Origin of the sequence: Nostoc sp. ChiVER01 (assembly GCF_034531155.1) — a bacterium.
GTDB lineage: Bacteria > Cyanobacteriota > Cyanobacteriia > Cyanobacteriales > Nostocaceae > Nostoc.
Window position 1 is genome coordinate 57,672 of record NZ_JAVRBS010000024.1, and the last position, 57,671, is coordinate 115,342.

Genomic DNA, 57,671 nt, shown 5'->3' on the forward strand with positions numbered 1-57,671 from the left:
CAAATCACGAGCTAGCAAAGTCCGCCGTCCTGCTTTTTTTCCTAGTAGCTGCTGAACTTCGTAGCGTAGACGCCCAGCGTCTTGTCCTTGGACATCGCCTAATATTTCGCCAATCATTATGGTTTCTTCTAATGCTACGGTTGAAAAGTTTTTAGAGGTTATAGCTTTTCAAGTTGTGCAAATCCATATCTTTAGTATAATTGCGTAATTCTATGCCCTCCCAACTTTGGCCTTATATTACCCCTGGTATTCCCGATGAATTGTTTGAAAATTTGCCAGGAATTCCCCTGAGTCAACGAGAAGTCCGACTAATGTTAATTGCCCAACTGCGACTAAAATCAGATTCTGTGTTGTGGGACATTGGTGCAGGCACGGGTACAATTCCGGTAGAGGTGGGGCTATTGTGTCCAGGTGGAAAGATTATCGCTATAGAAAGGGATGAAGAAGTAGCTAATCTGATCAAGCGTAACTGCGATCGCTTTGATGTGAAAAACGTCGAAGTAATTGAAGGTAGCGCTCCAGAGTGTTTACACGATCTTAAAGTTACACCTCATCGCGTTTGTATTGAGGGAGGACGACCCATTCAAGAGATTCTGCAAGCAGCATGGGATTATTTGCCCCCATCCGGTCGGGTTGTAGCGACAGCTGCTAATCTAGAAAGTCTGTATGCTATTTCTCAGAGCTTTTCTCTGTTAAGGGCTAGAAATATCGAAGTCGTCCAGTCTGCCGTTAACCGCTTAGAGACGCGTGGCTTTTCTCAAACCTTTACCGCCGTTGATCCCATTTTTATCCTCAGTGGTGAGAAACTGGATTAGGGAATGGGGCATGGGGCATTGAAAGAAGCGGTAAAGAAAGGGAGAAAACAGAGATGAGGAAGTAGGGAAAGCAGGGGAAGCAGGGGAAAAAACAATAACTAATTAATTAATGCCCCATGCCCAATGCCCAATGCCCAATGCCCAATGCCCAATGCCCAATATTTAATACTTCTATGCCTTGGTCTCGGATTATTAGTGGAATTGTTGCGATCGCTCTTGCTCTTTCTGCAACCCTTTTGGGAGGTTGGTACTTTACCATCATCTTTGCAGTTATCATCTTTTTGGGTCAACAGGAATATTTTAATTTGGTGCGAGCCAGAGGCATCGCTCCCGCCGCTAAAACCACTATGGCTGTCAGCCAAGTCTTGCTGGTAATTTGTACCCTTGATGGCAGTTTAGCTGACGCTGTAATGCCAATTGCTGGCACACTTATTTGTTTTTATCTGTTGTTTCAGCCCAAATTTGCCACGATCGCTGATGTTTCCGCTTCTATTATGGGGCTATTTTACGTAGGTTATTTGCCGAGTTACTGGGTGCGATTACGAGCAATTGATACTGCTGCTTTTAGCAATCTTCCTTTCGGAGGTTATTGGCCCACAACCTGGACAGATTTCTGGGAAAAGGCAAATTCTGCTTCTTTACCACAAGGTTTTACAGCAACACTGCTGACTTTTTTGTGTATTTGGGCAGCCGATATCGGCGCTTACACTATTGGCAAATTCTTTGGGAAAACCCGTCTGTCTGATATTAGCCCGAAAAAAACTGTAGAGGGTGCTGTTTTTGGCATTACTTCAAGTATTGCTGTAGCCATAGCAGGAGCTTATTATTTGCATTTACCCAGATCCCCCTTCACTGGTTTAGCATTGGGTTTACTGATTGGCATTGCAAGTCTTTTGGGGGATCTTACCGAGTCTATGCTTAAGCGGGATGCTGGAGTCAAAGATTCTGGGCAGTTAATCCCTGGACACGGTGGTATTTTAGACCGTACTGATAGTTATATTTTCACCGCTCCTTTGGTTTATTATTTTGTGACACTACTGTTGCCGCTACTGTAACTGAGCAGGGGGCAGGGTTCAGGGAGCAGGGAGCAGGGGAATGGAGTTAAAAGACTCGTTAGCGAGTATCAAAGACTCGTCAGCGAGTATAAAAGACTCATTCACGAGTATTAAAGACTCGTCCACGAATATAAAAGACTCATTCACGAGTATTAAAGACTCGTCCACGAATATAAAAGACTCGTTCACGAGAATAAAAGACTCATTCACGAGTATCAAAGACTCGTCCACGAGTATCAAAGACTCATTCACGAGTATTAAAGACTCGTCCACGAGTATTAAAGACTCATCTATAAATCCTAATTTATACCAAATTACAGTTACAATTCATTCTCCTCTTGCCCCCTGCCCCCTGCCCTCTGCCCCCTGCCATCTAAGAGCCGCCATATCATTTAAAATAATGTATTAGCATTTTTTAATTTCTAATCATCAAGGGTTAACGTTAATCCGTCCACGACACACTAGCTTGCCTGGAATCAACGTTAATTCTTGGATATCGACATCTGAGCCAAGATCCAGATTGTACTCATGATTGTCCTCTAATATCTCCTCCTGGTCGGGCTTGATTGTTATATGTGCTAGTTGCAACTCATGCCCATTGAGTAACTGTGAGCTAAGACAAATCTCTAGAGGAGTTGTTTCACTATTGGTTACTCTTATACCTCGCAGTATAATTTGGTTGTTATCAAGGTTAATTTCTTGCCAGTTTATTGGTTGTGACTTTGGGCAATGTGTTGGTAAAACCTTAACCAACAAATCACTCAAAGCATTAGATAATAAGTCAGATGAGAGAGAAGCATTAAGATCCTTCTCGTCTACGATCAAATCGCCAACTACTGGTACTGTTTCTAACAGTCGTAGCGGTTTTCCCTTGAGTACCGAGCCGATATTTATGCGAATATTTTCCGCTATTAATTTAATTTGTGTAATTAGGAGACCTTGATAAATTGCATCAGTAGCAAAAATAGATACCGATGGGATACGCCCAGAGAGAATTTGGCGATCGCTCGCTTTAATCTTTACTTCTAAATCTGATATTTGGCTCACTTGCGCTCTCAACCAGAGCTTTAGGGCTGTTGTGAGTACCTGCGTAATTATGCGTATTTTATTAGTATGTGTTGTGTTGAAATTTTGCTCTGACATCTAAGGAATCTATTTATGAATATTTGCTTAACAACCGAACAGAAATTAAATAAGTCTTAAATGTAACATTTATGTCTACTCGCTACAAAATGCAAATATCATTTAATTGTTAACAGTAAATAAGCAATTACACATGGAGGCACGGTTACAAAAAATTCTCGCTCAATGGGGTATCGCCTCACGTCGTGAAGCCGAAGAAATGATTAGGCACTCACGAGTGCGGATAAATGGGGTATTGGCACATTTAGGTCAAAAAATTGATCCCGAAAAAGATGCGATCGTAATTGATGGTAAGCCTGTATCTAAAAAGCAGCGTCCGGCTTTAATATATTTATTGCTGCACAAACCAAGAGGTGTGGTTTCGACTTGCTACGACCCTCAGCGCCGACCAACAGTCCTGGATCTACTACCGAAAGAATTATGGGAGGGTACAGGTATTCACCCAGTTGGGCGTTTAGATGCAGATTCTACAGGAGCATTAATCCTGACCAATGACGGAAATCTGACATTTGGACTAACCCATCCCCGCCACAGCATTTCCAAAACATATCGTGTTTTGGTAGAAGGACACCCTCCAGAAGCAATACTAAAAATGTGGCGTCAGGGTGTGATGTTGGAGGGTAGAAAAACCAGACCCGCTAAGGTACAGCTAATAGAACATCATGGCGAGCAAAGCTTTTTAGAAATAGTGTTGCAGGAGGGAAGAAATCGCCAAATTCGCCGGATAGCTCAACAGTTAGGATACCCAGTAATCAAACTGCATCGGACTGCTATCGGCCCAATTCAATTACAAACTCCAAAAGAACCTTTTTTGGAAGAAGGTAAATATCGTTCCCTCAAAGATGATGAGATTCGCTTTTTGCAAGATCAGATAACACAACCTAATTATTGATTCTGTGGAGTTAAGGAGTGTCAGTAGGCATGAAATGGCTAAGAAAGAAGAATAATAACCAGCCATCAATTTCATTAGAGCAACAACGAGCCGAAAAATTGGCAGAAATGGGCGCTCAACTTTGGGCATTGCGTCAAGAACAGGGATTATCTCTAGAGCAAATGGTTGCATTAACTAGGATTCCCCAGCGATTATTGCAGGCGATCGAAGAAGGTAATTTAAACGATCTGCCAGAACCAGTCTATATACAAGGTTTAATTAGGCAATTCGCCGATGCACTAGGCTTGAATGGAGTAGAATTTTCTGGCACTTTTCCGATTAGTTCTGCACAAGTGAATTCTCAAGGTATAGAGAATAATTCACCCCTTAATCAACTACGTCCGGTTCATCTTTACTTTCTTTACATATTGCTAATTGTATGTTCTGTAAATGGCTTATCTCAGTTATTAAATAACGCAGTACTACAAGCAAGTACAAGTAATAATCAAAATCAGCCATCCCCAAAACAAAAGTCCATTGTTAAACCAAAAATAGCCCAAGTAAAAGAGTCAGTGGAGGTTCAATCAGTTAACGATACCCCTAGCGCCGTCCAGCAGGGAAAGGCTGTACAGATTGGTGTCACTTTGAAAGCGTCATCTTGGATTCGTGTAGTAGCTGATGGTAAAACCGAATTTGAGGGTACTCTCCCAGAGGGAACTCACCGGATTTGGAAAGCTCAACAGCAACTCACAGTGAAAACTGATAATGCTGGTGGCGTGTTAATGAGTGTCAATCAAGAGAAAGCCAAAGAAATGGGAGAACCGGGGAAAGAGGAAGAAGTTAGAATTGCTGCAAAACCTAAGTTTTGATATGAAGAAGAAATCAATTCAAAATTTTACCCTTAGAGGAAAGCAAGCTACACCCAGCCTCTCGTAGAGAAGAAAAAGACTCAAAGAAATGAGTAGGATGAGGGTGACAAGGAGAGAAGGAGGAAAAGGAGGCATTTACTCCTCCCTGTGCCTTGTCTTCCTTGTCTGCCTTGTCCCCTCATCTCCCGCTGCCCTATTGCCCTTCTGGGGCGCGTCCATTGAGTCTGGTAAGAACTTTCAAGCGATCGCCTAATTCCTCTCTCAGCGCTCCTGATTGATAGCGCCACTCCCAGTTCCCCTCAGCAGTACTAGGAAAATTCATCCGCGCTTCGTTTCCTAATCCCAAAATATCTTGCAAGGGAATAATTGCTTGGTTGGCTATGGAACTCAAAGCTAGGCGAATTAAATCCCAGTGGATGCCTTCAGGACTAACACAACCTAAATAAAGCAACAAGTTTTCCTTTTCGTAGTCGGTGGCTGAATTGAACCAGCCTATGGTTGTATCATTATCGTGAGTTCCAGTATAAACTACAGCATTGTGCCGATAATTGAATGGTAAAAATGGATTAGCAGAATCAGCACTAAAGGCAAATTGCAAAATATTCATCCCCGGAAATTCATACTTGTCTCGCAGCGCTTCTACCCCTGGTGTAATTACTCCCAAATCTTCTGCTAAGACGGGTAGCTTGCCCAACTTTTGCCTAATCACTTCAAAAAAAGCATCCCCAGGCGCTTCCACCCATTGACCATTAATGGCAGTTTGTTCACCTTGCGGCACAGCCCAATAAGCCTCGAAGCCCCGGAAGTGGTCAATGCGAATAATATCGACATAATCCAGCATTGCCTCAAAGCGCTGTACCCACCATTTAAAGTCTTGTTTTTGCAATTCCTCCCAGTTATAAACTGGGTTGCCCCACAATTGACCGGTGGCGCTAAAGTAATCTGGTGGGACTCCTGCCATTTGGGCAGCAACTCCAGTCTCTTCGTCTAAGCAAAAGATATTAGGATGCGCCCACACGTCAGCACTATCATGAGCTACGTAAATAGGAATATCGCCGATAATGTCAATACCGCGCATGTTGGCGTAGCTTTTCAGCTCTGACCACTGCCGGAAAAACTCAAATTGGACGAACTTGTAATAAAAAATCTCCTCATTGAGCCGATGCTGTACCTGAGCTAATGCTTCGGGTTCGCGCTTGACAAATTCTGGCTCCCATGTATGCCAGCTTGCATTTTCGTGGGCATCTTTTAGCGCCATAAATAAGGCGTAATTATCTAGCCAATAGGCTTTACTGTCGCAAAAACCTGCAAACTCGTTTTTTTGGATGTCTGTAGCATTCACTTTAAAGTTTTCACAGGCTTTTTTGAGTAGCCCAATCTTAATCGGCACAACCTTGTCGAAGTCTACCTTTTCTACCGGAAATCCTGGTAAATTAGCAAAGTCTTCTTCAGTTAGTAAACCCTCATCTCGCAGTTTTTCTGGGCTAACCAGTAGAGGATTTCCCGCCATTGCTGAGTAACACATATAGGGCGAATTACCATATCCAGTGGGGCCCAAGGGTAAAACTTGCCAATATTGTTGATAGGTATCTTTAAGAAAATCGACGAAGCGATAGGCTTCTAAGCCTAAATCTCCAACGCCAAATCGGCTGGGAAAGGAGGTAGGATGCAGCAAAATGCCACTGGATCTAGGAAAAGGCATATTTATCTGAATTATGAGAGGGAGCAATTATCTGATGGATACGCTATGCGATCGCCCAAGGGGCAGTGGCAAAGCCAATCGCATCGAATTTACCACGGAACAGTATTTGCACGGTAAATCAAGTAAACTCATCTTGATTGTCATTTGTCCTTTGTCATTTGTCCTTTGTGAATAACCAATGACTAATGACTAATGACTGATGACTAATGACCAATGACTAATTAGCTATGACTTACCGAAATCCTGCACCGACAGTTGATATCATCATTGAACTAGTAGATCGGCCTCATCGGCCAATAGTGTTAATTGAAAGACATAATCTACCCTTAGGTTGGGCTATTCCTGGTGGTTTTGTAGATTATGGAGAAGCGGTGGAAGTGGCGGCGCAGCGAGAAGCTGAGGAAGAAACGGGTTTGCAAGTGGAGTTAGTTGAACAATTACTGGTGTATTCTGACCCCGATCGCGATCCGCGTCAGCATACCATTAGCATTGTGTTTTTGGCGACAGCTAAGGGGGAACCAAAGGCTGGAGATGATGCTAAGAGTGTAGGAGTTTTTGAGTATTGGCGTGTGCCAGGTAATTTATGTTTTGACCATGATCGCATTCTGCGCGATTATTGGCGATATCGGCATTATGGGATACGTCCAAGGTTGGGGTAAAAAGGACGAACCGCCAAGACGCCAAGGACGCAAAGGAAGAAAAGAGAGCAATACCTGTGACACAAAATTTTTGTGATTATACTGTGTCAGTGGTATTTAAGGGTGCATTATGGATGCTGAGGAACTTTTAGAGAAATACGCCGCGGGGGAACGTAAATTTCATTCAGTAAATTTGAGTCAAGAAAATCTCAAAGATTTAACTGGTGCAAGAACTTACGGTATGAGCTTTAAAGATGCAGACCTGACTGGTGCGATAATTCCAGATGGAGAAGTCTACAAACCGATCGCTTCTCAGGTAGAAATAGGTAAACAGGAAACATCGTTAGAGAAAGTAATATCTATGACTCGTAAAGTAATTAATACTGATAACGCACCTGCACCAGTCGGTCCTTATAATCAAGCGATCGCAGCTTCTGGTCAATTTGTATTCATCGCTGGACAAATTGCCATCGATCCCCGCCTTGGTGATGTCGTCTACACTGATGATGTCAAAAAGCAGACTGAGCAGGTATTAGCTAATCTTGAAGCCATCCTCACAGCAGCTGGTGCGACTTTCCAAGATGTGGTGAAGACCACTGTATTTTTAGCTGATATGAATGATTTCGCGGCGGTGAATGCCGTTTATGCTAAATATTTCCCGGAAGATACAGCCCCAGCGCGGGCTTGTGTACAGGTATCGCGTTTACCTAAAGATGTGTTGGTAGAAATTGATGCGATCGCTGTAATTAGCGGTTAGTGCCAATACATTCACAAAATCAGTCTACAACTCTCCAAACAAATTAGGCTTTATTATTGACTTTTATTCTTAAAAGCTTTAAATATTTTTTAGGAGTTAATTGCAATTAATTAGCAAAAGAACTAAGAAAACTTCCTAATGGAGAGTTGCAAATGAGTGTGAGGAAAAAGAGCTTATTGGGTGCTGGTGCGGCATTTACAGTGCTTACAGGTCTAGTAGTCAGCACTGTAGGGACTATGCAAGCAACGATCGCCAACCCCACCACTAATCAACAGACACCACGCTTACTTGCCCAAGGGCTGAAGACTTTAACAATAGTTTTTCCCAGTCGTGCTGATTCTACAGACTTGCAAAATAAGGCAAATGCAGTAGGAGCTTTTCTATCTAAAGAGTTAGGAATTCCAGTCGTCGCCCAAGTTGGTGATGATACAGCTGCTGTGGAAGCTTTGAGAGCAAATCGGGCTGATGTAGCTTTTTTAAGTAGCCGTCCGGCTTTGAAAGCGAAACAATTAGCAAACGCCAGCTTGTATCTAGCCGAAGTTCGCTCCACTTATTCTGGAAGATACACTTATAGCTCAACATTTGTTGTTCCTAAGAATAGTCCCCTAAAAACTCAAAATTCAGCTAAAGCCACTTTAGAACAACTGCGGGGCAAGAAAATTGCTTTTACTTCCCCTACTTCTGGCTCTGGATTTATTATCCCTGTTGCTGAGTTGGTCAAACAAAAATTTGTACCCAACCGCGATCGCTTAGATGGTTTCTTTGGTCAAATTTCTTACGGCGGTAATTATAGCAAAGCCTTGCAAGCAGTTGTGCGCGGTCAAGCTGATGTAGCTGTTGTGTCAGAATATGCTCTGAATCCACCTTATATCACCGCCCAAGAGAAAAATCAGTTACGGGTTCTGCACAAAATTACTGGTGTACCTGCTCACGGTATTGCCATTGATGATGACGTTCCAACTCCAACACGGGAAAAAATCATCAACGCCTTACTGAAATTAAATAAGTCGGAAAATAATAAATTGTTACGCGACTTGTATAATTCCACAGAATTAGTGCGAATTAACCACGATCGTCACCTAGCAACTATCCGTGACGCTTTGCAAATTGCTGGCATTGAACCATAATTTAGAATTCAGAATTCAGAATTCAGAATTCAGAACTTACCAATTTTGACTCTCTTTAGGAGACGCGGCGCTATCTGCTTTTTTGGTCAAAATTCATTCTGATTCCTGATTCCTGACTCCTGAATTCTGTTCAATAAATTTCTATGAATGATTATGTTATTGAGTGCCATAACCTAGAGACAGCTTATGCTGCATCTCTGAATCGTCCGATTCTCAACGGGATTAATTGCCAGATTAAACGGGGTGAATTTGTAGTTTTACTGGGGCTAAATGGTGCTGGTAAGTCTACATTACTACGATCGCTAGTTGGATTAGTGCCATCTGTGAAAGGAGAAATCATCGTCAATAATGTGGAGATGAATTCCCGAACACTGCCAAAAATTCGGCGCGATATTGGGATGTTATTTCAAGGTGGCGGATTGATTCGGCAATTATCAGCACTAGAAAATGCCTTGTGCGGATGCCTTGGTAAAAGAACAACTTGGCAAACACTGTTGGGATTTTCCAAACGCGATCGCATGTTGGCATTAAATTTATTAGAGCAGTTAGGACTCTTAGAGTTAGCTTTTCAAAAAACCAGTCAATTAAGTGGCGGACAGCAACAACGAGTAGCGATCGCCAGGACTTTAATTCAATCACCGCAAATTCTTTTAGTTGATGAACCCATCACAGGCTTAGATGTTGTGGCATCGCAACAAGTCATGGAAACTCTATCCCAATTGCACACTCAGCAAGGTATGACTATTGTCGCAGTTTTGCACGATTTGGGAATCGCAGAAAAATACGCAGGGCAAGCGATCATCTTAGATGCTGGACGCGTCGTTTACCAAGGACTTTGTGACAACTTACAAGCTCAATTTGCGAAAGTTTCCGCTTGAGTAAAATTTTATTTAAACCGCGTCAGTTTTACCCCACCCTAAACCCTCCCCTTGCAAAGGGGCTACTGTGTATACACAAGTCTGAAATAGCTGATGAATCTGGATTTTACCCCACCCTAACCCTCCCCTTATAAAGGGGAGGGGACACTGATTTTCTATTTCCCCCCTTTATAAGCTACCGTGTATACACAAGTCGAGTTGGCAATCAAATCAACGAAAAACAACGGAAAATTATTTTTAAAATCCTTGATTTTCCATTAGTACTCTATCAATAAGCTGACACTATTGATAATCAGTTTGCTTAACTCAAAACCTTGCCTACCAAGGCTTGTATCTTACCAGGCAATGATTTTAGGACTTGTGTATACACCGTAGCCTTTCCAAGGGTGGATTAAGGGGGGTAATTAATTTGACTAATCGCAAAGACTACGCTTCTCAACCTAAATGAGAATTAATACAGTATGAGTTCCTTTTTTAAGTCAAAACGTTTACGCTTCTACCCTTGGCTGAGTTCTCTACTCATCTTATTAATTGTCGTAGTAGTTTATGGTTGGGCTTTGCGAGGACTCAAACTCGATTTTGAACTGCTGCGTTCTAGCTGGCCATACATCATTGATTTTATTACTCGATTATTTCCTCCCGATTGGAAAGTTTTAGATATTGCAGTTAAGGCACTAATTGAAACTGTACAAATGTCTTTGTGGGGAACTACCATTGGAGCTATTCTTTCAGTACCGATCGCTATAGCTAGCGCCAGCAATGTTGCGCCTGGGTGGTTGCGATCGCTAGCTAATTTGCTGCAAAATACTGTGCGTTCTGTTCCCTCAATTATTCTGGGGCTAATTTTTGTTGCCGCCACTGGCTTAGGCGCACCAGCAGGAACTTTAGCTTTGGGAATCTACACCATCGGCTACCTTGCCAAATTTTATCAACAGGCAATTGAAGCGGTTGATCCGCGTTCTCTTGAATCCTTACAAGTTATCGGAGCCTCTAAGCTACAGATTGCTCAATACGGCATTCTCCCGCAAGTGCTACCACTGGGATTAGGTTACACCTTTTGGATGTTTGAGTACAACATCCGTGCTGCTTCTGTCTTGGGTGTAGTTGGTGCAGGTGGTATTGGCTTTCAGTTAAAAAGTTACATCGACGGGTTCGAGTACACCAAAGCAACAACCATGATGTTAGTGCTTTTAGTAGTCGTCACAGTAATTGATGCTTTTAGTAGCCAATTACGTCATCGGCTCGATTCTATGTAATGAATTCTGGCAGTAGCCTATCTTGAAGACTGATGCGATAACTTTGGGAATACTGAAATTAAGTATCCCAAAGTAGTATTAAAAATGCCAGAAAATCGTATCAGTGCCAGCTTATCCCCAGCAGATAAGGAAGCGGTTATGCAAGCGATCGCTACAATTAAAGAAAAGTTACCATTTTTGGTAGATTTGACCCCTGAAGATCGGCGAACGATGCTGAAGATGGGAGATAAAAGTCGGGCTTTTGTCAGCAAAGCCTTAGAAGTAGCGACACAGAACCCTAACTTTTTGCCCCGTTCTTTTGATTTAGAAGAGATGCGCCGAGATTTGGCGCTATTTGAAGCGTTGTATCCAGTGCTTTTGTCTCTAACCCAACTGCAAGAATTGGTGGATGATACCTGTATAGCCTCTGCTAGCGAAGCCTATGCTGCTGCATTAGCAGTTTATAGCTATGCCAAAGCTAGCGGTGATGTAGCAGGTTTAGATGCAGTAATTGATGAGATGGGACGCAGGTTTAATCGCCGTTCTAAGAAAAAGCAACCTGAAACCGCAGTTAGCTAAAGCTTGCAACTGGCAAGTATAGCAGTTGTCAATTTAGTAAAATCCACATTATTGGTAGGGGCATAACATTGTTATGCCCTTTTTGCGTTTTGTATCCAAAGATTCTTGAAACCCGCGCAGGCGGGTTTTGTCTGTGTAGCCGCGATTTCTAATCGCCAAGGCATTTTTGAGCCTTAGAAGGGTCAAATTCGAGCCTCAGAAGGTCAAAGTTGAGCCTTAGAAGGGTCAAATTCGAGCCTCAGAAGGTCAACGTCGAGCTTCAGAAGGTCAATGTCGAGCTTCAGAAGGTCAATGTCGAGCCTCAGAAGGTCAACATCGAGCCTCAGAAGGTCAACATCGAGCCTCAGAAGGTCAACATCGAGCCTCAAAAGGTCAACATCGAAATTAAATTAAGGTTATGCCAATTTGAAAAAAGAATACGACAAATAAACCATTTGTAGAGACGCGATTCATCGCGTCTTTACACAAAGATGTGTTGCAATCATTAATTGAATTGGTATTACGCATAAAAATTACCTAGAAAAAGTTTGATAAATTCCGAAATACACCTTGTATATTTAGTATTTATTCTGTAAACACTAGCATTTCAAAATCAAATCTTGTAATGAACCCACAAAACAAGCCCAAGAGTCTACAAGATATTCTTAAGCAGCGCCAGCAATCAGGTTTTGTGGGTCGTGAAGACCAAGTAAACCAATTTCGTCAAAATCTAGCATTACCCCCAGAAGACGATCGCCGTCGTTTTATATATAACGTTTGGGGTCAAGGTGGAGTAGGTAAAAGTACCCTACTACGACAGTTTCGTAAAATTGCTGACGAAGCAAAAATTATTTCGGCTTACATCGATGAAGCTGAAAAAACTATACCAGAAGTCATGGGTCGTCTAGCTGAGGACTTAGAACGGCAAGGTCATAAACTAACGCAGTTTACAGAACGCTACAAAGTTTACCGTCAAAAGCGCCAAGAATTAGAAACCGATCCAGAAGCTCCTCAAGGCTTTTCGGCTTTTGTCGGGAAAACTATGGCAAAAACTGGTGTACGTTTAGCGCGTCGAGTTCCCGTTGGCGGTGCTGTATTTGACTTTGTAGATGAGGATGCTTTCGCTACCCAGGCTGGAGAATGGGCTTCTTATGTTGCAAAGAAAATAACAAATAAAGATGAGGTGCGTTTAGTTCAAGAACCTGAAGAAGTTCTGACCCCGTTATTTTTGCAAGATATTTTTAAAATTGCTGAAAAAATTGGTGTTGTTTTGTTTTTTGATACTTATGAACGCACCGGAGAATTTCTAGATAACTGGCTACGGGAAATTTTGGAGGGTCGCCACGGTGAAGTATCTCTCAATATATTGATAACCATCGCCGGTCGGGATGAATTAGATAAAAATCATTGGGCATCTTATGAGGGGTTAATAGTTCGTTTCCCTCTGGAACCCTTTACAGAAGAAGAAGCCCAACAATATCTAACTCGGAAAGGCATTACAGACAATCGCGTTGTTGAAGTGATTTTACACCTTTCTGGAAACTTACCCCTGCTAGTAGGAATGCTAGCAGATACTCATCCCAATGATCCAAACCAGGTAATTGAGCCTAGTAGCAGTGCAGTAGAACGCTTTTTAAAATGGGTTGATGACCCCAAACGGCAACAAGTGGCGCTTGATGCTGCCATTTCTCGGTGTTTGAATCGAGATGTTATAGCCAAATTAAGAACAGAAGAAGAAGCTGACGAGTTATTTACTTGGCTAAAAGAAACATCCTTTGTTAACGAACGTACCGACGGCTGGGCTTATCATGATGTGGTCAAAACCCAAATGTTACGCCACAAGCGCCTTTCATCGCCGCAAGGTTGGGCTGACATACATGGCAAGTTGGCAGAATATTATGACAGGCTGCGAAATGATCTGCAATTAGAGGAAGAAGAAAAACAGCGCGATTCTAGTTGGCAAAGTCACACATTAAACGTGTTGTACCACAACTTATGTCAGTCACCGCAAAGGAATTTATCTGTAGCTCTCAATGAATTTCTCGCTGCACTCAAAAATAAACGCAAATTTGCCCAACAATATGCAGAAATAATGCTTCAGGCTGGTAAAGATGTCGATTCCTCTGAAGTTCAACGTTGGGGTAAGCAATTAGCGAATGGGTTAAAAGCTTATGAGGAGGACGTTTATCAAGTTACGTTGGAAATGTTTACCGCAGTCTTACAGAATTCTGGGATTGAGCTTAAATGGCAACCAATTGCTCTAGGTTGGCGTGGTCAAACTTACCGCTTAATGAAGCGTTACCCAGAAGCCCTAGAAGATTTTGACCGCGCCATTGAACTTGACCCCAAATATGACTGGGCGATCGCATGTCGCGGTGAAACTTATCGCTTAATGGAGCGTTACCCAGAAGCACTACAAGATTTTGACCGCGCCATTGAACTTGACCCCAAATATGAGTGGGTGATCGCATGTCGCGGTGAAACTTACCGCTTAATGGAGCGTTACCCAGAAGCACTACAAGATTTTGACCGCGCCATTGAACTTGACCCCAAATATGACTGGGCGATCGCAAGTCGCGGTCAAACTTATCGCTCAATGAAGCGTTACCCAGAAGCCCTAGAAGATTTTGACCGCGCCATTGAACTTGACCCCAAATCCTGGGCGATTGCAAGTCGCGGTGAAACTTACCGCTTAATGAAGCGTTACCCAGAAGCCCTAGAAGATTTTGACCGTGCAATTGAACTTAACCCCAAATCTGACTGGGCGATTGCAAGTCGCGGTCAAACTTATCGCTCAATGAAGCGTTACCCAGAAGCCCTAGAAGATTTTGACCGCGCCATTGAACTTAACCCCAAATCTGATTGGGCGATCGCATGTCGCGGTGAAACTTACCGCTTAATGGAGCGTTACCCAGAAGCACTACAAGATTTTGACCGTGCGATTGAACTTAACCCCAAATCTGACTGGGCGATCGCATGTCGCGGTGAAACTTACCGCTTAATGGAGCGTTACGCGGAAGCCCTAAAAGATTTTGACCGCGCCATTGAACTTGACCCCAAAGATGACTGGGTGATCGCAAGTCGCGGTCAAACTTACCACTCAATGGAGCGTTACCCAGAAGCACTACAAGATTTTGACCGCGCCATTGAACTTAACCCCAAATCTGACTGGGCGATCGCAAGTCGCTGTCAAACTTACCGTTTAATGGAGCGTTACCTAGAAGCACTACAAGATTTTGACCGTGCGATTGAACTTAACCCCAAATCTGACCGGGCGATCGCAAATCGCGGTCAAACTTACCGTTTAATGGAGCGTTACCTAGAAGCACTACAAGATTTTGACCGTGCGATTGAACTTAACCCCAAATATGAGTGGGCGATCACAAATAGGGGTGAAACTTACCGTTTAATGGAGCGTTACGCGGAAGCCCTAAAAGATTTTGACCGCGCCATTGAACTTAACCCCAAATCTGACTGGGCGATCGCATGTCGCGGTGAAACTTATCGCTCAATGAAGCGTTATCCAGAAGCCCTAGAAGATTTTGACCGTGCGATTGAACTTAACCCCAAATCTGACTGGGCGATCACAAATCGCGGTCAAACTTACCTGATGCTTAAGCTATATAACGAGGCTCTTGCAGATTTAAACCGTGCTATTGACTTGGATTCTGACAGTAATTGGGAATTGTACGATCGCGCTTTAACTTACCAAGCCCTTAACCAACCAGACAAAGCACGATCTGACCTAGCGCTTGCCATCAAGCTTGCTAAACAGGATTACGAAAAAGATTCTAAAGACTGGCGTAATGCCTTTAACTTAGCCCTTTACTATTTAGCTGCTCAATATACTCAACCAGCAGAGCAGTTATATCGCTATGTTTTATCTCAAGGTGCTTCCTTAGAGCGTACCCATGAAGCTATCCAAGACCTAAATGACTTTTTAACCGTGTTTCCTAATCATGTGCAGGCTACATCCATGCGACAGTTGTTGCAGTCTTCTCTAACTTAGGTTGTGTAATTTCCAACCTACCCGCCAGAAAACCCACAAGTCCCAACAACCGCCTGAGAATCAATTCCCTCTCTCACACCTAAAATCTTCTAAAAAAAACTAGAAAAGGGTTTCAGTCTACTTGAGTGGACTTGCGCTATGAGCCTGAGATTTTAATCTCTGGCGAACGCACGGGTAAGCACAAAATCCCAGCTAACTTGCCTTCAGGAGAATGGCGGCTAAACCCAATTGCATACAAATAGCGATTTTAGCCAACCCATGACAAACTGCTTTGCATCGGCGTAGCCCAACCCAGGCATCGCTAAATCCAATTGCATACAAATATTAAGCGATCGCAACTACTACTTTGTCTTGCTCATGACAAATCGTAGGCGATCGCTTAATTTGAAACTCTTACAAATACTGGGCTAAAGCCGAATGCCGAGTATTAATGGAACACACTCAATGAAGATATTATGAAGCTTTCTCATTCAAATGTCAAGATTTCGCTAAGTTTTTCAGCAAAACTTAGCATTAAATATCGCCGCTTCTTTTAAATTCTTAGGCTGCGTTTCTAAACTCTTGTCACCAAAATGCTTATCCATCAACGCCGGAACCTGTGTAGCTTGAATTCGGCTATGGCGGGTTTTATCTGGCATAACTAAGTTTGGCCCAGCTTTACAATTCTTCATACAACCAGTGCCCTTGATTGTAACTTGGTCTTCTAAACCGCGATCGCTTAAAGCCGCCTCCAACGCCTGACAAACTGCTTTACCACCGCGTTTCATACAATCAGACTTTTGACACACCAAAATCGTGGCTTTAGTTTTAGCTGGTTTTACCTTGGCATTATCAATAGATGGGGGTTCTTGCACTGCGGTAGCCGTCTGAATCACCATCTGAGAAGGCGCCGCCATCACCCGTTCAGCCTTCAGAGTAACAGTGCCATTCTTCAAATCATGTTTTTTGTAACCAACAACTTGCAGCCAAGTACCTGGTGGTAAGCGCAAGTCAAAAGTAGCCCGTAAATTTTTAGCAAGTTTAATATAAGACTCACCTTCATGAGTCCCCAGAATTAAGCCTTTAAGCTTATAGCCATCTTTAATAACAAAATCTATAAATCTGCCCTCAAGGCAAAATTCTGATACTTCAATACTGTGAGATGCACCCATTTTTTAACCTCCTTTTAATTAATCTAAGCTGTCAAGCGAGATATTCTCAGTAGCTAAAGATTAGAACTGTTGGTAGCGACTTTTCCAGCAATGCTCAAGAGTCCAAATCTGGTCTTGACGAGAGGCTGTTAATCGCCGTATCACACTCCAAAGTTGAATAACTGTCATAGGAGAGTCAATTTCAACTTGCAATGGCTGGTTAGCCGTACAACTACAGGGAATGTCTAACTCCTTTAGGCGTTGATAGACTTGCCAGCGATCTGCCCAATTCACCTCTACAAGGTGGCTGCTTTGTATTTCTGTAAACGATTTCAAGAGAATTGCCCTCAAACTGCAACAAACTTGCAGTAACTACTGCGAGTTAACTCCCTGCTTTTTAAAAGTCTGAGGAGTTTAGCCTCTTTAAACCAGCATACCTTAAGTGCAAACAATTCTCAGTAATTTTAGAAAAAAAAATCAAATTTTTACAGCCATCCCATATTAAAAAGGGAAGAGGTAGAGAGACGGGGAGCAGTGAGCAGAGGGGAAAGAGGTAATTTTAATTTTTTATTCTCTCCCTTGCTTCTTCACTACTCCCTGCTCTTGTTAGCAAAGATGCACATTTAAGCTAGGATGTCAATGATAATGAGAAAATTATGCAACTTGGTGAGCGTACCATCATCCAGCCGACAATAAACTTGAGATTTTTAGTAAGCAAAAATACAAAATATTGACATGGCGAATTGGCTTGCTCTTATTATTAAAATGTTAATATGTTAAGAATAAGCAGTTAAAATCTATAACTCTTAAAAAGAGAGGAACGTAATGTCTGAAACACAAACTTTGTTACGGAATTTTGGTAATGTATATGACAACCCTGTGTTGTTGGATCACAGCGTAACTGCTCCAGTGACAGAAGGATTCAACGTTGTATTAGCTAGTTTCCAGGCACTATATTTGCAGTACCAAAAGCATCATTTTGTAGTTGAAGGCTCGGAATTTTACTCTCTGCATGAGTTTTTTAACGAAAGCTACAACCAAGTACAAGATCACGTTCATGAAATTGGAGAACGTTTGGATGGACTAGGTGGTGTGCCAGTAGCGACCTTCAGCAAATTAGCAGAATTAACCTGTTTTGAACAAGAATCTGAAGGTGTATATTCATCTCGCCAAATGGTGGAAAATGACCTAGCTGCCGAACAAGCAATTATTGGCGTAATTCGTCGTCAAGCTGCTCAGGCAGAGAGTTTGGGCGATCGGGGTACACGCTATCTGTACGAAAAGATTTTGTTGAAAACTGAGGAACGTGCATATCATTTATCTCACTTCCTCGCTAAAGACAGCTTAACTTTAGGGTTTGTCCAAGCTGCTCAAAGCTAAAACTCTCATAATCTAGATTTATCTACCTAGACTGAAAGAAAAAGTTAGCAGCACTAACTCTTAAAATATTATAAAAAATGGCAGAGATTGGTATTGGTATCTCTCTGCCATTTTTAATTTAAGTAAACATATTTTCATAATATTTAACATTGCAAATATTTAGCAATTAGATAGTTAATAACTATTTTTAGTTAAAAAATTTATTTATATTTAATAAGTTAGATAGGTATATGCCAGAATAAATAACTATCTGTTGCAAAACTAATCAAATTAGATAATAAAGATTCGCAAAAACTTTAAAAATTTTAGCATCGCAATTAAATAAAATTAGAAATACAAAATAATTGTTAGGCATTGGGCATGAGAAAGAGGACTTGGGGACAAGGGGAAAGACTGGTTGGAAGCTCTAAACTTTTGTCCCCTTGTCCCCTTGTCCCCTCTGCTCCCCTGCCTCCCCTGCCTCCCCTGCTCCCTACTCCCCTTTGTCATCAAACTTAGAAAACTTAATAATAAAAAGCACGAGAGGGGGTAAAGACCCTTAAAATAATCAGGATTTGTATTCTCGTATTCCAAGGCAACTACTATGCCCCGCCGTGATGACCTCCGGAAGATTCTACTGTTAGGCTCTGGCCCAATTGTGATTGGACAAGCCTGTGAGTTTGACTACTCTGGCACTCAAGCCTGTAAAGCGCTGCGAGAAGAAGGCTATGAAGTGGTTTTGGTCAACTCCAACCCTGCAACGATTATGACCGACCCGGAAACGGCCGATCGCACTTACATTGAGCCGTTGACACCAGAATTGGTCGAAAAAGTCATTGAGAAAGAACGCCCTGATGCTCTCCTACCAACAATGGGAGGACAAACTGCCCTCAACATTGCCGTTGCTTTAGCCAAAAATGGTGTGTTGGAAAAGTACAGCGTTGAGTTAATCGGTGCTAAACTACCAGCCATCGAAAAAGCCGAAGATCGAAAACTTTTTGGTGAAGCAATGGCAAGAATTGGGGTAGCTGTGTGTCCCAGTGGTACAGCCGAATCTTTGGAAGAAGCCAAAGCTGTTGCCCGTCAAATTGGTAGTTATCCCCTAATTATTCGCCCAGCTTTCACAATGGGTGGAAGTGGCGGCGGTATTGCTTACAACCAAGAAGAATTTGAAGAAATGGCACAGGTAGGTATAGACGCCAGCCCCGTTTCACAAATTCTCATTGACCAGTCTTTACTCGGCTGGAAAGAATATGAACTCGAAGTGATGCGTGATTTGGCAGATAACGTGGTGATTATCTGTTCCATTGAAAACCTTGACCCGATGGGCATTCACACCGGAGACTCAATTACAGTCGCTCCCGCGCAAACCCTTACTGATAAAGAATATCAAAGGCTGCGGGATATGGCAATCAAAATCATCCGCGAGATCGGTGTAGAAACTGGCGGTTCTAACATCCAGTTTGCTGTTAATCCGGTTAATGGGGATGTGGTTGTAATTGAAATGAACCCCCGCGTTTCCCGCAGTTCGGCTTTATCTTCTAAAGCAACAGGTTTCCCCATCGCCAAAATGGCCGCAAAATTGGCTGTGGGCTACACCTTGGATGAAATTAAAAATGACATCACCAAGAAAACTCCGGCGTCCTTTGAGCCGACAATTGACTATGTGGTGACAAAAATCCCTCGCTTCGCCTTTGAAAAGTTCCCTGGTTCTGACGCAGTGCTGACAACCCAAATGAAGTCAGTTGGGGAAGCAATGGCGATTGGGCGCACATTCAACGAATCCTTCCAAAAAGCGCTGCGATCGCTCGAAACCGGACGCGCTGGTTGGGGTTGCGACAAAGCCGAAAAATTACCCAGTGGTGAACAAATCCGCGCCCAACTGCGAACACCTAACCCTGATCGCATTTTCTCCGTGCGCCATGCTTTACAACTAGGAATTACTGCTGAGGAAATCTACGAACTAACTGGTATTGACCCGTGGTTCCTAGATAAATTTCAACAACTATTAGATATCGAGAAATTCCTGAAGCGGACACCTTTACAGCAATTGACAAAAGAGCAACTTTATGAGGTGAAGCGGGACGGATATAGCGATCGCCAGATTGCTTATGCCACCAAAACCACCGAAGATGAAGTTCGCGCTTACCGCAAGTCATTAGGGATTGTCCCAGTTTATAAAACAGTGGATACCTGCGCTGCTGAGTTTGAAGCGTTTACTCCCTACTATTATTCTACATACGAAGAAGAAACAGAGGTATTGCCAACAACTAAGCCAAAAGTATTGATTTTGGGTGGTGGCCCCAACCGCATTGGACAGGGAATTGAGTTTGATTATTGTTGTTGTCACGCCGCTTATGCTTTGAAGAAAGCGGGGTATGAGACGATTATGGTCAACTCTAACCCAGAGACAGTTTCGACAGACTACGATACAAGCGATCGCCTTTACTTTGAGCCGTTAACAAAAGAAGATGTTCTTAACATCATTGAAACTGAAAATCCGGTGGGTGTAATAATCCAGTTTGGCGGACAAACACCGCTAAAGTTGGCTTTACCATTACAAGAATTTCTTAGAAATGACACCTCAGAACTGCTTACCAAAATTTGGGGTACATCGCCAGATTCCATCGACATGGCAGAAAACCGGGAGCGGTTTGAAAAGATTCTCCAACAGTTGAATATTTCCCAACCGCCTAATGGTATTGCTCGGAGTTACGAAGATGCGCTGATTGTCGCCAAACGGATTGGCTATCCGGTGGTGGTGCGTCCCAGCTATGTGTTAGGGGGACGGGCGATGGAAATTGTGTATTCTGATGCTGAGTTGGAACGCTACATGACCTTTGCGGTACTAGTGGAACCAGAACATCCAATTTTGATTGATAAGTTTTTGGAAAATGCGATCGAAGTCGATGTAGATGCGATCGCCGATCATACCGGACGGGTAGTGATTGGTGGCATCATGGAACACATCGAGCAAGCAGGGATTCACTCAGGAGATTCCGCTTGTTCCTTACCTTCGATTTCCCTATCACCAGCAGTTCTCAATCAAATTCGCACATGGACAGTGCAGCTAGCGCAAGCGCTGTCAGTCGTGGGGTTAATGAATATCCAATTTGCCGTTGTCGGCGCAAGCAGTTATTCTCCGCAAGTTTACATTTTGGAAGCTAACCCCCGCGCCTCGCGTACAGTGCCCTTTGTTTCTAAAGCAACGGGCATACAATTGGCGAAACTAGCGTCCTTAATTATGTCGGGTAAAACCTTAGAGGAGCTACATTTTACTGAGGAAGTCATTCCCACACATATTGCTGTAAAAGAAGCAGTATTACCCTTTAATAAATTCCCTGGAACTGATACAATATTGGGCCCAGAAATGCGATCCACTGGTGAGGTGATGGGGATTGATAGCGACTTTGGCCGGGCCTTTGCCAAAGCAGAAATGGGTGCTGGAGAGCGTTTACCACTAAGTGGAACTGTATTTGTATCAATGAGCGATCGCGATAAAGCTGCTGCCAGTGGTGTGGTGAAGGAGTTTATCGATTTGGGCTTTACAGTAATGGCTACCCTTGGTACACGGCGAGTTCTTCTTGAACAAGGTTTAAATATTGAATTAGTACTTAAACTACATGAAGGCCGTCCCCACGTCCTAGATGCAATCAAAAATCAGAAAATCCAACTTATTATCAACACACCTTCAGGAGAAGAAGCTCACACTGATGCTAGGTTAATTCGTCGCACAGCTTTAGCTTACAAAATCCCCATCATTACGACAATTGCCGGCGCGAAAGCTACCGTCGCTGCCATCCGTTCTTTACAAAATACTACTTTGGACGTAAAGACCATTCAAGAGTATTGCCCGATTGCGAGGGAGTAGAGAGTGGGGAGTGGGGAGTAGGGAGCAGGGGAGCAGAGGGGACAAGGGGACAAAAGTTTAGAGCTTCCAACAAGTCTTTCCCCTTGTCCCCAAGTCCTCTTTCCCATGCCCCATTCCCACAAAAATTAAGTAATTGTTATAAGAGAATGACTATAGTTCTCATTAGAGATACCTTAACAAATATGAGGAAAATTATTTGAACCTGAGAATTTCTTAAATTTACTTCAAGTCAGCCTAGAGAGAAAGGGCGACATTGCATGAACTGGAACAACCAGGAAATTTAATGTCGCCATATAGCCAAAATATTCTCATAAATGTTACAATTGTTAATACGGCTCCAATAGAAAAATGTTTAAAAAGCGATCTTTTATCTAACTGTAGATACTTGTGCAAACTAGGAAATAGCTGTAACTTTTAGCAGTTAAGAAGCCTAAATTTGATTATTATGAGCAGCCGAGTTTCTCGGATGCGTAAGTTGTAAACCATAGCATAGGTTCCCAGCCTAACTGGGTAGTACTCTAAAAAAGCATTTATCCTTTAATGACCCTACCGCCAAACCCATCATTACCAAAGAGTAGCGCCATGAAGACCGCTCAGACAGCCACAGACCTCGTGCGGACTTACCTGCGTGAGATTGGCCGTGTGCCACTCTTAACACACGAGGAAGAGATTTTCTACGGTAAACAAGTGCAACGTTCTTGCACTTTGCACGAATCAAGAGAATCTCTTGCCACCCAGTTAGGTCGTCAACCGACTTTAGAAGAATGGGCTAAAGCGACAGAGCTAGAACCAGCAGAGTTGAATGAAGCGATCGCTGATGGTGAGATTGCCAAGCGTAAGATGGTAGAAGCCAATTTACGGCTGGTAGTCTCCGTTGCTAAAAAGTACATAAAGCGCAACGTCGATTTACTGGACTTGATCCAAGAAGGTAGCATTGGTATGCAACGGGGCGTAGAAAAGTTTGACCCTACCAAAGGGTATAGATTTTCTACTTATGCCTATTGGTGGATTCGGCAAGCTATTACTCGTGCTATAGCCGAAAAAGCTCGTACCATTCGGCTGCCTATCCATATCACTGAAAAATTAAATAAAATTAAAAAGGCCCAGCGCCAATTGTCTCAAAAATTGGGACGCGCTCCCACAGCCGGAGAGCTAGCTGAAGAATTAGAATTGACTCCCAAACAAGTGCGAGAGTATCTAGAAAAGGCGCGTTTGCCTCTTTCCTTAGATTTGCGCTTGGGTGATAATTACGACACTGAACTTGGAGAAATGCTGGAAGATCCAGGAGCATCTCCAGAAGAGTTTGTCATGCAATCTTCTTTATCTTATGACTTAGATCGCCTGATGGGTGACCTCACGCCACAACAGAAGGAAGTAATCACGCTACGCTTTGGCTTAACTGATGGGCAAGCCCTGACACTGGCTAGAATTGGTGAAATCCTGAACATCAGCCGAGAACGAGTCCGGCAAATTGAGCGGGAAGCTTTAACCAAACTTCGCAAGTCTAAAGCCAACATGGGTGAATATTTGGCAAGTTAGAAGTAGATACGCGATTAATCGCATCTGTGCAAGAGTGAGGAGTTACTTAAAAACTCCTCACTTTTTACTTTCTTTATTAGGGTGAGAAAATACGCTGACTTTGGTACGGTTACGCCTACTTCCAGTCTTAAGCTTGGCTGTTACATTAGTTGACAGGAAGACAAAAGAGCTAGCTAAGTCTAATCCAAAACAGACATTTAATATTCAAATCGCAAGCACCGCAGCTAGCAGTGGTAGTTAAGGAGCTAAAAAATGAATAACTCATCCAATCGTGTCTCAGAATTTTTCAATAGCGAATCAGAAACTAGCGATTTACTATGGCAGTATGTTAAATCCTTGAGTCCAGAAACAGTTACCCAACTATCTAAACCCAAGTCTGCTGAAGTTTTTCAGGTAATGGAACGGAACATTATAGGACTATTGGGTAATCTACCTTCAGAAAACTTTGGCGTTACTGTAACTACCAGTAGAGAAAGTCTGGGTCGGCTTCTAGCTTCTGCTATGATTAGTGGTTATTTCTTACGTAACGCTGAACAGAGAATGGATTTTGAAATCGCCTTACAAGGAACTGAAACCAACAGCAACGAAATTGACTAGAAATATAGTAAATTCAATATTCTTGTTGGGTTTATAGCTATTCAGAATCATGGCGATACGAATTTAAAATAAACCTCTGCGAAATCTTTGCTCCTAATTCCCAATCAAGAATCAGCTAAATCTTTTTAAAATATCCAAAACAGTGACAAATTAAAGTTGAATTTAAACGTATAGGCGCTTTGCAAAACCGCATATTAGGAGTACAAAGATTAGCTCAGAGGTTTGGAAGATGATTGTCTGTGAATTTGTGTAGTTTGGTAATCAGTTGAATTAGAGGTGTATTTCTAAATGATTAATACACACGCCTGGGTAAACTAACTACGATAAATGATATTCGCAATAAATTCAAACTCGGCAAAGTAGTCTAAACTCTGCCGAGTTTTATTATGAGTCAAGAGCATATTTTGAATCAAGAATTAAAAGTGGAAAATTAGGAACTTTATTGTAAATTAAAAAGTTTAAGGCCTTAACTGTTATATGTAGCATTAATTCCCCTGCGATCTGCTAGAGTCGGGATTTAAATTCTTGTCAGAAATGTCTAAAATGTTTGAATTTTGAATCGTTAACTTTGCCTATCTACCCATATATGAGTAAAATCAACTCTCTCTTACCCCATAAAATCATTGGTGTTGCAGTAATTTGGAACGAGCAAGAGCAAATTTTAATTGATCGCCGTCGTCCAGAAGGAGCAATGGGTGGTTTGTGGGAATTTCCTGGCGGTAAAATTGAGGCTGGTGAAACTATCAGCGAGTGTATTCAACGAGAAATTTCCGAAGAACTGGGAATAGTAATTGAAGTAGGAGAGCATCTGATTACTATTGACCACACATATACAGACTTGCGTGTTACCCTCACAGTACATCATTGCCGCCATCTTACAGGTGTTCCCCAACCTTTGGAATCTGATGAAATTCGCTGGGTAAGTTTGGAAGAATTGGAGGAGTTTACTTTTCCTAAAGCAAATATTCAAATTATTGCTGCTTTAAAGGGGATGGGGAGTAGGGAATAGGGAGTGGAGGATGAAGAGGATGAGGGAGAAATCAATTCAAAATTCAAAATTCAAAATTCAAAAATTTATTTCTGCCCCATGCCCCATGCCCAATACCGTAACAATCTATTAATTGCATCAGGTTGAGTGCCGCAATTTTCTACAATAAGCGGAGGGACTTTGATTAAAAGTGTAAATAAATAAATGCCTAAAACCGTTGCCGATGTAATGAGCCGCGATCCTATTGTCGTCCGGGTGGAAACTCCACTGAATGAAGCTATCCAAATTCTTGCAGAACGCCACATCAGTGGACTACCTGTTGTGGATGATGTCGGTAAATTGGTGGGTATTATATCAGAAACTGATTTGATGTGGCAAGAAACTGGTGTTACTCCACCTGCGTACATCATGTTTCTTGATAGCGTTATCTATTTAAAAAATCCTGCTACTTATGAACGTGATTTGCACAAGGCTTTAGGGCAAACCGTTGGTGAGGTGATGAGTAAAAACCCGATCGCTATTTCCCCTGATAAAACTCTAAGGGAAGCTGCTACAATCATGCACGATCGCAGCGTTCATCGCTTGCCAGTACTTGACGACACGGATCAAGTAATTGGTATTCTTACTCGTGGTGATATTATTCGGGCAATGGCAGCAAGTCAAGATTAGTCAAAAATAGAGACGCGATTAATCGCGTCTGTACAAAAGTCAAAAGTAAAGATGCGATTAATCGCCTCTGTCTTTTTTACACCTTTGAAAATCAGGATAACTAGATGAGTATTACTCCGGAGTCTGTTAAGCAATTGCTCAGTTCTGAGAATTCAGGCGATCGCTTACGTGCAGTAAATCAAATCCGTGAACTGGAACCTGCGATCGGTTTTGAATTAATTCAAAGTGCTATTGGTGATAGCAATTCGCGTGTCCGTTACTCGGCGGTGAGTCAAATGGATACACTTGGGACACAAGATTTACAGTTATCCTTAGATATCTTGCGCGATCGCTTGCTTCATGACTCCGAAGTAGATGTACAAGCAGCAGCAGCAGACTGTTTGGGCGCTTTGAAGTTACATGAAGCTTTTGAAGACTTGCAACACCTTTACCATACAACTGGTGAATGGTTAATACAATTCAGTATCATAGCCACATTAGGAGAGTTAGGCGATCCACGAGCCTTTGAACTACTTAAAGAGGCACTCTCATCAGAAAACGAATTAGTCCAAACTGCTGCTATTAGTTCTTTGGGTGACTTGGGAGATTTACAAGCAGTTCCTTTGTTAGCTCCCTATGCAACCAATCCAGATTGGCAAATTCGTTACAGAGTTGTACAAGCCTTGACTCGTTTGGGTAGTGCAGAAGCCAAATCTATATTAGAAACTTTGGCTAATGATGAAGTAGAAGCGATCGCAACTGAAGCGAAACAATCTTTGCAATCAGTTTAAATCTATTTCAGCTTAAATAAATTCACCTTTAATATAGATTTCTCTGACAGAATAAAAAAATTCGACTTGGTTAGTGAAATGTTGTATTCCAACCAAATCGAATTGATAAATTAAAGTTACTTTTAGTTGATAAAAGTAACTTTTTTCTATTTAGAATTAGGTCTATTAAACGAAACTTTTGCGGCGGCGAGACATAACCATGCCAGCACCAACTAATCCTAAACCTATTAATGTAGTTGGCTCAGGAACGGTAGCAAAGTACAAACTAGAATAAGTTGCTTTTACTGCTGTCCCTTTTTTCCAATTATCTTTAATAGTAGCGATTGTACCAGTTGTTTGTAAGGTAAAAATTCCTTGACCCTGGGATATTTCGCCGAGTGCGCTCTTAAAGAATCCGTCAGTTATGACGTTTATAGAAACGAGATTTGCAGCAGCTTGTGTCAGTGTGTATGAAGCAGAACTTACAGCAAAAGTATTGAAGCCATCACCAATGGTAGCAGCATCAGTACCTAGATCAAGGAATGGATTAGTTGCTATTGTAGGAGCGAAACTGAGAATGTTCCCTATTGAACCTTTAGTAAAACCAGTGAAAGTACCAGTAGTCAAATCCGGATCAGAACTGATAGTAAATGTCTTTGGATTACTAAAGGTAAAAGAATTTTCCAGCAAGCTAGCAGAACCATCACCTGTCAAAGAAAATTCACCGACGAGTGCAGCAGCTTGAGCAGAACCAGCAGAGGTAAACAACCCAGCAGTAGCTAAGGGGATGGCAGCAGTTACAGCTAGAGTTGCATTTAGTAATCTAGATTTAAAATTAATCATTATCGTTTTAGGTTTGTAGTAATAACCTTAAATCAAAGCAATTGCTTTACTTTTAATCTCAGTAATTTATAGAAAATACTGTCAGTGAAAGCGAAACTTGCGTGATGTCTTTCTTATCTCCATAAAATCACATAGACTTAGAGCCTGCAATATTTACTGAGTGGTCTTCATCACATCTTTAAAGCATTACTATCCTTCATGAAATTTTAATTTTTTATATATGCGTACTTCGTATATTTCAGGCTTTGTAAGCTTTAGATTCCGTGGCGATAGCTCTGGCTTTAAGAAAATAGTAATTTTATATACTTAGAATTATCCAAGCATCTTTTAGATAGATGGAGTATGCAGCGTATTTTATATAATTTTTCTAGTTACAAATACTTAGTGAAACGGTTACTCTTGTAGAATCCAGGAGAGGAAACTCTGTGTTTGTTTACTATGGATAGTCTTTTTTCTCAAATTGCATGTTTGTAATAAATAGCTAGCAGTTAGCTATTTATTACTCTTCTCAAATATGCCAGACCTTTAAAATGCTAAGAGCCAAATACCTGCGGCCAAGTTGTCACAACGAAAACTACAACTGCGGCGATCGCTAACAACCCTTGAATCAAATTTCCAACCAAAGAGCCGACTACAATCCCTATACCCGCTTTCAGCGCCAATCCGAATTCACGTCGGTAAAAATACTCACCGATAATTGCTCCCAAAAGCGGGCCTAGTAAAATTCCTAACAGTGGGCCACCAAAAGGCAATGTTGGTAATAATCCCAAAAATCCCACTACTAAACCGACAATTGCGCCAATTTGCCCCCACTTGCTAGCTCCAGCTTGTTTTGCTCCCACATAACTAGCTAAAAAATCCACTCCGACACTGAGCAGTAAAACTATAACTGTCACAATTAGGGGAATCTTGATAGCTGCAAAGGAACTACTAACGATTCCCCAAACGATAATTGCAATTAAAATTAAGCTGCTACCAGGAATGGCAGGAACTACAGCACCGATAATACCCACAACCATTACAGCCAGTAATAGCCAATAAATAATTTGCATAGATAGAATTGTAAATTTCTAAATTTCCCACTAGTAGGGGCGTACAGTTTACTGTTTATCCCTATTGCATATTGTATCTGGGCAAGATGGTGATAAATACTTAAGACTTTCAACCTGAACGAAATATGATTTATACTCAGGGACAATTCATGAATCCCAAACCCATAACCATAGGCGTAATGAAGGCGCAAGCTGTTCGTACTGAGTAACTGAACTTCCCAAACATTCCAAGATAAAGCTCAAAACCCATGACGAGAAAAATTTTAACTGGACTGAGTTCAGCAACTTACGAACACCCTTTTGATCGTAAAGCCTTGGCTTCTTTGCAAAATATGCCCGGTGTCTCTCTGCTACTTAAAAAAGTTAATGAATACGGCATTGATCGCTTACTCAGGCTGCAAAGCCTTGGTAGTGAAATCAGAATTTCATCCCGTAATTTTCCTCAATTGCATGAAGCATTTGTAGAAACCTGCCAAATTCTTGATGTTGCTCCACTTCCTGAATTGTATCTGTTTCGAGGTACAGGTCACATTCAAAGCTACATTGTTGGGGTAGAAAAACCCCTTGTTGGTATAAATCTAGATGCAATGGAATGGCTTAGCACAGATGAGTTGATTTACATTTTTGGACACGAAATCGCTCGCATCAAGAGTCAGCACATGGTTTATCACCAAATGGCGATTGTTATGCCAAGTTTGAAAAATTTGTTGAACAGTACCACACTGGGGGTTGGTGGCTTGGTAGCTAGTGGCATGGAACTGGCTTTGTATAATTGGCGAATGATGGCTAGGTTCACTGCCGATCGCGCTGCAATGCTTGCTTGTCAAGATATTGATGTAGCAACCACTACACTGATGAAACTCGCAGGTTTACCAGATGAGTATTTGACTACTGCTGTAATTGAAGATTTTCTTGTCCAAGCCCGTGAGTTTGCATCGAATAATTTTGACAGTATTGATAAAGTTACCAAAATATTAAGCTATACAGAACCCGGACTTTCGTGGGTAGTGATGCGGGCTGGCGAGTTGTTGAAATGGGTTGATTCAGGAGAATATGAGAATGTAATTCAACAGAAAAATTTAGAGACACCGGAAGAAGCGGAAGAAGAAGGAAAAACACTGGAAGAAAAAGAAGGGTGGAATTTTTTGACTTCTTGGTGATTGAATTTTAGATTTTAGATTGCTGATTTTAGATTAAATTCTAAATTAGCGAATCAGCTAAGAGCCGAGAGTAACAGCTAATTTATCAGCAATCCCAGCAATCCAGTTTTCATCTTGTTTGGTGTAACTGCGAGGAGCATTCGCGCCCAAAATTAGAGCGCCTTGATTACCAATAGGTTGACAAATTACACCTTGAGTGTTTTCTGGTAAATAATCAAATTCAAATCTACCCGGATATACTTTTAGCGCAACTAAATAAATCGGCTTTTGTTTTTCAAGTACCTGTTTTAAAATTACTCTTGGGACAACCTCAGATTTAGTACCCAGAATTCCGCGACGCAACAAAACTTTACCTTGATAATAAATCACCAGCGATCGCGTTACTGTATTGGTCAACAATAAACGAGATGCCCAAGCTAGCTCTGTTTTCACGGCTTCAGGTAAATCTGCTGCTAGTACAAAACCTTCTTCTCCAATTAGTTCTACAGTATCAGGCGATCGCGGCTGAACTTGCTGCCAAATTAAACCCGTTAAAATTAACACCGCACTCAAAATCACGCCAACCACATCACCACGCGATTGAGATTGGGTTAGTTCTGGTGTCAATAAACGGTTAATCAGCAAAAGTACAGCGCCTAGCCCACCTACGACAATGGGTAGACGCCGCAAAACTCGATTGTCATTAGTCATTAGTCAGTAGTCATTTGTCATTTGTCATTGGGAATTAACTTAGTTATTCTTTCTCTCCCTGCCCCCCTGCCCCCTGCTCCCTGCCCTCTACCTCATCTCCTCACTCCTCCCCTGGTTCAATAATTCGCTGGAAAAGATAACCAGTACCCCGTGCTGTCAGAATCAATTCTGGGTTGCTGGGATCATCTTCTAACTTTGCCCGCAAACGGGAGATATGGACATCTACTACGCGGGTATCAACATGGCGCTCTGGTGTGTAACCCCAAACTTCCTGCAAAATTTCTGAACGAGAAAAAGCTTCTCCAGAGCGACTAACTAACAACTCTAGTAAGCTGAACTCCATACCCGTCAATCGAATCCGCTCATCGCCTTTGTAGACTTGTCGCTTATTCGTATCGATTTTAATGTTAGCGACATGAATTACCCCAGAACTGGGAATGCCAGAAGCACCGTTCTTGTCTACTCGCCGCAACACTGAACGAATCCGAGCTTCTAACTCTTTGGGGGAAAATGGTTTAACTACGTAGTCATCAGCACCCAATTCTAGACCGGTGATGCGATCAGCTACATCCCCTAAAGCTGTTAGCATAATAATGGGGACATCTGATTCTTTTCGTAATTCTTGACATACACCATAGCCGTCTAGCTTTGGCATCATTACATCCAAAACTACCAGGTCAGGATCAGTTTTGCGAAAAATATCTAATGCTTCTTCCCCGTCGCCAGCCGTCACTACATCGTAGCCAATCATGGAAAGGCGCGTTTCCAAAATCCGGCGAATGCTGGCTTCGTCGTCTACCACCAAGATTTTTTCTTTATGGCTTTCCAAGTTTCTCAACGCTCCTTCACTAAAAATTTACATGATTAATTTTTAATACCATAATATTAAGATATCATTCCATCAATTAATTTAGAAAAAGCTCTAAATACTACTATCATTATTGGTTTTTAGTTTTTTTTATAATTAAGTAAATATTAAGATTATTTAATAAGATTTAAGAATGCCAAAGCCAAAAACCTTTTTTGTATGTAACGAATGTGGAGCAGAATCGCCCCAATGGTTTGGTAAATGTCCAGCTTGTGGCACTTACAACTCTCTAGAAGAACAAATTTCTATTCAATCCTCAGTAGATGTACCCAGTCGGGGGGGAGTAAGTGGTTGGCAATCAACTCAAACTAATGGCAAATCTCAGGCTAAACCAGCTAAAGCGCGAGCCTCTTTAACATTTAACCAAATTACCGATCGCCAAATTGCCCGGTGGGAATCTGGTTATGGAGAATTGGATCGGGTGCTTGGGGGCGGGGTTGTCCCTGGCTCTATGGTCTTGATTGGTGGCGATCCGGGTATTGGTAAATCGACTTTATTACTGCAAGTATCAAATCAATTAGCACAGAAATATCGCATCCTTTACGTAACTGGTGAAGAATCGGGACAGCAGGTAAAATTACGCGCTTCTCGTTTAGGAGTATCAAAAAGCGTAAATTTAGTTAATGATGAGAATACCACTGTGGTGGTAGATGCGACGCTTCCCATAGACCCTGACAGTATAGGTGCAGATTTATATGTACTGCCAGAAACAGATTTAGAAGAAATTTTACGGGAAATAGACTCCCTAAAGCCAAACGTGGCGGTGATTGATAGTATCCAAACAGTGTTTTTTCCAGCGCTGACTTCTGCACCAGGTTCGGTGGCTCAGGTACGAGAATGTACAGCAGCACTAATGAAGGTGGCGAAGCATGAAGATATCACCATGCTGATTGTAGGACACGTTACCAAAGAAGGAGCGATCGCTGGGCCAAAAGTTTTAGAACATTTAGTAGATACGGTGTTGTATTTTGAAGGCGATCGCTTTGCCTCTCATCGGTTATTACGGACAGTGAAAAACCGTTTTGGTGCAACTCACGAAATCGGCATCTTTGAGATGGTGACAGATGGACTGCGGGAAGTTGCCAACCCCTCAGAGCTATTTTTAGGCAACCGTGATGATCCTGCACCTGGTACTGCCATTGTCGTTGCTTGCGAAGGCACTCGCCCGATAGTTGTAGAATTGCAAGCTTTGGTGAGTCCCACCAGCTATCCCTCACCCCGTCGTGCTGGTACTGGCGTAGATTACAACCGCTTGGTGCAAATTCTCGCTGTCTTAGAAAAACGGGTGGGAATTCCCATGTCGAAATTGGATTCCTACGTTGCTTCTGCGGGTGGGTTGAATGTGGAAGAACCTGCGGTAGATTTGGGAATTGCGATCGCGATTGTTGCCAGTTTCCGTGATCGCATCGTCGATCCCGGTACAGTATTAATCGGTGAAGTTGGATTAGGCGGACAAGTGCGATCGGTTTCCCAAATGGAACTGCGGTTAAAAGAAGCAGCTAAGTTGGGATTTAAACGAGCGATCGTCCCTAAAGGACAAAAATTCCCCGATCTTGATATCGAGATTTTACCAGTTGCCAAAGTAATAGATGCGATTATTGCCGCCATCCCGCATCAAGAATTGACAGCCGACGATTTAGAACCCGATGAAGATTAGTAACTATTGGGTACTGAGAAATTGTTCCCAAATTTGGCAGGGTTCAAAGCAAATTCCATAATTTTTACAAGTAATAAACCCAGTCTCCAGTCACTTTTGCACACTAAAGGACAAACAATTCACCATGACAGCCCTCACCCAAGACTACCAAATCACTTGGGAAAAACTACCCGATGATTACAAACTCCCAGATGATCCGGTGGACAACATCAACCAACCAGCTTTAGCTGCTGCACTCACGGAAAGCCTACAATTAGCCGGAAAAATTTCAACTAACACTCTAACAACAACTAATTACGGTATTTGTGCCACCGTAAACAACAAAATGGTCATAAAAGCCCCTGATTGGGCTTTTATTGCCAAAATTAATGTTAGTAGAGAAGAAGTAACACGCAGTTATACACCTCAATTACAGGGTGACATTCCCTTAATTGTGATGGAATTTATTTCGGATACACAGGAAACAGAATATTCTATCAAAGCGACATATCCCCCAGGAAAATGGTTTTTCTACGAGCGCATTTTAAAAGTGCCAAACTATATCATCTTTGAGCCAAGTAGCGGCAGTATCGAAATGTATCGCTTACAATACACAGAACAGTACATTTTGCAAGAGCCTGATGAAAATCAACGCTACTGGATAGCAGAAATGAATCTTTACCTTGGGGTGTGGCAAGGTACTCGTGAAAACCGTACAGGAAAGTGGTTACGGTGGTGGGATGAACAAGGAAACCTTTTGCCTTGGGGTTCTGAGTTAGCCCAACAAGAACACCAACGCGCCCAACGACTAGCAGCACAATTGCGGGCGGCGGGGATTGAGCCAGAGGTTTGATGAAATGTTTTAGAAAAAATTGAAAGCCAATGATCCCCGGCTTGTTTGACAAGGTTTAACAACTGCGATCGCCATAGGTTAATTACGATTGAATATACTGCTTATATTAACCGAACTAGATGAATTATTGTAGCTTCAAAAGTATTTTTTTATACATAGCATAATTTTATGCTGTTGAGGAATTACTTATACTAAAAAATTTTATAGCCGATGCCGAAGCAGTTATTTAATAACGATATTAGCTCCCATAAAGATTAATTTTTGAGAGCGATGTCTACGACAAGCTACGCTAACGCATATTCAGCACTTGAAATACATATAATAATTTTTTCGGCAAGTCTATAGCAACCTCAGTTTCTTTGAGAATCTATCATATAACGCTATATCCTTACTGTTCCAAAGCTCAGTGCCAATTGAGTTATTAGGGATAAAATATGGCTCATCTACGAATCCAAAAGACGATGCCCAAAGCAGTCGCAGAGATTAATGCAGACACTGATTATGTTCTGGCTGCTAAAATACGTAAGTATGAGTAGTATGATCGAACTACCCAGGTAAAAATTGTCTATTTGGTCACACAAGACCGTCGAAAGATTGTAGAAAAGTGTATTTCCTTGTCTTGACACTGATGCTAATCTCAATTTTAGGGATGTTATAAGCCAATATCAGCTAGAGTTTCTGACTTTCAGCAAACTGAATAATTTATCAATAATAAAATCGCAAGGAGTGCGATGAGATGTCACAGTCCCCTATGACAAGACCAGAAATAGCTGCTGGAACTCTAATCGATAACCGTTATATTATCCAAAAACTTCTGGGACAAGGAGGATTGGGGCGAACTTACTTGGCCTTTGACACTCGGCGGTTTAATGAAGCTTGTGTTCTCAAGGAGTTTGCGCCCATTGGCACAGGGGAGAGTGGACTGGAACAATATCGCAACTTATTTAAAAGAGAGGCAAAAATTCTTCATCAATTGCAACATCCTCAAATTCCCAAGTTTTTAGCTTGCTTTGAAGGAGATGGTCGGTTATTTCTAGTGCAAGAGTATGTTGATGGTAAAACATATTCTAGGGTGCTGGGAGAACTTCAACGTCAAGGCAGAAACTTTTCCCAAGAGGAAGTTATAGAATGGCTAAAAAATCTGCTGCCTGTTTTGGAATATGTTCACCAGCACAACATCATCCATCGAGATATTTCGCCTGATAACATCATGTTACCTGATGGTAAGGATTTGCCAGTGCTGATTGATTTCGGGGTAGGCAAGCAAATTGCTGACATGAATGAGAGCAGAAGTTCTAACAACCAGGTGACTTTTGTTGGCAAAATGTCCCTTGTCGGCAAAGTGGGGTATGCTCCCCGCGAACAGATTAGCTTGGGTTTATGTTCCCCCTCTAGTGACCTTTATGCTTTGGGAGTAACAGCTATTGTATTACTCACAGGTAGAGATCCATCCTTACTAATGGATCAGTACTCCTTAGAATGGAACTGGCGTTATTATACATATATTACTGATGAGTTCGCTCAAGTACTTGATCGAATGTTGGCAGATAGACCTAACAAGCGATACCAAACAGCTAATGAAGTTCTTATAGATTTAGAGCGCATTGGAGAACCAGAACTGGTAATGTCTCCTGCAATCATGCTTGATGATTTGCCCGCTACCGTATTTAATCCTGAATTTCAACCTATGTCGGCAATATCGCCGTCATATAACCAACCTGGAGAAACAATTTTTAGTTCACCTACTTCACCGGCTATTTCGCAAATTGGGCGAATTAAAGAACAGCAACCCTCGCTCCAACCAGCATTTATTAAACATTGTCACCAAGAGTTAGCTTACCATATAGGGCCAATGGCAAATCTAGTCATAGAAGAAATATTAGATCAAAACCCTTACATTTCACCCGACCAATTTATTGAACTCATAGCTAGAGAAATTCCTGACTTTCAAGCAGCTTTTGAATTCAAAAAAAGCATATTTTCGTAAAGAGCAACTAAGGGCAGCTAGTTTTGTAGTTGAATCTAAATCTAAGCTGCATAACTGAATGGCAAATTATGAATTACGTTAGCGGTAGCGTTCGCGCAGCGTCTCGTAGAGAGGAACGAGCGTCCGCAGGAGCGTCACAAATTACGGATTATTCTAGTCCCCTATACCTCCCTGAGTGCGTTTGATTCTTTTCATTGCCATTTCTAAACTTAACTGCATCCGTTTAAAGGCTTTAGCTAAATTACCAATTTCATCATTAGACATTTGCTCGAATTCAACATCCATGTGTCCAGTACTAACTTCTTCGGCAATGCGAGTCATGCGTTTGAGAGGCATCACAACTTGTCGATTCAAGAAATAGTTTACTAACAGGATAGTAGCTATAAAAATAGTTGATACAATTAAAATAATCAGTAAGGAAGACTGATGGGCTTTGTTGATGACGTTATTTGCTGGTACTGTAATAATCTGAGCGCCGACAATTTCATTCAGCTTCCACCCAAATCCATTAGCTGTACCATAAAGATTAATCATACTTGGAGGTGCAGCTTCGGGTACACTATGACAGACTAAACAACTTTGTTCAGTAATTGGTAACGGACGAGCAATATAAAAGATATCTCCACCAGGAATTGAGCGAAATCCACTCACTTCTTTTAGGTCTGATTTATTTCTGAACCTTTCTACAATTTCCGTCTCAAAACCGTCAGCCTTATCCCGAAGATTTGTCGGATTGAGAGTTGCTTCTTTGTAAAAGAAATCACGGTAATCTGGTGTTTTCCGTAAAATCTCAAATACCTCCCGTGCTGAGTATGCAGGTACACTTTGCGGCAAAAACTCAGTTGCCAATTTATCAGCTAGTTCTGGATTAACTTGAGTATTGGTATATTTACGAATAGAACTCATGGTTTGCATGAGCATAAGACCTGTTGAGCTAATATCTTGTTTAGCATTCTCCCTAAGCAGAGAAGAAAGAGCAAATCCACTCAAGCTTAGACCGAATGTCAGAATTATCAGTAGGAGAATTGTAAACTTTTGTTTCAGCTTCAGATTCTTTAGCATAATTTTACATTACCTACAAGTCAAATTATTATGACCAAATATCGCTAAAGTCATCGTTTACTTTAGCATGAACAATTAAATAAAATTTTGGTGTAAAAGTATAGTTTAGCTAAAACTATTAGGGTATACCCAACTCTATATTAGTGATTATTGAGGTTAATGAAAATGTTGTCTAAGTAAGTAATGCAAAAAGCTACAACAGCAAAACAAAATTGAATTTCCAAAAATTCGTGTTGGCTGTTCTGATACCGTGCCAAAATAAATACCAGGAATTGTCAAATATTACTAATGGTGTGGAATGCAGGAAAGTCTTTATTCGGTGGACGGTACATTATTGAAAGCCAACTAGGTGAAGGCGGAATTGGCATTACTTATCTTGCCAGAAATCAACGGAATCAACTGCGAGTGATTAAAACTCTCAAAGAAGAAATCCTAAATCACCCCGCCTGGATACTCCACCGAAACAAGTTACGGCAAGACTTCCGTGATGAAGCAGTACGGCTGGCTGTGTGTCACCATCCTCATATAGTACAGATAGAAACCATCTTTGATGAGGGAAATTTGCCCTGCATGGTGATGGATTATATCGAAGGCGAAGACTTAGGACAGCGCCTAAGACGGATGGGAGTGCTATCAGAAGCAGAAGCGCTACTATACATCAGGCAAATTGGCGACGCTTTGACGATAATTCACTCCAAAGGGCTACTGCATCGGGATCTCAAACCACGTAATATTATGATCCGCATTGATAAATCAGAAGCAGTACTGATAGATTTTGGCATCGCTAGAGAATTTATTCCCAATATGATCCAAAGGCATACAGTCTATCGTACTCCTGGTTTTGCCCCACCTGAGCAGTATGAATCAGAAGCGCCACGAGGAGAATACATTGATATATACGCCTTAGCTGCTACTTTGTATAATTTGCTTACCGCAGTTATACCGACGAGTGCAGATGATAGACGTCACAATGTTAATTTAGAACCACCACAATATTTTAATCCTAAAATCAGCGACAAAGTTAATCAGGCTATTATGTGCGGCATGGATTTGGAGTCAACATATCGTCCCCAGTCTGTGCAGGAGTGGTTAGATTTATTGGGTTCTGATACTGGTGGCGATAAAATACCACCAATATCATCTAACTTGGTGATAATGCCTAGACTTAAACCACCTCCACCTGTTGTATTAGATCAACAGAAGTGGCAATGTGTACAGACCCTCAAAGGTCATTCTAGTATGGTTCATGCGATCGCCATTAGCTCAGACGGGCAATTTATTGCTAGCGGTAGTAATGACCATACTATTAAACTTTGGCAACTAGGTACTGGTAAGCTAGTGCGTCAACTAGGTCGTTGGTCTTCTGGTCATTCCAGTATGGTTCATTCCGTCGCCTTTAGCCCAATCTCTTCAAAGCTTTCTTATCAAAAGGAGTCAGGCAAATCTGCGCCAGTTGCAGACCTGAACTCGGAAATCTTAGCTAGCGGTAGTTGGGATAACACCATCAAATTGTGGGATGTCAACACAGGCAAAGAAATTCGTACTCTCACTGGTCATACTAATTGGGTGAATTCCGTTGCCTTTAGTCCTGATGGTAAATTTCTGGCTAGTGGCAGTGTTGACTGCACAATTAAACTGTGGCAAGTACATACAGGCATAGAAATCCAAACTCTTATAGGTCATTCTGACTCAGTTTCGTCAGTTGCCTATTCTCCAACAACGCCTGCAACGAATAGCAAGGATAGACAGCTTGTAGCTAGTGCCAGTACTGATTACACCATTAAATTATGGCAAGTATACACAGGCAGAAACATTTGCACATTATTAGGCCATTCCTTCTTTATTAACTGTATCGCCTTCAGTAAGGATGGGGAAATTATCGCCAGTGGCAGTGGTGACAACACAATTAAACTGTGGGATGTAAATACAGGCAGAGAAATTCGGACTCTCATTGGTCATTCTGATTCAGTTTGGTCAGTTGCCTTTAGCCATGATGGTCAATTTTTCGCTAGTGGCAGTTGGGATAAGACTATCAAACTGTGGCACGTACACAGTGGCAAAGAAATCAGCACACTTATAGGGCATTCCAGCTATGTTCGATGCGTCGCCTTTAGTCCCGATGGTCAAATCCTAGTTAGCGGTGGTGATGACGATACTATCAAGATTTGGCGACGGGGATAAGAAATAATTCGTAATTCATAATGACGCTCCTACGTCGCTACCGCTACGCTAACGTAATTCGTAATTTTTTTGTCTAGTGTAGTTCGATAGTTTTAAATCTACAGATAGAAATGCGATCGCCCAAAAATTGTCACAATAATGACGGCAACCGTTATTTTTGAGCAAAAATTAATATTATGGGCTTTGGTATTGGTGATTTATTCTGGATTTTCCTGCTTCTGACTTCTTTGCAACCCCTTTGGCAAAAACGTCAAATAGAATATCGCCGCTTGCGTGCTTTACAACAATTCCAGCAGGAACGTAAAAGTCGGGTAATTTTGCTCATTCATCGTCAAGAGTCTATTAGCTTCCTGGGAATTCCATTATCTCGCTATATTACTATCGAAGACTCAGAACAAATATTGCGAGCAATTCGCCTCACACCCCCAGATGTGCCAATTGACTTAATTTTGCACACTCCCGGAGGTTTGGTTTTAGCTACTGAACAAATCGCCAGAGCATTAATTCGCCACCAAGCAAAAGTTACAGTCTTTGTACCTCACTATGCTATGAGTGGCGGTACCATGCTTGCCCTTGCCTCTGATGAAATTATTATGGATGCTAACGCTGTCTTAGGGCCAGTTGATCCCCAATTGGGTAACTACCCAGCAGCAAGTATCCTAAAAGTAGTTGAAGATAAACCCATCAGTGAGATTGATGACCAAACTTTAATTATGGCCGACCTCTCACGCAAAGCAATTGGGCAGGTACAGAGGTTTGTACGGACTCTGCTAAAAGATAGTATACCTAAACAAAAAGTTCTACCAGAAAATATCGAATCGATTATCGAAGCCTTGACAACCGGCCGCGTCACCCACGACTATCCCATCACTATAGAAGAAGCAACAGAAATGGGGCTGCCCGTAACTGTCGGACTGCCCCATTCTATTTATGATCTCATGGATTTGTACCCACAGCCACAAGGAGGCCGACCCAGCGTCCAGTACATTCCTATGCCTTACAATGACCCCCGTCCAATTCTACCTATACCCAAGGGCAGACCCTTAGAAGAACCAAATCAAATGATTTAAGGAGGTTTGGGGTAGGAGTTTTCTGGCGATTAGGGTGTAGTCGTTGGTGTAGCTGTTGGTGTAGCTGTTGGTGTAGCTGTTGGTGTAGCCGTTGGTGTAGCCGTTGGTGTAGCTGTTGGTGTAGCTGTTGGTGTAGCTGTTGGTGTAGCTGTTGGTGTAGCTGTTGGTGTAGCCGTCGGTCTAGCGGTTGGTCTAGCCGTCGGTCTAGCGGTTGGTTTAGCTGTTGGTTTAGCTGTTGGTGTAGCTGTCGGTGTAGCTGTTGGCTGACTGATAACTGTCTTTGCTTCTTCATTCAGCTTTTGGCGGAGTGCTAAATTAGCAATTCCAGTTTCTTGCAACTGATATTTCTTCTGATACTCCTTCACTACTTCTTCCGTGCGGGAACCATAAAAATGATCTCGTGGCAGGGGAGGATTTGGCTTTACCACTGCATTCAAATTTGTGTGCAAAATCTGAACGATGTTAGCAGCAAATTGTTGGGTTTTTGGCCCTGCTATTCCATCAACTGGTTTTAGCTTATAACCCGTCTGAAATTCACGAATAGCCTTTTTAGTTTGGTCATCCGTCAAAGGGCCATTTGCTAACTTGACGTTATAGCCTAACCCTCGCAACACAGCACGGAATTGCTGGGGGGTATAGCTACGTTGAGAGGCTGCAAAACCTGTATCTGCAATTACGACACTAGCAGTTAACAGGCAAGTAACAGCAAAGTTCACGCTTGATTTTCCAAACCCACACCACATACTTAAAACTCCTTTGAGTTAAATCAGCAGGATTATAAATGTTAACAGCTGCATTTTAAGTTTGTTTAATAACTTTTTTTGCAATTTTTTAATGTTTTTTGAATAATTCGTGATTTATTTTGTCAATTTTGACTTGTTATACAAAAACTAATTTGTGTCATCCATCAAAAGAAGTATCTTGTATTAGCAGAGATACAGCATCATTTAAATCGAATCCACCCATTGAACACTAAATTACAGTAGTGCATACATCTGTCACTTGTGTCAAGCTAGAGCGAGGGTAATTGGAGATGCTGCCTGAACAAAGCGGGTTTTGACCTTCGTTCAAAATTCATTCTGTTAGCGGATAGCTAAGAGCTGACTTCTGTTTCGATAAATGAAAGAGCTTATATTCTAAATACCCAAAAATGTATAATATATGACAAAAAATGAAAAATATAAAATCTTCTAAGCGGCGAAATCTTTGGTTTGAAAGAATTATGGCAATTACTGCCACCGTAAATCTAGGTTTAGTTTTGTTTAATTTAAGTTACGTACCTTGGCGAGATTTCTACTTGCGAAAACTTCCCCAAATTATTCAGATTTATGACCCAATAAAAGGTATTGAACCCCATCGAGATACAAAAAGTTATCTAGAAGCAGTAGACGCATTAGAAGAACAAGTCAGGCAAACAGGGTTAGAGTCTTCTCAGGTAAATAGCAGGCTAATACAAATAAGTCGTCTTAGTAGCGAGATGATTGACAGTAACCCGTTTGCGGGAGTCAATAAGAGTGGGACTCTGGAAAAAATCAAAAAGCGGATGCGATCGCACATTGGTAATGAATCTGCAAAACAGTCCTTTGCCACTTTTTGGAGTCAGCCTTACTTATCACAAAATGGCTGGGTTAAAGAAATTAATTTTTTTAACGAGAGCATCCGTCCTTTGATTGCTTCCAACTACTTCCGCCAAATCGGTGAAAATGGCGAATTTGTTGATAATTTCTGGATTATTGACTTCCCCTTTGTGATTTTATTTGGCGTAGAATTGCTGGGGCGCACTTTCTTAATTAGACGCCGACATCCTGGCCTAAGCTGGGTTGAAGCAGTATTATGGCGTTGGTACGACCTATTTTTAATACTGCCATTTTGGCGGTGGTTGCGAATTTTACCTGTAGTAATCCGCCTCGATCAAGCACGGTTATTAAATTTACATCCAGTGCGAAAGCAAATTCATCAAGGGATTGTTGCTAATTTTGCCGAAGAACTCACAGAAGTTGTAGTGGTGAGAGTAATTAATCAGGTTCAGGGTTCAATTCAGAAGGGTGAGTTAACGCGCTGGCTATTGCAACAAGAAAATTTACGTCCCTACATAGATATTAATAATGTAAATGAGGTAGAAGCGATCGCAGGTCTTTTAGTAAAGACAATTGTCTACCAAGTGTTACCCGAAATCCAACCTGCGATCGTAGCCATTTTGCGCCACAACATCGAAACCGTCTTCCATCAAATCCCCGTTTACCGAGACCTCCAGAACCTCCCTGGCGTGGGACAAGCCCAAACCCAGTTAAGCGAACAACTGGCAACTCAAATCACAACTAATCTTTACAAAACGTTAGTTAGTGCTGTTGAAGACCCTGTGGGCGCAAAACTCACCAGTCAGCTAGTAGAAACCTTTAGCAAAGTTTTAGGATCTCAAATAAAGGAAAAACACGTACTTTCAGAAATTCAGAGTTTACTTTTTGACTTCTTAGAGGAAATCAAAATCAACTACGTCCAGCGTTTGTCCCAAGAAGACATAGACCAAATTATCGAGCAAACCAGACAATTACGAACACAAGTATCAGTTCCAGCAATAGTGAAAAGATGAGGCAGGGAGCAGGGGAAGCAGAGGAGGCAGGGGAGCAGAGGGGACAAGAGGACAAGGTGACAAAAGTTTAGAACTTCCAATAAATCTTTTCCCTTGTCCTCAAATCCTCTTTCCAATGCCTAATGACTAATGACCAATGACCAATGACTATTCAATAAATGCGCTAAACTACGAATTAGGCGAATCATAATTGATTCGTCACAAGACTTCTTGGAAGATATACCTATCGCAGGAAGTGGGTCAGTGCCCACTTTTTTTATTGAATTTTCTCATGGTTCATCCTTTAGTTCCACAAATTATTGATTTGGCGACACCAGTAGCAGAAGAACTGGGATTGGAAGTGGTTGGCGTGGTTTTTCATACTAACCAAAGTCCACCAGTTTTGCGGGTAGACATTCGCAATCCTGAGCAAGACACCGGGTTAAATGATTGTGAAAGGATGAGCCGTGCTTTAGAAGCCTCCTTAGATACTGCCCAAATCGTTCCAGATGCATACGTCTTGGAAGTCTCTAGTCCTGGGATTTCGCGGCAACTGGTAACAGACAGGGAGTTTATTTCCTTTAAAGGATTTCCTGTCATCATCTCCACTTCGCCACCCTACGACGGACAACCAGAGTGGACTGGTCAGTTAATTCGCCGGGATGAGACAGCACTTTACTTAAACCAAAAAGGTCGTGTAGTCGAAATTCCCCGTTCCCTAATTACTAAGGTGCAGCTAGACGAGCGCCGATAAACAAGTGATTAGAGGCTAGGGACTAGGGACTAAGGGATTGGAGGAGCATAGGAGCATAGGAGCAGAGGGTAAGTTGCTGCAAGTCTTTTGCCATTGCACCCAATGCCCCATGCCCAATACCCCATGCCCAATGCCCCATGCCCAGTCCCTAGTTCCTAGTACCTAATTTTTAAAGGAGATTGCTTATGTCAATGGTTACTTTACCTGGATTAAAAGAATTAATTGAAAGTATAAGCCGCGAGCGGAATTTACCTCGTCTTGCAGTTCAATCAGCTATAAGAGAAGCACTACTCAAAGGCTACGAACGTTATCGTCGCGCCCAAAATTTAGAACGTAAACAGTTTGACGAAGATTATTTTGAGAATTTTGAAGTAGAACTCGATATTGAAGAAGAAGGATTTCGGGTTCTTTCCACCAAAACCATTGTCGAAGCAGTCAATAACACAGACCACCAGATTTCCCTAGATGAAGTTCAACAAGTAGCTCCCGAAGCGCAGTTAGGGGACTCTGTGGTGCTAGATGTGACCCCCGACCAAGGAGAGTTTGGTCGGATGGCAGCGATGCAAACCAAGCAGGTACTAGCGCAAAAATTACGGGATCAACAACGCCAAATGGTGCAAGAAGAGTTCCAAGATTTAGAAGGAACTGTTCTGCAAGCAAGAGTTTTGCGGTTTGAGCGGCAATCAGTAGTTCTGGCAGTTAGCAGTGGTTTTGGTCAGCCAGAAGTAGAAGCCGAATTACCAAAGCGGGAACAGCTGCCCAACGATAATTATCGGGCAAATGCCACCTTCAAGGTATATCTCAAAAAAGTCTCCCAAGGTCAGCAACGAGGGCCACAGTTGCTTGTGTCTCGCGCTGATGCTGGTTTGGTGGTTTATCTGTTTGCCAACGAAGTTCCAGAAATCGAAGATGAAGTGGTACGGATTGTTGCCGTAGCGAGGGAGGCAAACCCCCCTTCTCGTTATGTCGGCCCCCGGACTAAAATAGCAGTAGATACCCTTGATCGCGATGTAGACCCGGTAGGCGCTTGTATCGGAGCCAGGGGATCGCGAATTCAAGTGGTAGTTAACGAATTACGTGGTGAAAAAATAGATGTAATTCGTTGGTCGCCAGACCCAGCAACATACATCGCCAATGCCTTAAGTCCAGCACGGGTAGATGAAGTACGCCTAATGGACCCAGAATCCCGGCAAACTCACGTACTAGTGGCTGAAGACCAATTGAGTTTAGCCATAGGCAAAGAAGGACAAAATGTCCGTTTGGCAGCCCGTTTGACTGGTTGGAAAATAGACATCAAAGACAAAGCTAAGTATGACTATGCCGGAGAAGATGCTAAATTTCTGGCTGTAAGAACAAAATATCAATCAGAGGAATCAGAGGAAGACGATCTTGAATATGAGGAAGAATTCGAGGATGAAAATCAGGACGGATTAGAAGAGGATAGTTTTGATAATGACGATGATGAATAATTCATTAAATTTGTAAAGTTTTGATACTGTAGATTGTAGTCTCAGTCTCAAGGATTATTTTCTCAAAAGCTACTTGGTATCAGTAAAAAATAGTAGTAATCAACTTATTTTTACATCCAGAATGCTGGACTGAGATCACCCAGAAACGATGAAACCAAATTATCGGCGCTGTATTAGTTGCCGGAAAGTAGGCTCAAAAGATGAGTTTTGGCGGATTGTCCGCGTCTTTCCATCGGGAAAGGTACAATTAGATCAGGGCATGGGGCGTTCTGCCTATATTTGTCCGCAAACGAGTTGCCTACAAGCAGCTCAAAAAAAAAATCGACTAGGGCGATCGCTACATGCATCAGTGCCAGAAACACTGTACCAAAGCTTGTTGCAACGTCTAGCCCAGAGCAATACCCAAAACCAAATTTAATTGGAACAACTTTGTGACGTCATCATCAGAGGAATAGTGCGAAAACCGAAGTCGCGCTTTCATGACACCCTCTGTTGATCGTTAAGGTTAGTGCCAAAATAGTAAATGGGTGTAAAAGGCATTCGGCTCTCCAATAATTAAGAGGGGCGAGGCACGATTCCCAGAACAAGATGTAATCGATTGTGTTGTGGAAGGCTCAGAATCACCAAAACAAGAAACTACAAAATGGCAACCTGGTAGCGCTCAGGCGCAGTTCGGCGTCAGGGGTTCCTATAAAAATCTTTTATTTAAAAAATTTTTATGGGTGTCCCTCAACCATCATTCCTGGTGGGGATGCCATTATTAAACCGAAACATCTCTCTTTCCTGATTGGAGGCACCGGCAAAAACTGAACGGCAGTCTAAAAACAGTAATCCAAGGATGGAGATGTCGCACTCCCAGGCAACCATCCGCTAAAACTGTACATTAAAGGGGAAGAGTGGATGAACAACGGCAAAGTTAGAATCTATGAATTATCAAAGGAATTGAACTTGGATAACAAAGAGCTACTAGCAATTTGCGACCAGCTCGATATTGCGGTCAAAAGTCATAGCAGCACGATTTCAGAATCCGAGGCAGAAAGCATCCGCACGGCTGCGGAAAAACTCGCAGCGACGAATGGCTCCGCCAAAAAAGAACTACGTACAACCAGCCATAAACCAAACTCACCAACAAACGGCGGATCTGCCCGACCTGCTGCACCCCACAAACAGCAAATTTTGGAAATACGCAAACCCAAAATATTGAGAAATACTACCCCCAACGCCCCAGAGGCGTCAGTTGCTACCAATACCCAAGCTGCCTTGTCTGAAGCTAATCCTCCCTCTCCACCACGGCCTTTCGCTACACCAGTCTCACCCACCAAGCCGGCAGCACCAACTCGACCTGTGCCCCGGACTCAATCTGAGACTCAAGAGCAACCTCCTGTAACGAACTTGGAACAAACGCCAAATCAAAATCAGGCGTCGGAAAAAACAGCATCCCAAAAACCAGAAAAAATAGTTCCACCCAGACCGAAAGCGGAAAAACCAATCAAACCGCAATTAGCTGCCCCACCGCCAAGACCTGCGGCAGAAGTTGCCCAGGTGGCAGATGAGCCAGTATCTCAGGCAGACAAACCGATTCTTAAACGCGACCAACGGCAACGACCCGTCGAAGGCGATCGCGAACAAATTAAGCCTAGAGCTAAACTGCCAACTGACCAGTCTCCACCAGGTGCGCCACAAAGAACAAGTCGTCCTACCCCTGCACCCAGCAGACCAGAGCAGAGGGTCAATAGACCAGCTGCACCATCACAACTAGGAGAGGGGCAACGACCCAGGCCAGCCCGCCCTGGTGAAGCAGTAGCAGCCGCAATGCCGATCGCTACTCCACCCAGGCAGATGTCAGGAATAGCGGGCAAATCTCAAGGATTGGGTGATGAGCCAGTGGTCGCACCCGATCTCCTCGATTTGAAACGCCCAACTCCACCTCGCCCGACCAAAGGCGGCAAAAAGTGGGTAGAAGAGGAAATAATTGACGAAGTTAAAGAGAAGGCTAAAGCTGGCGTAAAAGGCAAGCGGATCAAGCCGATATTGGATGATGAGTTTGAAGAAGATTTGCTAGATGATGACGATCTAGACTCACCAGCCACCGTCCAAGTCAGCCTTTCCATTGCCCGTCCTCCGAAACCCAAAGCGACTCGACCTGTACAGATGCCAGGTACAACCCTTGCTAGCGCCCCAACCGCTAGAGGAAGTAGAAAGCCTGGTTCTAAATCTGGTTCTAGCCGTGACCATCACAATAACCGTCGCCAACAACAAGAAGCTGACACCAAGCGCGATCGTCCCGAAAAGGTCACGATCACAGGCCCCTTGACTGTGCAAGAACTGGCTGACGTTTTAGCCGTTCCTGATACAGAGATTGTGAAAATCCTGTTCCTCAAAGGCATGGCGGTGAGTATCACCCAAAATCTGGATATTCCCACAATTACCCTGGTAGGAAAAGAACTAGAAATAGAAGTCGAAACCGTCGAGCGAGAAGCAGAAGCTCGGAAAATTACAGAAATGGTCAGCGCAGAAGACCTAGATTATCTGCACCGCCGTCCGCCAGTCGTGACAATTATGGGTCACGTAGACCACGGTAAAACAACTCTACTCGACTCAATCCGCAAAACCAAAGTGGCTGCTGGCGAAGCTGGTGGGATCACTCAACACATTGGTGCATACCATGTGGATGTGGAACATGAGGGCAAACCACAGCAGATAGTCTTCCTGGATACTCCTGGTCACGAAGCCTTTACAGCAATGCGAGCCAGAGGAGCGAGGGTAACAGACATTGCCGTGTTGGTAGTAGCTGCTGATGATGGCGTCCGTCCCCAAACCATTGAAGCCATTAGCCACGCCCAAGCTGCGGGAGTGCCAATTGTTGTGGCAATCAACAAAATTGACAAAGAAGGGGCACAGCCAGAGCGTGTTAAACAAGAACTCACCCAGTATGGTCTGACCTCAGAAGACTGGGGTGGTGAGACAATCATGGTTCCGGTAAGCGCCATCAGAGGTGAAAACCTAGATACGCTCTTAGAAATGATTCTCTTAGTAGCAGAGGTTGCAGAACTATCTGCCAACCCAGATCGTACCGCTAAAGGAACTGTAATTGAAGCACATCTGGATAAAGCCAAGGGAGCAGTTGCTACCCTGCTAATTCAGAATGGCACCCTGCATGTGGGAGATATCTTAGTAGCTGGCTCGGCTTTCGGTAAAGTCCGGGCGATGGTAGATGACAGAGGCAAGAGAGTAGATATTGCTTCTCCTTCCTTTGCTGTCGAGGTACTAGGTTTAAGTGATGTGCCAGCAGCAGGCGACGAGTTCGAGGTCTTTGAGAACGAAAAAGAAGCCAGAGCGCTTGCTAGCGATCGCGCCGACAGACAACGCCTATCCCGTTTGTTACAGGGACGTGTTACCCTTACAACCTTGTCGGCTCAAGCACAAGAAGGCGAGTTGAAAGAACTCAACTTAATCTTGAAAGGAGACGTACAAGGTTCCGTAGAAGCCATTGTGGGAGCGCTCAAGCAAATCCCGCAAAACGAAGTCCAAATTCGGATGCTCTTGGCTACTGCTGGGGAAATTACCGAGACAGATATCGACTTAGCAGCTGCCAGTAACGCTGTAATTATTGGCTTCAACACCACCTTCGCTAGTGGCGCTAGACAAGCCGCCGATGAAGCAGGTGTAGATGTTCGAGAATACAACGTAATCTACAAACTCCTAGAAGATATCCAAGATGCCTTGGAAGGTCTTTTGGAACCAGAGTTGGTGGAAGAACCCTTGGGCCAAACCGAAGTGCGTGCCTTCTTCACAGTCGGTCGTGGTGCGGTTGCCGGTTGCTACGTTCAATCTGGCAAATTAGTTCGCAACTGCAAAGTCAGGGTGCGACGCGGCGGTAAGGTGATTTATGAAGGCGTCCTTGACTCCCTAAAACGGATGAAAGAAGATGCCCGTGAGGTCAACGCTGGTTATGAATGCGGTGTCGGCATCGATAAATTCCATGATTGGGTTGTAGGTGACATCATCGAAGCCTATCAGATGGTTACGAAGCGCCGCACTCTCACCTTAACGAGGTAGTGTTAGGGGTAAAATGGTTAGAAGTTAGGAGTGATAAATTAAGAGTTAGGAGATAAAGCCTGCTAATTCTTAACTCCTAACTCTTAACTCATAATTTTTTATATATGCATTCATTTCGCTCCGAACCTATTTTGTGGATTCACGTCGCAGGATTAGCGACGTTGCCTGTTTTTTTACTTCTCTGCTTATTCTTCCTGTCTGTAGGCGAGCCGTTTTTACCAGTGTGGATGGAACTATTCTTAGTTGCTGCCATTGGTATTCTCCCTTTGCTATGGATGCAGCTGCGTCGCCCTTTTTATATATTTGCTCTTTTAGGAATAGCCCTAAAGCCAGAAAATCTGACAGAACGGCAGCGAAAAATTCTCTGTTTAATTAATACAAAGGTAAATCGTATCCTGGCATTAGTAGCGGCAGTATTGTCAGTTTTTGTGCTGTGGCAGCTTTACCAAATTGCCCCATTAGTAGCAAATTCAGCTAAATTTCTTCCACAATGGCGTAGCGTTGCACTAGTGCTTGCAGGATTAGCGTTTTTGGGCAGCAATCTATTTTTACAAGTACCTGTGAGTGTAATGCGAGTTTTAGTGACTAATGACACAGAATTCGCTGGTATAGAGCCATTATCTTTAGAAAAGATTAAGCAGGATTTTACAATTTTAGGAGTACGGGTTAATCAAATCGTGCCTCGATTGTTGGAATCTTTGTTTAGGATTAATACAGATTCATAGCAGCCCGTAAAGTATATTATTTAACTTTAAAGGGCTAAATATAAATTAAGTACCAGAGGAGCAGACGAAGATGAAGAAGCAGTTCTTACTGGGGCAAGGGAGAGAATAAAAAATTACATTTTTCCCCTCTGCTCCCTACTCCCTGCCCCTCTGCCTCTTCCCAATGCCCAATTACCGTTGAAGTTAAAATAAAGGAATGAGAAACTATGGCTCAAATTCCAGCTTCTAGCGATCGCCAATTTTCTGCTGATACTGAAATTTGGTATAGCCTCAAATGTGCGATCTCCACTAGTTCCGGTTTTCAACGTTGGCAACTAGAACGCGATGCTCAATTACACGGAATTCGCTTGGAACAGCAGGTACAACGGTATTTAAGGGAAACTTTAGAAACTTTAGCTTACTAAACACCAAATAAATCTTGTAGGCTTGTTTGCAAGCGACGAAGTTGACGGTATGCACCCTGCAAGCGTTTTCCATCAACTTCGACTTCATTTGTGGGATAATTCTTAATAATTTCGATTAGCGACACCTGCTCATCTTGACTCGCAGAAAGTACCAAAGCGGCTCGCAAAGCTTGCCGATCTGCTCTGTGAGACGGTGTATAAATAACTTGACTAATTTGATCCAAAATAATATTACCAATCCGGCTATTTAGCACTCTATCTAAAAATACAAGGTTTACCTTCATCGGCTCTGTCAAATACTGACGGATGGCTTTGGGATCTTGTCGCGCCAAAGCTAAGTTAACTCGTAGTGAACTTGAAAGTTCACCTGTTTGGGCAAAGGTGGATAGCTCCTCCACTGAAAGTGATTCACGAAAGATACCATAGTTTAACACCACTCGTTCCGCAGCAAAGACAGGAGCAGACAAAAATAGAAGGCAGGTAATGCTTACTAAAAGTAAGGCGCGACGCAGCCCTAAAAATTTAAAACGCATTTATTCTCATTTGCAATAGGTTTGCTTTTCCTATGATGATATTGCAGGAACATTATTTGCAGCATCTGGCTTTAGGGAATACTAAAAAATAAATAATTCACTAGAGAGGATGAGCGCTTAACCAAGCTAGCGAGAGACTTTTTGATAGACATACGCCTCATCCCGAAAGTCCCCAGTAAACGGGCGCGAAAATCCAGTTACTATCTCCTCTTTTCTCTGACTCTGTGTTCTCTGTGCCTCTGTGGTTCGTTGTTTTACCCTTCAAAGTTGGCTTAACAGAGTACTGGTAGAATTTTCTGAATAAAAAAATATAACTAATGTATAAGTTCTGTGATCTATCTAAGGAATTTAGCTGAATCAGTGCTAATCATCCAGTATAGTTTTGCATGGGTTTTACAGCAGCTACAAGGCTGCTTGCTATCTTTAACCTTGTTCGACACACTGTAATTCAGCACATCACAGACGAAAAAAATGAAATACCGGGGTTTTCACGTTTCTCCATTGGAGATTTTTCGCCTTTTTTCTAGCAGTCATCTCAGATATACTTTACGCGTGGGAGCCGGATTAACGGCAATGCTTGTTGTCTCTAGTGGGTCAATAGTACTATCTGATGAGGTTAATGCTGATGCTACTCACCCAGAAGGTATCGCCCCAATCACAGCGCAAGCTCCTGCAACTGCCGCAGTGATTTACGTTAATCCAGCAACTGGTACAGATAGTGCTGGTGCTGGTACAACCTCAGCTGCACCCTACAAAAGCATAAGTTTCGCTCTCAGTCAAGCCCAACCAGGTGCAGTTATTCAATTAGCACCTGGGAACTATAACCAGGAAAGTGGCGAAACCTTCCCGCTCTTACTGAAACCAAGGGTGACACTGCGGGGTGATGAAGCTACTAAAGGTCAGGGGATACTGATTACAGGTGGAGGTTTCTACACTAGTCGCACCTTTGCCAGACAGGACATTACCATGCTCGCCGACCAAGATACCACGATCGCAGGTGTCACCGTCACCAACCCAAATAGCCGGGGTACGGGTGTGTGGGTGGAGTCAACTAATCCGATTATCACAAACAGTACTTTTACTAACAGTGTTAGAGAGGGTGTTTTTGTCACGGGTACAGGCAATCCCAAAATTGAAAGTAATGTCTTTGTACAAAACAAAGGCAACGGGATTTCAATTACTAGAACTGCTCAAGGAGAAATTCGGAATAACTTATTTCAGGATACTGGTTTTGGTCTAGCGATCGGTGGCACTTCCACACCCCAAATTGTGGAAAATCAAATCATCGAAAACCAGGACGGTCTTTATATTTCCGAATCAGCAAAGCCCGTATTGCGTAAGAATGTCATTCAGAACAATAAGCGGGATGGTGTAGTAGCAACTGTCAATGCTCAACCCGACCTTGGCACCAACGAAAATCCTGGTGGAAATCTTATTCGCAATAACACTCGTTATGATGTGAACAACGCCACAAAAACTAGTCAAATTGTCGCTGTTGGCAACGATATCGATCAGAAAAAGATTTTCGGCTCAGTAAATTTCGTTGCTGCAACTGTTAATGTACCCCCTGGAGGATCTGTCGCATTTAAAGATGTGCCAGCAAATTACTGGGCAAAAACCTACATCGAAGCTTTAGCCTCCCAAAATATTATTGCTGGCTTTCCTGATGGCAGCTTTAAACCCAATGATCCTGTAACCCGCGCTCAATTCGCCACTATTGTCACTAAAGCCCTAACACCACCAACCAAACGCCCAGCAATTAAATTTAAAGATGTAGCAAGCAATTTCTGGGCTAACGCTGCAATTCAATCTGCCTACCAGAGTGAATTTGTTTCTGGTTATCCCGATGGAACCTTTAAGCCACAGCAAAAAATTCCCAGAGTGCAGGCGTTAGTATCTTTAGCTAATGGTTTGGGCTTAACTGCGAGTAATAATCAGAATGTCCTTTCTTTTTACACTGATGCTGCCCAGATTCCTAATTATGCGATCGCTCCTGTTGCTGCGGCAACTGCACGGCAACTAGTCGTAAACTATCCCACAGCGAAGCAACTAAATCCTAATCGTGAAGCGACTAGAGCTGAAGTTGCTGCCTTTGTTTACCAAGCACTTGTCAATGCTGGACGTGCCCAAGCAATTCCTTCATCCTATTTGGTAACAGTTCAGTAAATGCCTAGTATCTCTGCGCGTAATTCGTAATTCGTAATTCGCAAGGATTCTAGATATTTGAAAGGGGTAGTTTATTTCCGCCGTGCTGTACTAGTTAGCAAATTGGAAGCGCCAGACTGATAATTGTTAGTCTGGCGCTTCCAAAATTGTAAGCTTTTTAATTTTAGGAGTTTTTAAACATAAAATTTGAGGCCTTTAAATATGCCTGACCCCATTTGAATGTGATTTGTTTTATGGTCAGGGTCTTTATATAGGCTGACCCCGTTTCAACAATTTCTAGTTTCTCAGAAATTGTTACTTTTTGAGATTTCCTAATAATTTTTTTATTTTTTCTTTTTTGATATTTTCATCTTCATCAAAGTATTAATAAATTTGAGGAATATAAAGATATATAAAAGGAAAGCAATAAAAAATTAACCACTAAAATTTTTCCTTCAGGAATTAGAATTTTTACCCGATTGGGTGCTTCGTTGCCGACGCTGTTCCCAGCGCCAAAGGAAGACCATTAAGGCAACTATTCCTACTTGGAGAGCTAAACTTGGCAAAGCACTCTCAAGATTGCGTCCGGCAAGCACTTGGAAGAAGAAGACGAATGCACCGAGTGAGCCAGAAGCACCGAAAGCGATGTAGAAAAATTGTCGTAAGCCACGATAAGGAGCGGCTATTTCTGCTTTGAGGCTGGCGTATTGTTCAGGGTTAAGGCGATTTTTGCGATTTTGATCTACCATAATTAAATCGTGTTATACTCTTAGATTGTGTACGCCGATGTGGCTCAGTGGTAGAGCAGCTGATTCGTAATCAGCAGGCCGTGGGTTCAAATCCCATCATCGGCTTTGATGAAAGTATTACTTAACACTAAAGTTTGACATAAATCAATTGTACAGTGACTAATTATTTGTCGTAGGTGACAGATTAACAAGCAGTGGGGTTTAAGTCTCCTGCTTCTATCAAGCAGCGCGTTTTGATCCCTAAGCTAAATCCTTGTCACAAAATGTAATTGCGTTAGCGTAGCGGGGCGTTCGCTTTTAGCGTCTCCAAGAGTTGCCCATTGCGAATTGTTTTAACACCCTACTCCGATTTTCAAGCTAGGTGGATTATTGCAGCAAAGGAGTTGTGCCATTACCGTTAGTTGACGCATTGACAATTGCAGCTTGAGTAGGTTGAGTAGTAAGAACCGCTACAACTGGAGTAACTTTTGAAGTAGATTGTTTATTTCGTTTGCGATTAGATCCGCCAGCCTTGGAATACTCTATACTGTTTCTGCCGTAAACAGTTGCAACTCCACTTAGCATTCGTTCAGACATTTCGGAGAGAGCTTTATCCATCTGGGTTACTGTTTTGCGCGATTCTTCCAGATTGGACACCAGTCTATTATTAGCTTCTACCATCGCACGGGTAGTGTTGATTAAGTGGTTGTAGGCTTCAATAGTTAACCCATGTCCCAAATCCAGATTTTCATCAATAGATTTAAGCAAGGCGAGACGAAGTTGTGCTTTGTCAACAGCAGCAGAACCACGAGTTTTTAAAGACATGAGATATCCTTTTTTAATAATTCCTTTTTCAAGATAGTGGAGTATCCTTTTGCCTGAGATGGGTAGTTTTGTGGATTTATTTAATTAAAAGTTCAACGAAATAATTACGAGGTTGCCTGTATTTTTACTCACTTTTCATATCGATTTGTTGTTTGAGAATAAATGTAATCAGCAACAGTAATCACAAAATTAATAAATTAGTACTCCGAAATAACAAATGAGTACTCCGAAATAACAAATGAGTACTCCGAAATAACAAATGAGTACTCCGAAATAACAAATGAGTACTCCGAAATAACAAATGAGTACTCCGAAATAACAAATGAGTACTCCGAAATAACAAATGAGTACTCCGAAATAACAAATGAGTTGGCGTAGCCCAAGCCAGGCATAGCTAGATTAACTTTTGACTATGAAAGTAAAATGAACTTATCCACCACCTGAGCTACATCATGATTGTCCCAGAACTCGAACAACAACTCCTTCAGCTTTCACCTGACGATAAATTGTACATTATCCAACTCCTGGCACAAAGCCTGACTACATACAAGAACAATACTCAACCTGTGCAAACAAGCAAAATATCAGAATATCCTCTACCTCAATTTTATGGATGTATCCAAGATGAAACCTTCTTCCGTCATCCCCAAGGACAACAACCAGAACGCGAACCAATCCTGTGAAATTCCTGCTCGATACTAACACCTGCATTATCTATATGCGTGGTAAAAATTCCACTTTAAAACAGAAACTAGAATCCACTGCGACTAAAGATATTGCCGTTTGCTCAATCGTCAAAGCTGAACTATTTTATGGCGCAATGAAAAGTGCCAATCCACAACGGAATCTTACTTTACAACAACAATTTTTAGCCCAATTTAGATCGCTACCCTTTGATGATTTAGCAGCAATGACATTTGGGACAATTCGCTCTCAACTAGAAGCATTAGGTACTCCCATTGGCGCGTATGACTTACAAATTGCCGCTATCGCCCTGACAAATAACTTAACCCTTGTCACCCATAACACTAGAGAATTCCAACGCATTAAAAACTTGTTGATTGAGGATTGGGAGATATAGCGATCGCCAAAATAATAACTGCGTTGGCGTAGCCCAACCCAGGCATTGCCAAAATCACAAACGATAAATTGAAACTGCTACAGGGCGATCGCTTAAAATAAAGCAAGTAATGAAAAGTCAATTCATTAAGCTTCAGCAAATGCCTTCCTACTTGGTCAATTTACCTGTTCAACTACAGCAAGAGATAGAGCAATGGGCAACTAGTCAAGGAATTTCCCTCGATCAATTTATTTTGTGGGCAGTAGCAGAAAAAGTTACCTCCCTTCGCCATCAACTGAACGACCCCTCCTTTCCCTTGATTAGCTATCGCATTGGAAGCAGTGGCAAAAAAGTTCCCGTTGTTAGTAGTACAGGAATTCGAGTGCAAACTCTAGCGATTGCTGCTCATCAGTGGGGCTGGTCTTGCGAGCAAATTGTCCAACAGTATGGTATTACTGAAGCTCAGATCAATGATGCACTGGGTTTTTACACTGCCCATCATACCGAGATTGATGAAGCGATCGCTACAGAACAAGCGATTGAAACTGCTGGTGTCTAAACTCCTGCTGCATTTAGATGCAGACACCTCCATTAAAGCATTGGATCGCTTGCTATCAGAAACTCAAGCAGAAGACTGGTCTGGGCAAATACGTTGGTTGAATCAATGGCGATGAGAATAGCGTATCAATTGAAAAACAGAACTTTGCGATCGCTAAAATAACAAATGCGATCGCCAAAATAACAAATGCGAACGCCGAAATAGCAATTGCAGCAATCACAAAATCGATAAATGCGTTGGCGTAGCCCGCCGCAGGCATCACCGAAATCACAAATGCGTTGGCGTAGCCCGCACTATTTTGTAAGATTAATCTCTGCGGCGATTACTCTATTAATTGAATTAGATATTGACTAAGATTATGTAATAGTTTTTTATGCATTTCTGTTGATATTGTGCCAATTGAACCAATTATATTGTTACGAGTAATGATAGCTAAAAAACTTAATCTAATAACAGATTGACTAACTAAACCACTGGATTGAAAATCATCATTAGGTGAAATGATTTCGTCAAAGTTAGGAATATATTGTTTTAATTGTGTACTAATTCCACATATCAAAAAGTCTTGATATTTTGGCATTTCTCTCAAAATTAGCGTAGAGCGGTTTTTTATTTCTCCATTTGCTTGAGGAATAGGAGTTAGTAGAATGTTACCTTCTTTCATAATTAGGGTTATATTCTTTAATTGATTCTATAGCATATTCTGGTTCATCTTCTGCATAACATTGATTTAAGTTATTTAAAGAGAAAGATTGCCAATTTTCTCTTTCTTCTGTATTGGTTTCTAAAACGGTTACATCTTCGACTTGTGGAAGTGTTGAAGATTTAGTGATTAAATATTCGGCATAATGTAAAAGTTCAATTTTCAGAGAATTGGGCAAATTTTCTATGATTTTCCATAGGGCTGTTTCGGTACTCATAATTACTCCTTTTGGAATTTAGAAGGATTAATATTACTTATGATTTTGATTGTAAGGTACAAGATCGGCAATCGCACTATTTTGTAGGAGTGATGTCTGCGACGAGGAAGGCGATAAGCCTAAACGGTATAGCTTCTCTACGAGAGGCTGCGCCAACGCTTACCGCAAAATCAGTATGTTGTCTGTTCACAAGTAAAAAATACTTAGCCACGAGGTTCTTTCATTATCAAAAACACATCATTTGTGATGAAATTCTACACTTTTCTGTAATTTAGGGCGTTGGTGTTGGATTTTTCTTATGATCTAGTTGCGTCTCACACCCTTACCCATGAATGAACAGCGTCAGCAAGCTTATCTCAACCTCATTCGCAGTCTGTTAGATTCTCCCAGTAGTGAAGAAGCCGAGACTTTAGCAGCAAACAAAGAATTACTTGATGCTGGCTTTGTGCAGAAGGTAGAAGAAGTAGCACAGATGTGTTCCCAACACGGGGATGAGAAGACAGCGAATTGGTTGCAAGGTTTGGCAATGCAACTAAGGGAAGCGTTGAATCTAGATAATAAAGTAGATTTGCAATCTCTCAGTGAGGAGGAGATACAGAGATATTACCAATTCTTGATGCAGGTAATACAACTAACCGCAGACAGTAGGGGTAATTCCCAGGTAGTTTACCCCTTGCTGGCAAAAAATACAGATAAACTCGACGGAGTATTAGCAGAAATATTGCGCCGTTGGGGGACAAATATACTGAGAGAAGTTCAAGCAGATGAGGCGAAATCAATCGCTGGAGATATAGAAAATTTTAGCTATCTAATTCACCAATTCCCCTTAGATAGCAAAGCCAGCAATATGGAAATTGCCATTACTGGCTATGAAGTCGCGTTAACTGTCTACACCAGAGATGCCTTGCCTTTTGATTGGGCAGCAACGCAAAATAATCTCGGACTTGCCTACAGCAATAG

The 57,671-nt window shown here is 42.3% G+C and carries 52 protein-coding genes, 1 tRNA gene and 2 pseudogenes (2 of these 55 cut by a window edge); 39 read left to right on the top strand and 16 right to left on the bottom strand.

Annotated features, from left to right (window positions below; genetic code table 11):
* Positions 1-117 carry the beginning of a serine/threonine-protein kinase gene (locus RMY00_RS26240; protein WP_322650350.1) on the bottom strand. Its footprint begins 1,329 nt before the window's first position, so only the first 117 of its 1,446 coding nucleotides appear in the window; the start codon lies at positions 115-117; the stop codon falls past the left edge of the window.
* Positions 118-212: 95 nt separating this feature from the next.
* Between RMY00_RS26240 and cbiT the strand changes: the two genes are divergently transcribed.
* A complete protein-coding gene (gene cbiT / locus RMY00_RS26245; protein ID WP_322650351.1) occupies positions 213-815 on the top strand; it encodes a precorrin-6Y C5,15-methyltransferase subunit CbiT in 603 nt (200 codons plus the stop codon).
* Positions 816-988: 173 nt separating this feature from the next.
* Positions 989-1,870 carry a phosphatidate cytidylyltransferase gene (locus tag RMY00_RS26250; RefSeq protein ID WP_322650399.1) on the top strand — a complete coding sequence of 294 codons (882 nt, stop codon included), beginning with the start codon at positions 989-991 and terminating at the stop codon, positions 1,868-1,870.
* A 429-nt stretch (positions 1,871-2,299) separates the two neighbouring features.
* Here the strand turns inward: RMY00_RS26250 and RMY00_RS26255 are convergent, their stop codons facing one another.
* Positions 2,300-3,013, bottom strand: a complete 714-nt coding sequence (locus tag RMY00_RS26255) for a DUF2993 domain-containing protein (RefSeq protein WP_322650352.1) — start codon at positions 3,011-3,013, stop codon at positions 2,300-2,302.
* 106 nt (positions 3,014-3,119) lie between these two features.
* Between RMY00_RS26255 and RMY00_RS26260 the strand changes: the two genes are divergently transcribed.
* Positions 3,120-3,905 carry a pseudouridine synthase gene (locus RMY00_RS26260; RefSeq protein WP_322650353.1) on the top strand — a complete coding sequence of 262 codons (786 nt, stop codon included), beginning with the start codon at positions 3,120-3,122 and terminating at the stop codon, positions 3,903-3,905.
* Positions 3,906-3,934: 29 nt separating this feature from the next.
* Positions 3,935-4,753 carry a RodZ family helix-turn-helix domain-containing protein gene (locus tag RMY00_RS26265; protein ID WP_322650354.1) on the top strand — a complete coding sequence of 273 codons (819 nt, stop codon included), beginning with the start codon at positions 3,935-3,937 and terminating at the stop codon, positions 4,751-4,753.
* 193 nt (positions 4,754-4,946) lie between these two features.
* Here the strand turns inward: RMY00_RS26265 and malQ are convergent, their stop codons facing one another.
* Positions 4,947-6,455: a 4-alpha-glucanotransferase gene (gene malQ, locus RMY00_RS26270; protein WP_322650355.1), complete on the bottom strand. Its 1,509-nt coding sequence runs from the start codon at positions 6,453-6,455 to the stop codon at positions 4,947-4,949.
* A 13-nt stretch (positions 6,456-6,468) separates the two neighbouring features.
* Between malQ and RMY00_RS26275 the strand changes: the two genes are divergently transcribed.
* The 8 genes and pseudogenes from RMY00_RS26275 to RMY00_RS26310 all read left to right on the top strand — a co-directional run bounded on the left by RMY00_RS26275 (position 6,469) and on the right by RMY00_RS26310 (position 15,657).
* Complete coding sequence (locus tag RMY00_RS26275; RefSeq protein ID WP_322650356.1) at positions 6,469-6,630, top strand: hypothetical protein; 162 nt, start codon at positions 6,469-6,471, stop codon at positions 6,628-6,630.
* Between the two features lie 52 nt (positions 6,631-6,682).
* On the top strand, positions 6,683-7,114 hold the full coding sequence (locus tag RMY00_RS26280) for an NUDIX hydrolase (RefSeq protein WP_322650357.1): 432 nt from the start codon (positions 6,683-6,685) through the stop codon (positions 7,112-7,114).
* Between the two features lie 169 nt (positions 7,115-7,283).
* Positions 7,284-7,850: pseudogene (locus RMY00_RS26285) on the top strand (RidA family protein); the annotation flags it as partial.
* 152 nt (positions 7,851-8,002) lie between these two features.
* Positions 8,003-8,977 (top strand): phosphate/phosphite/phosphonate ABC transporter substrate-binding protein, encoded by a 975-nt coding sequence (locus tag RMY00_RS26290; protein WP_322650358.1) that lies wholly within the window; start codon positions 8,003-8,005, stop codon positions 8,975-8,977.
* 143 nt (positions 8,978-9,120) lie between these two features.
* Positions 9,121-9,855, top strand: a complete 735-nt coding sequence (locus RMY00_RS26295) for a phosphonate ABC transporter ATP-binding protein (protein ID WP_322650359.1) — start codon at positions 9,121-9,123, stop codon at positions 9,853-9,855.
* Between the two features lie 461 nt (positions 9,856-10,316).
* On the top strand, positions 10,317-11,111 hold the full coding sequence (gene phnE, locus RMY00_RS26300; protein ID WP_322650360.1) for a phosphonate ABC transporter, permease protein PhnE: 795 nt from the start codon (positions 10,317-10,319) through the stop codon (positions 11,109-11,111).
* A gap of 84 nt (positions 11,112-11,195) precedes the next feature.
* The gene (locus tag RMY00_RS26305) at positions 11,196-11,669 is read left to right on the top strand and encodes a hypothetical protein (protein WP_322650361.1); all 474 of its coding nucleotides are present in this window, start codon (positions 11,196-11,198) and stop codon (positions 11,667-11,669) included.
* A 604-nt stretch (positions 11,670-12,273) separates the two neighbouring features.
* A complete protein-coding gene (locus RMY00_RS26310; protein WP_322650362.1) occupies positions 12,274-15,657 on the top strand; it encodes a tetratricopeptide repeat protein in 3,384 nt (1,127 codons plus the stop codon).
* A gap of 497 nt (positions 15,658-16,154) precedes the next feature.
* Here the strand turns inward: RMY00_RS26310 and RMY00_RS26315 are convergent, their stop codons facing one another.
* Positions 16,155-16,808, bottom strand: a complete 654-nt coding sequence (locus RMY00_RS26315) for a (2Fe-2S) ferredoxin domain-containing protein (protein ID WP_322650363.1) — start codon at positions 16,806-16,808, stop codon at positions 16,155-16,157.
* Positions 16,809-16,868: 60 nt separating this feature from the next.
* Positions 16,869-17,123 carry an Asr1405/Asl0597 family protein gene (locus tag RMY00_RS26320; RefSeq protein WP_322650364.1) on the bottom strand — a complete coding sequence of 85 codons (255 nt, stop codon included), beginning with the start codon at positions 17,121-17,123 and terminating at the stop codon, positions 16,869-16,871.
* 489 nt (positions 17,124-17,612) lie between these two features.
* Here RMY00_RS26320 and RMY00_RS26325 point away from each other — a divergent pair, with 489 nt between their 5' ends.
* The 7 genes from RMY00_RS26325 (at position 17,613) to nblB (ending at position 26,580) form a co-directional block, all read left to right on the top strand.
* Entirely contained in the window at positions 17,613-18,167 is a 555-nt protein-coding gene (locus RMY00_RS26325) for a Dps family protein (RefSeq protein ID WP_100898647.1), read from the top strand.
* Positions 18,168-18,750: 583 nt separating this feature from the next.
* The gene (gene carB, locus RMY00_RS26330) at positions 18,751-22,017 is read left to right on the top strand and encodes a carbamoyl-phosphate synthase large subunit (protein ID WP_322650365.1); all 3,267 of its coding nucleotides are present in this window, start codon (positions 18,751-18,753) and stop codon (positions 22,015-22,017) included.
* A 582-nt stretch (positions 22,018-22,599) separates the two neighbouring features.
* Positions 22,600-23,556 carry an RNA polymerase sigma factor, RpoD/SigA family gene (locus RMY00_RS26335; protein ID WP_322650366.1) on the top strand — a complete coding sequence of 319 codons (957 nt, stop codon included), beginning with the start codon at positions 22,600-22,602 and terminating at the stop codon, positions 23,554-23,556.
* Between the two features lie 252 nt (positions 23,557-23,808).
* Entirely contained in the window at positions 23,809-24,153 is a 345-nt protein-coding gene (locus tag RMY00_RS26340; RefSeq protein ID WP_322650367.1) for a DUF760 domain-containing protein, read from the top strand.
* 586 nt (positions 24,154-24,739) lie between these two features.
* Complete coding sequence (mutT, locus tag RMY00_RS26345; protein WP_322650368.1) at positions 24,740-25,162, top strand: 8-oxo-dGTP diphosphatase MutT; 423 nt, start codon at positions 24,740-24,742, stop codon at positions 25,160-25,162.
* 183 nt (positions 25,163-25,345) lie between these two features.
* The gene (locus RMY00_RS26350; RefSeq protein ID WP_322650369.1) at positions 25,346-25,810 is read left to right on the top strand and encodes a CBS domain-containing protein; all 465 of its coding nucleotides are present in this window, start codon (positions 25,346-25,348) and stop codon (positions 25,808-25,810) included.
* Positions 25,811-25,914: 104 nt separating this feature from the next.
* Complete coding sequence (gene nblB, locus RMY00_RS26355) at positions 25,915-26,580, top strand: phycobilisome degradation protein NblB (protein ID WP_322650370.1); 666 nt, start codon at positions 25,915-25,917, stop codon at positions 26,578-26,580.
* A gap of 165 nt (positions 26,581-26,745) precedes the next feature.
* Here nblB and RMY00_RS26360 read toward each other — a convergent pair whose 3' ends face one another.
* Both RMY00_RS26360 and RMY00_RS26365 read right to left on the bottom strand, forming a co-directional pair.
* A complete protein-coding gene (locus RMY00_RS26360) occupies positions 26,746-27,402 on the bottom strand; it encodes a PEP-CTERM sorting domain-containing protein (protein ID WP_322650371.1) in 657 nt (218 codons plus the stop codon).
* Positions 27,403-27,935: 533 nt separating this feature from the next.
* Positions 27,936-28,454 (bottom strand): DUF456 domain-containing protein, encoded by a 519-nt coding sequence (locus RMY00_RS26365; protein WP_322650372.1) that lies wholly within the window; start codon positions 28,452-28,454, stop codon positions 27,936-27,938.
* Positions 28,455-28,702: 248 nt separating this feature from the next.
* Here RMY00_RS26365 and RMY00_RS26370 point away from each other — a divergent pair, with 248 nt between their 5' ends.
* Positions 28,703-29,614 (top strand): M48 family metallopeptidase, encoded by a 912-nt coding sequence (locus RMY00_RS26370; protein ID WP_322650373.1) that lies wholly within the window; start codon positions 28,703-28,705, stop codon positions 29,612-29,614.
* A 57-nt stretch (positions 29,615-29,671) separates the two neighbouring features.
* On the opposite strand, the gene RMY00_RS26375 is transcribed toward RMY00_RS26370, so the two are convergent.
* Together RMY00_RS26375 and rpaB are read right to left on the bottom strand one after the other, a co-directional pair.
* Positions 29,672-30,304 (bottom strand): cofactor assembly of complex C subunit B, encoded by a 633-nt coding sequence (locus tag RMY00_RS26375; protein WP_322650374.1) that lies wholly within the window; start codon positions 30,302-30,304, stop codon positions 29,672-29,674.
* A 100-nt stretch (positions 30,305-30,404) separates the two neighbouring features.
* Positions 30,405-31,133 (bottom strand): response regulator transcription factor RpaB, encoded by a 729-nt coding sequence (rpaB, locus tag RMY00_RS26380; protein ID WP_100898636.1) that lies wholly within the window; start codon positions 31,131-31,133, stop codon positions 30,405-30,407.
* A gap of 172 nt (positions 31,134-31,305) precedes the next feature.
* Here rpaB and radA point away from each other — a divergent pair, with 172 nt between their 5' ends.
* The 3 genes from radA to RMY00_RS26395 all read left to right on the top strand — a co-directional run bounded on the left by radA (position 31,306) and on the right by RMY00_RS26395 (position 35,648).
* Positions 31,306-32,829 (top strand): DNA repair protein RadA, encoded by a 1,524-nt coding sequence (radA, locus tag RMY00_RS26385; RefSeq protein ID WP_322650375.1) that lies wholly within the window; start codon positions 31,306-31,308, stop codon positions 32,827-32,829.
* A gap of 124 nt (positions 32,830-32,953) precedes the next feature.
* Positions 32,954-33,661 carry a Uma2 family endonuclease gene (locus RMY00_RS26390; RefSeq protein ID WP_322650376.1) on the top strand — a complete coding sequence of 236 codons (708 nt, stop codon included), beginning with the start codon at positions 32,954-32,956 and terminating at the stop codon, positions 33,659-33,661.
* A 736-nt stretch (positions 33,662-34,397) separates the two neighbouring features.
* A complete protein-coding gene (locus RMY00_RS26395; RefSeq protein ID WP_322650377.1) occupies positions 34,398-35,648 on the top strand; it encodes a serine/threonine-protein kinase in 1,251 nt (416 codons plus the stop codon).
* 153 nt (positions 35,649-35,801) lie between these two features.
* On the opposite strand, the gene RMY00_RS26400 is transcribed toward RMY00_RS26395, so the two are convergent.
* Positions 35,802-36,710, bottom strand: coding sequence for a c-type heme family protein (locus RMY00_RS26400; protein ID WP_322650378.1), 909 nt, complete (start codon positions 36,708-36,710; stop codon positions 35,802-35,804).
* Positions 36,711-36,998: 288 nt separating this feature from the next.
* Between RMY00_RS26400 and RMY00_RS26405 the strand changes: the two genes are divergently transcribed.
* On the top strand, positions 36,999-38,891 hold the full coding sequence (locus tag RMY00_RS26405) for a serine/threonine-protein kinase (protein ID WP_322650379.1): 1,893 nt from the start codon (positions 36,999-37,001) through the stop codon (positions 38,889-38,891).
* A gap of 176 nt (positions 38,892-39,067) precedes the next feature.
* Positions 39,068-39,961, top strand: coding sequence for an SDH family Clp fold serine proteinase (locus RMY00_RS26410; RefSeq protein ID WP_322650380.1), 894 nt, complete (start codon positions 39,068-39,070; stop codon positions 39,959-39,961).
* A 29-nt stretch (positions 39,962-39,990) separates the two neighbouring features.
* On the opposite strand, the gene RMY00_RS26415 is transcribed toward RMY00_RS26410, so the two are convergent.
* Positions 39,991-40,704, bottom strand: a complete 714-nt coding sequence (locus RMY00_RS26415) for a peptidoglycan-binding protein (protein WP_322650381.1) — start codon at positions 40,702-40,704, stop codon at positions 39,991-39,993.
* A gap of 428 nt (positions 40,705-41,132) precedes the next feature.
* On the opposite strand from RMY00_RS26415, the gene RMY00_RS26420 reads away from it, so the two are divergent.
* From RMY00_RS26420 to RMY00_RS26450, 7 genes are all read left to right on the top strand, one after another.
* Entirely contained in the window at positions 41,133-42,551 is a 1,419-nt protein-coding gene (locus tag RMY00_RS26420) for a hypothetical protein (RefSeq protein ID WP_322650382.1), read from the top strand.
* A gap of 271 nt (positions 42,552-42,822) precedes the next feature.
* A complete protein-coding gene (gene rimP / locus RMY00_RS26425) occupies positions 42,823-43,284 on the top strand; it encodes a ribosome maturation factor RimP (RefSeq protein ID WP_322650383.1) in 462 nt (153 codons plus the stop codon).
* A 185-nt stretch (positions 43,285-43,469) separates the two neighbouring features.
* Positions 43,470-44,753, top strand: coding sequence for a transcription termination factor NusA (gene nusA / locus RMY00_RS26430; RefSeq protein WP_322650384.1), 1,284 nt, complete (start codon positions 43,470-43,472; stop codon positions 44,751-44,753).
* A gap of 148 nt (positions 44,754-44,901) precedes the next feature.
* Positions 44,902-45,171, top strand: coding sequence for a YlxR family protein (locus RMY00_RS26435; RefSeq protein ID WP_229482756.1), 270 nt, complete (start codon positions 44,902-44,904; stop codon positions 45,169-45,171).
* A 482-nt stretch (positions 45,172-45,653) separates the two neighbouring features.
* Positions 45,654-48,812 (top strand): translation initiation factor IF-2, encoded by a 3,159-nt coding sequence (infB, locus tag RMY00_RS26440; RefSeq protein ID WP_322650385.1) that lies wholly within the window; start codon positions 45,654-45,656, stop codon positions 48,810-48,812.
* Positions 48,813-48,916: 104 nt separating this feature from the next.
* On the top strand, positions 48,917-49,537 hold the full coding sequence (locus tag RMY00_RS26445) for a low-complexity tail membrane protein (protein ID WP_322650386.1): 621 nt from the start codon (positions 48,917-48,919) through the stop codon (positions 49,535-49,537).
* Positions 49,538-49,743: 206 nt separating this feature from the next.
* Positions 49,744-49,941: a hypothetical protein gene (locus RMY00_RS26450; protein ID WP_012412012.1), complete on the top strand. Its 198-nt coding sequence runs from the start codon at positions 49,744-49,746 to the stop codon at positions 49,939-49,941.
* On the opposite strand, the gene RMY00_RS26455 is transcribed toward RMY00_RS26450, so the two are convergent.
* Complete coding sequence (locus RMY00_RS26455) at positions 49,938-50,474, bottom strand: alpha/beta hydrolase (protein WP_322650387.1); 537 nt, start codon at positions 50,472-50,474, stop codon at positions 49,938-49,940. The genes RMY00_RS26450 and RMY00_RS26455 overlap by 4 nt on opposite strands.
* Before the next feature lie 471 nt (positions 50,475-50,945).
* Here RMY00_RS26455 and RMY00_RS26460 point away from each other — a divergent pair, with 471 nt between their 5' ends.
* A complete protein-coding gene (locus tag RMY00_RS26460; protein ID WP_322650388.1) occupies positions 50,946-52,640 on the top strand; it encodes a DUF1565 domain-containing protein in 1,695 nt (564 codons plus the stop codon).
* A 434-nt stretch (positions 52,641-53,074) separates the two neighbouring features.
* On the opposite strand, the gene RMY00_RS26465 is transcribed toward RMY00_RS26460, so the two are convergent.
* A complete protein-coding gene (locus RMY00_RS26465; protein WP_322650389.1) occupies positions 53,075-53,368 on the bottom strand; it encodes a DUF3493 domain-containing protein in 294 nt (97 codons plus the stop codon).
* A 33-nt stretch (positions 53,369-53,401) separates the two neighbouring features.
* Between RMY00_RS26465 and RMY00_RS26470 the strand changes: the two genes are divergently transcribed.
* Positions 53,402-53,473: transfer RNA gene (locus RMY00_RS26470), tRNA-Thr, on the top strand.
* A gap of 261 nt (positions 53,474-53,734) precedes the next feature.
* Here RMY00_RS26470 and RMY00_RS26475 read toward each other — a convergent pair.
* Positions 53,735-54,172 (bottom strand): hypothetical protein, encoded by a 438-nt coding sequence (locus tag RMY00_RS26475; protein WP_322650390.1) that lies wholly within the window; start codon positions 54,170-54,172, stop codon positions 53,735-53,737.
* 452 nt (positions 54,173-54,624) lie between these two features.
* Here RMY00_RS26475 and RMY00_RS26480 point away from each other — a divergent pair, with 452 nt between their 5' ends.
* From RMY00_RS26480 to RMY00_RS26495, 4 genes are all read left to right on the top strand, one after another.
* Positions 54,625-54,855 carry a hypothetical protein gene (locus RMY00_RS26480; RefSeq protein WP_322650391.1) on the top strand — a complete coding sequence of 77 codons (231 nt, stop codon included), beginning with the start codon at positions 54,625-54,627 and terminating at the stop codon, positions 54,853-54,855.
* Positions 54,852-55,253: a type II toxin-antitoxin system tRNA(fMet)-specific endonuclease VapC gene (gene vapC / locus RMY00_RS26485; RefSeq protein ID WP_322650392.1), complete on the top strand. Its 402-nt coding sequence runs from the start codon at positions 54,852-54,854 to the stop codon at positions 55,251-55,253. The genes RMY00_RS26480 and vapC overlap by 4 nt, the downstream gene beginning before the upstream one ends.
* Before the next feature lie 109 nt (positions 55,254-55,362).
* Entirely contained in the window at positions 55,363-55,791 is a 429-nt protein-coding gene (locus RMY00_RS26490; RefSeq protein WP_322650393.1) for a DUF433 domain-containing protein, read from the top strand.
* Complete coding sequence (locus RMY00_RS26495; RefSeq protein ID WP_322650394.1) at positions 55,784-55,906, top strand: hypothetical protein; 123 nt, start codon at positions 55,784-55,786, stop codon at positions 55,904-55,906. The genes RMY00_RS26490 and RMY00_RS26495 overlap by 8 nt, the downstream gene beginning before the upstream one ends.
* A 207-nt stretch (positions 55,907-56,113) precedes the next feature.
* Here the strand turns inward: RMY00_RS26495 and RMY00_RS26500 are convergent, their stop codons facing one another.
* Positions 56,114-56,455: a type II toxin-antitoxin system PemK/MazF family toxin gene (locus RMY00_RS26500; RefSeq protein ID WP_322650395.1), complete on the bottom strand. Its 342-nt coding sequence runs from the start codon at positions 56,453-56,455 to the stop codon at positions 56,114-56,116.
* Positions 56,442-56,711 (bottom strand): DUF2281 domain-containing protein, encoded by a 270-nt coding sequence (locus RMY00_RS26505; protein ID WP_322650396.1) that lies wholly within the window; start codon positions 56,709-56,711, stop codon positions 56,442-56,444. The genes RMY00_RS26500 and RMY00_RS26505 overlap by 14 nt, the downstream gene beginning before the upstream one ends.
* Before the next feature lie 328 nt (positions 56,712-57,039).
* Here RMY00_RS26505 and RMY00_RS26510 point away from each other — a divergent pair.
* Positions 57,040-57,671 (top strand): annotated as a pseudogene (locus RMY00_RS26510) (tetratricopeptide repeat protein); its annotated part runs 2,217 nt beyond the window's last position; the annotation flags it as partial.

Bases quoted from the DNA above. Each gene is read 5' to 3' on its own strand.
- cbiT (WP_322650351.1), top strand. From the start codon at position 213: ATGCCCTCCCAACTTTGGCCTTATATTACCCCTGGTATTCCCGATGAA.
- RMY00_RS26250 (WP_322650399.1), top strand. From the start codon at position 989: ATGCCTTGGTCTCGGATTATTAGTGGAATTGTTGCGATCGCTCTTGCT.
- RMY00_RS26255 (WP_322650352.1), bottom strand. From the start codon at position 3,013: ATGTCAGAGCAAAATTTCAACACAACACATACTAATAAAATACGCATA.
- RMY00_RS26265 (WP_322650354.1), top strand. From the start codon at position 3,935: ATGAAATGGCTAAGAAAGAAGAATAATAACCAGCCATCAATTTCATTA.
- malQ (WP_322650355.1), bottom strand. From the start codon at position 6,455: ATGCCTTTTCCTAGATCCAGTGGCATTTTGCTGCATCCTACCTCCTTT.
- RMY00_RS26275 (WP_322650356.1), top strand. From the start codon at position 6,469: ATGAGAGGGAGCAATTATCTGATGGATACGCTATGCGATCGCCCAAGG.
- RMY00_RS26280 (WP_322650357.1), top strand. From the start codon at position 6,683: ATGACTTACCGAAATCCTGCACCGACAGTTGATATCATCATTGAACTA.
- RMY00_RS26290 (WP_322650358.1), top strand. From the start codon at position 8,003: ATGAGTGTGAGGAAAAAGAGCTTATTGGGTGCTGGTGCGGCATTTACA.
- RMY00_RS26295 (WP_322650359.1), top strand. From the start codon at position 9,121: ATGAATGATTATGTTATTGAGTGCCATAACCTAGAGACAGCTTATGCT.
- phnE (WP_322650360.1), top strand. From the start codon at position 10,317: ATGAGTTCCTTTTTTAAGTCAAAACGTTTACGCTTCTACCCTTGGCTG.
- RMY00_RS26305 (WP_322650361.1), top strand. From the start codon at position 11,196: ATGCCAGAAAATCGTATCAGTGCCAGCTTATCCCCAGCAGATAAGGAA.
- RMY00_RS26310 (WP_322650362.1), top strand. From the start codon at position 12,274: ATGAACCCACAAAACAAGCCCAAGAGTCTACAAGATATTCTTAAGCAG.
- RMY00_RS26315 (WP_322650363.1), bottom strand. From the start codon at position 16,808: ATGGGTGCATCTCACAGTATTGAAGTATCAGAATTTTGCCTTGAGGGC.
- RMY00_RS26325 (WP_100898647.1), top strand. From the start codon at position 17,613: ATGTCTGAAACACAAACTTTGTTACGGAATTTTGGTAATGTATATGAC.
- carB (WP_322650365.1), top strand. From the start codon at position 18,751: ATGCCCCGCCGTGATGACCTCCGGAAGATTCTACTGTTAGGCTCTGGC.
- RMY00_RS26335 (WP_322650366.1), top strand. From the start codon at position 22,600: ATGAAGACCGCTCAGACAGCCACAGACCTCGTGCGGACTTACCTGCGT.
- RMY00_RS26340 (WP_322650367.1), top strand. From the start codon at position 23,809: ATGAATAACTCATCCAATCGTGTCTCAGAATTTTTCAATAGCGAATCA.
- mutT (WP_322650368.1), top strand. From the start codon at position 24,740: ATGAGTAAAATCAACTCTCTCTTACCCCATAAAATCATTGGTGTTGCA.
- RMY00_RS26350 (WP_322650369.1), top strand. From the start codon at position 25,346: ATGCCTAAAACCGTTGCCGATGTAATGAGCCGCGATCCTATTGTCGTC.
- nblB (WP_322650370.1), top strand. From the start codon at position 25,915: ATGAGTATTACTCCGGAGTCTGTTAAGCAATTGCTCAGTTCTGAGAAT.
- RMY00_RS26360 (WP_322650371.1), bottom strand. From the start codon at position 27,402: ATGATTAATTTTAAATCTAGATTACTAAATGCAACTCTAGCTGTAACT.
- RMY00_RS26365 (WP_322650372.1), bottom strand. From the start codon at position 28,454: ATGCAAATTATTTATTGGCTATTACTGGCTGTAATGGTTGTGGGTATT.
- RMY00_RS26370 (WP_322650373.1), top strand. From the start codon at position 28,703: ATGACGAGAAAAATTTTAACTGGACTGAGTTCAGCAACTTACGAACAC.
- RMY00_RS26375 (WP_322650374.1), bottom strand. From the start codon at position 30,304: ATGACTAATGACAATCGAGTTTTGCGGCGTCTACCCATTGTCGTAGGT.
- radA (WP_322650375.1), top strand. From the start codon at position 31,306: ATGCCAAAGCCAAAAACCTTTTTTGTATGTAACGAATGTGGAGCAGAA.
- RMY00_RS26390 (WP_322650376.1), top strand. From the start codon at position 32,954: ATGACAGCCCTCACCCAAGACTACCAAATCACTTGGGAAAAACTACCC.
- RMY00_RS26395 (WP_322650377.1), top strand. From the start codon at position 34,398: ATGTCACAGTCCCCTATGACAAGACCAGAAATAGCTGCTGGAACTCTA.
- RMY00_RS26400 (WP_322650378.1), bottom strand. From the start codon at position 36,710: ATGCTAAAGAATCTGAAGCTGAAACAAAAGTTTACAATTCTCCTACTG.
- RMY00_RS26405 (WP_322650379.1), top strand. From the start codon at position 36,999: ATGGTGTGGAATGCAGGAAAGTCTTTATTCGGTGGACGGTACATTATT.
- RMY00_RS26410 (WP_322650380.1), top strand. From the start codon at position 39,068: ATGGGCTTTGGTATTGGTGATTTATTCTGGATTTTCCTGCTTCTGACT.
- RMY00_RS26415 (WP_322650381.1), bottom strand. From the start codon at position 40,704: ATGTGGTGTGGGTTTGGAAAATCAAGCGTGAACTTTGCTGTTACTTGC.
- RMY00_RS26420 (WP_322650382.1), top strand. From the start codon at position 41,133: ATGAAAAATATAAAATCTTCTAAGCGGCGAAATCTTTGGTTTGAAAGA.
- rimP (WP_322650383.1), top strand. From the start codon at position 42,823: ATGGTTCATCCTTTAGTTCCACAAATTATTGATTTGGCGACACCAGTA.
- nusA (WP_322650384.1), top strand. From the start codon at position 43,470: ATGTCAATGGTTACTTTACCTGGATTAAAAGAATTAATTGAAAGTATA.
- RMY00_RS26435 (WP_229482756.1), top strand. From the start codon at position 44,902: ATGAAACCAAATTATCGGCGCTGTATTAGTTGCCGGAAAGTAGGCTCA.
- infB (WP_322650385.1), top strand. From the start codon at position 45,654: ATGAACAACGGCAAAGTTAGAATCTATGAATTATCAAAGGAATTGAAC.
- RMY00_RS26445 (WP_322650386.1), top strand. From the start codon at position 48,917: ATGCATTCATTTCGCTCCGAACCTATTTTGTGGATTCACGTCGCAGGA.
- RMY00_RS26450 (WP_012412012.1), top strand. From the start codon at position 49,744: ATGGCTCAAATTCCAGCTTCTAGCGATCGCCAATTTTCTGCTGATACT.
- RMY00_RS26455 (WP_322650387.1), bottom strand. From the start codon at position 50,474: ATGCGTTTTAAATTTTTAGGGCTGCGTCGCGCCTTACTTTTAGTAAGC.
- RMY00_RS26460 (WP_322650388.1), top strand. From the start codon at position 50,946: ATGAAATACCGGGGTTTTCACGTTTCTCCATTGGAGATTTTTCGCCTT.
- RMY00_RS26465 (WP_322650389.1), bottom strand. From the start codon at position 53,368: ATGGTAGATCAAAATCGCAAAAATCGCCTTAACCCTGAACAATACGCC.
- RMY00_RS26475 (WP_322650390.1), bottom strand. From the start codon at position 54,172: ATGTCTTTAAAAACTCGTGGTTCTGCTGCTGTTGACAAAGCACAACTT.
- RMY00_RS26480 (WP_322650391.1), top strand. From the start codon at position 54,625: ATGATTGTCCCAGAACTCGAACAACAACTCCTTCAGCTTTCACCTGAC.
- RMY00_RS26490 (WP_322650393.1), top strand. From the start codon at position 55,363: ATGAAAAGTCAATTCATTAAGCTTCAGCAAATGCCTTCCTACTTGGTC.
- RMY00_RS26500 (WP_322650395.1), bottom strand. From the start codon at position 56,455: ATGAAAGAAGGTAACATTCTACTAACTCCTATTCCTCAAGCAAATGGA.
- RMY00_RS26505 (WP_322650396.1), bottom strand. From the start codon at position 56,711: ATGAGTACCGAAACAGCCCTATGGAAAATCATAGAAAATTTGCCCAAT.